This window comes from Bartonella krasnovii (genome assembly GCF_003606345.3).
Classification (GTDB): domain Bacteria; phylum Pseudomonadota; class Alphaproteobacteria; order Rhizobiales; family Rhizobiaceae; genus Bartonella; species Bartonella krasnovii.
Genome location: NZ_CP031844.2, coordinates 1323792 through 1381462 on the forward strand (window position 1 = coordinate 1323792; position 57671 = coordinate 1381462).

Here is a 57671-nt window from a genome sequence, read left to right on the forward strand (position 1 = left end):
AAACGCTCTATAAGCTTTTGCGTAACACCACGTTCCTCCAGATAACGACGTGCCTGCGCACCTTCTTGACCCCGTAAATTATATTGAAAAAAATCTGTCGCAATCTTCATCACATCATAAAGGTCAGCTTTTTCCATTTGACGTTGATGACTTTGTGGATCTAAAACAGGCAACTTCATTCCTGCAAAGTCAGCCAAACGCTCGACGCTTTCTGAAAAATGCAGTCCATCAAGCTCGCACAGGAAGGTAAAGATATCTCCGCTTACACCACAACCAAAACAATAATAACGCCCTTTATGATCATCACAATGAAAACTGGGCGTTTTCTCACCATGAAATGGACAACAACACCAAAAGTCTCCCCGTGAAGGCTTACTTTTTCGAGAATCAAAGTCCACCCGTTGACCAATCACTGTTGAAATTGGAAGTCTGCTACGCAGTTCATTAAGAAAATCAGGCGGGAAACGCATTATCTCTCACAGAGTTTAAAAATTCTTTTTTGCATATTTAACGACTTTAGAGCATAATTCCAAGACTTCCTCTTAAGCAGTTGTAAAATTTTAATCTCTCAACTGCCTATAATTTTAGAAATGGAGAGTAAAAAGTGATCGAATTTATTGTTCAATATCCGTGGTTAGAAGCTATTTCTTGGCTTGTTATTCTTACTATATTTGCCCTTTTAATCAACTTTGTAGGACGAAAATTACTCATTCACGGAGCAAAAAAACTTTCTCCTCTCCTCCCCAAGAATACAACAACCGATATTAAAAATGCTATTCAATACCTAGCAAATATCATTTCAGCTTTTATTCTTTCAATCGGTGTTAATTTTATACCAACATTGCCCGATGCATTCAGCACTGTCATCAATAATGTTGCCAATGCCTTCATTATCTTTTTTGTTGTTCTAACAATTTCGTCCTGTCTCAATATCATTAACATCCTTTACGAACAACGGCCAACAGCCCGACTAAAACCAATAAAAGGGTATATTCAAATTGCTAAAATTGCACTTTTTGCGATTGCGGCAGTTTTAATGGTCGCCACATTAATTGACCGTTCCCCTCTTATTCTTTTCTCCGGTCTTGGTGCAATGGCCGCAGTTCTCATGTTAATTTTTCAAGATACACTTCTTTCACTTGTTGCCGGTATTCAAATTTCATCCACCGATATGGTTCGTGTTGGTGATTGGATTGAAATTCCCAATCTTGGTGCTGATGGTGATGTTATTGAAATTGCCCTTCATACTGTTAAAGTTCAAAATTTCGACAACACCATCACCTCAGTACCGATCCGTAAGCTTGTAACCGACCCTTTTAAGAATTGGCGTGGAATGCAAGAATCAGGAGGCAGACGCATCAAGCGCTCTCTTTTTATTGATCAATCCAGTATCCATTTTCTCACAGAAGAAGAACAAAAATATCTTTCCCGATTTAATTTATTAGAAAATTATTTCACGCAAAAAAGAGCAGAAATTGATCAATGGAACGCTCAATTAGATAGAAATCGTGATGTTGTAGCCAATACGCGCCGTTTAACCAACATTGGAACTTTTCGTGCTTATGTTTTTGCTTATCTACAACAACATCTCAACATCAACCCCAATATGACCTTTATGGCCCGACAACTACCCCCGACAGAAAATGGTTTACCCCTGGAAATCTATTGCTTTACGAACACCACAGTTTGGCTAGACTATGAACAAATTCAAGGTGATATTTTCGATCATCTTTATTCCATTCTTCACTGTTTTGGTCTAAAGGTTTTTCAAAATCCAAGCGGTTCTGATTTTAATCAAGCATTCAAAGTAAAAGCAAAGTAAAAGCAATAAACTTCAAGTTATCAATTTTGAGTTAAACCTATTCATAAACAAAAGAGAAAGAAAAAGTATCATGAATGGTTCATTGGTACTCCTTCATCTTGCTGGCGCTGTTTCTTTACTTCTCTGGGCGACACGCATGGTGCGTACAGGAATTGAACGCGCCTATGGTGACAAGCTTAAAGATAACCTGCGCCACGTCATTTCAAAACCATTGTTTGCGGTAAGTTTTGGGCTTTTTACAGCGATGATCTTACAGAGCTCTACAGCCATAACGCTTCTCGTTGGTTCTTTCGTTGAATCTGGTTTTGTCTCTGGAGTAGCAGGACTTATGGCTGTACGTGGAGGAGAATTAGGATCAGCACTCGTTGTTAAAATTCTCACCTACGATCTCACAATTGTTGTGCCCCTTTGTCTTTTAATTGGTACTTGTATCTTCATGACAACACAAAAACGTGAGTGGCGTCAAATAGGACGTATTGTCATCGGTATTGGTCTTTTGATTTTATCTTTACAAATGATCAGTACAGCAACAGAACCTTTGCGGGATAGTGAAATTTTGCCGAACATCATTCGTTACCTTTCAACCGATCCTGTTTCAACTTTTTTGTTAGCTGCGGCTTTAACCTATCTTTTGCATTCATCCATTGCAGGAATCATTTTACTGGTTAATTTTGCCAACTACGACCTTATCCATACACAACTTTGCGTTGTTATGGTTCTTGGTGTTAACTTTGGCTCTTCTCTTATAGCACCGCTTTTAACACGCCACGCTTCTCCGAATACCCGCCTTGTTCCTTTGGGGAATTTACTCATGCGTGGAGCTGGTTCAATCCTTGTGCTGATCTTATATCTATCTTTTCAACCACCCATCACATGGCTTGGCAACAACGCCCCTACTCAAGTGATTAACGCCCATATCATTTTTAATGTTTTCATTCTCCTCGCTGGAATACCGCTTTCAAAATGGGTTTTGAAATTAACCACTCAAATCGTTCATATGAGTACAAAAAAAACGCAAACCGATAAAACGCTTAATTTATCAGATCAAACAGCTCTTGATGATAGCGTTCTTGAACGCCCAGCTCTAGCGCTCTCCAATGTCATGCGTGAAGTTATTCATATTTGTGATCTTGTCGACATCATGCTAGAAAAAATCATGGGACTTTATGAAGAGCCAGATCCCAATATTATTGCTGAGCTCAATCAACTAAACACCATATTGGACAAAAAACATATCGCCATCAAACTTTATCTTGCACGATTAGCAGGACAAAAATTATCGGATAAAGAGGCTCTTCAAACACAAGAACTTTTAGGTGCCTGTATAAAATTAGACCAAGCAGGCGATATCATTATTCACAATATGCTGATGCTGGTTAAAAAGAAACAACAAAAAAATCTAAAGTTCAGCAACGAAGGCTGGAATGATCTCCTTCGTTTCCACGCCATTGTACTGGCCAACGCGCATATCGCATTTAATGTTCTCGTCTCCCGTGACACTCACACTGCCCATCTATTGGTCCAAAAAAAAGATCAACTACGAAACTTAGAAAAAGAGATGAGTTTAAAACATTTTAAACGCTTACGTGAGGGAGATCTCAAAAATGTAGAATCATCCAGCCTTCATCTTGATACTGTCCGTGATCTTAAACAAATTAATTCTCTGTTAACCTCAATGATCTACCCTATTTTGGAAGAACAGGGGCTTCTTCAAAGTTCGCGCCTACGCAATCCTGCTGAAGAGCAGATAAAAAAATCTTGAACTTATAAAATAAATCAAACAAGAAACAAACCCCATTAATTATTCAACTTTGAACCTTCAAATATCTTGCTTAATATATTGATTTAATAAATATTTTAGACGTTTTAAATGAACTCTCTTCAATAGTATAAATTTCTTTCATTTTTAATCTATCCATAATGAATTTCTCAAAATTATTTTCTTGCACTTAAGCGGTTTGCTCCATAACCCGTATAGAATAAAGCTCTTGAACAAAGAATTTCTCACCTTCTCAAAGAAAAAACTGTGTTTCATATAAAGCAATAGATTGATTTATAATGATAATTTACTCATTTATATTGAATAATCCCCCAAGATATCGTGAGATCCTTTCATTCCAAAGCCGTTCCCTGTTAAATCAATCAAAACATTCACTTACACATTAAAATGTGGCTAATTCTGCAGGGAATAAGATGATACAAAAAAAGACTTAAAACACCTCTTATAAACTGTCTTAAGAACCAAGAACTATTCGGGAAAAGTGCATGATACCACTGCTTGCTCTTTTATGAAGCCCAAAGATAGGGATTCTCAATGAATTTATCCCCTTTATGGGCACCGTCGTAAAATGAAGCTTATAAGCTTTGAAAGAGGGGTCGTAAGGAGATGGCAAAAAGTATGATCGTGCCAGCCTAAATTCATCTTGTAAAAAAGCGACCACTTCACAGGAGTAGAAAAATAAAGAAATATCCGATAAGGAATGCAAAATACCCCTAATTGCAATGTTTATATCAATATTTCTAGAGATTGAACTTATACAGTATTTTATAAAGCATTAACAAAACAGTTTTAAAATTTATTTAAAACAATATTGATATCAATTGGAAAGATCAAAATATTAAATATCCATTTGACTTATTGTTTTAATAAAAATTGTTTATTTTAAAACTATGGTAAATAAAATTTATTATATATACTTACACCCATTATATTTTATAATTATATTGTATTAATACTATTTAAATATAAAGAAAATTAATAAGTAAATTATTTAGCAAAAATATCCTTTCCACTGGGTAAAAAGGGAATAAACCTTGATTTTTACAAAGTCTACTCTAGTTACAATCTAAATTCAGGCAAAGGAGGGTATAATGGAAAATGCAAATATTGGTTGGATCGCAGCTATCATTATCGGCGCGGTTGCAGGTTGGGCTGCACAGTATATTATGAAAAGCCAAACAGGAATATTGTTAAACATTATCTTAGGGATTATTGGCGCTGCCTTAGCGAGCTTCCTTTTTAGTTTTTTAGGCATAAGTTTTGCTGGTTGGCTCGGTTATCTTATTTCAGGTTTTATAGGAGCCTGTATTCTTATATGGATAGGACAAAAAATCCGATCATAGAACATTTATTTATTCAAACACCTTTGGGTGTTCAATAAAACAATTGGAATATTTTGAAATATTTCCCCGTAACGCATTGATATCATTTTTGATATGATGGTGAAGTGCTTAAGTTACGATTTCTAGCATACACCATCATACATCTAACAAAAAGCAGTGAAAACTTTTATAATGCACCCTTCTATATCTATAGACTACGCATATTACGGAAAGGTGTATGCGTTATTTTAATGAAATACGAACTTACTTCGTACCGTATTTGGGCTCCAAACAAACCTGCAAATCCAGCTCATTGCACTGACATTGCAATCTACAAAGGCGACTAGAACCAGTCATGATGATTAAAGGTCTTACCACGTAATACTCAACGTCTATACACTTCATCAATAAGACCATTTTTACTAAAAGAACCGAAGAACTCTTTTGCATTCTTAAAAGATAAAGATAGGAAGTAAGCGCAAAATGATAAAAATAATTTTTCTAGTATGAAAAATAAAAGAATAAACGCTATAAAGTTGATATCCTTCTTTTTCTTTTCCATATTTTTATTATTTATCAATTAAAGAGATCAAAAGCATTGAATAAAAAATTTAAATGATGATAAATTCTGTACATTGATTTTTTAACTTAAAATCTATCTAAATAATGCTACTTTTATTATAAAAAATACGATAACCGTTTCATCTTAATCTAAAAGGTTTGAGTATCCCGCTTTTTAAAATATAATATAAGGGGCTTTACTCTTCTTAAAATTTTTTCTTTATTCTTCATCCCTTTTCCTATGCATTACAAACGAATGTTAAAGCGAAAATACTCTATAACCTATTTTTTACATATCTTCTTTTAAAGATCTTTTCTTTCGATTTTTCATTTGATATTTTCCTATAAAAATCTCGCTGCTTTTATACGCCTATACTACAATAAAGCCATCTCTTTAGTGACTCAGCATAACATGTGGAATAGGATTTTAGATGTGGAGTAAAACGATGTCTGATCTTGAAGTTTCCATCTTACCATCTCTGAAGTGGCTCTTTGATCAAAATCCTCCCATACCAGAAAACATTCGGGATTGGCTCATGGAATCGGGCTCGATGACGCTTCGATTAAAAAAATATTGCACCTGCTTCCAAGTTCAACAACAACGCGAATGTTTTATTACACGAGATAAATTAAAGGAAGAAGCAGAACATCTCCCCAAAAGTGCGCGTTATTGGTTACGCGAAGTCATATTGATAGGTGATAATAAACCTTGGCTCCTTGGACGCACTGTCATTCCACAAGAAACCCTTCATCACAATCAAGCTTTGATGCATTTAGGAACGATCCCCTTAGGCCACTATTTATTTAACAGTGAAAAACTAACCCGCGATTACATTCATATTGGCCAACAAGGCACGCTATGGGCACGCCGTTCCCGTTTGCGGCTAACGGGTGAGCCATTGTTGCTCACTGAGCTCTTTTTAAAAGACTCACCACTGTACTCCCACCATCAATGAGGATACTCATTTTATTCTGTACAATGTATAGATTTTTCATAATTTTAAGGAGGTATCAAAGCAAAAAAAATCTTAAAACCATCTCAAAAAAGTTACAAACAAAGACTTCTATCCGAAATATCTCTTTATCTCAGCTTAAAAATGTTTTTTTATAAAAAAGCGTTTTAAAATTTTTCTGTCCTTATCACAATCATGAACCAGCGCTTGAATTCAGCAGATACCCACCATACTGAAAAACCATCTGCATTTAAACTTCTTGCCAAATAATCACCCCTCTTGGAAAATAACAGCAACTCTTTATCAAAAAGATGCTTTGAAACATCTCAAAAGACAACAATACACGCTGACAAAAAGTTTAAAATTTTTATGTGTTAGCTTTTTCTCATCATCTTATTTTTTATCTTTAACAGTGAAGACAATAAATCTAAAAGCCTCTATAATCTTTTTGTTTTTTTATGATGTAATAGCTTTGAAAAGCGGCAAAATATAAGATAGAAAAAATATTCTATTTCCCCACAAGCTTCCAAAAAAAGATTGGCTCATTTCAAAAGATTATTATTGTCCAATTCCTTTGAGGAGATAAGATCTATTGCAATTTTTTACGAAGACTATTGCACACTTTAGAAAAATTCATTTGCCCTGCGTAACGTTCCTTAAGCCACGCCATTACCTTACCAATATCACGTAATTTTTTAGCTTTCGTTTGTGCCAAAGCTTCACAAATAACCTGTTCTACTTCCATCTCTTTAAGCTGATAGGGAAGAAATTCACGAATAACTTCTATTTCGGCTTGTTCTTTCTCTGCTAACTCCAAGCAACCAGATTCTTTATACACACGCATTGACGCTTCACGCTGTTGGAGCATTTTCGTAAAAACAGACTGTATCTGCTGATCATCGACTTCTAGCTTTCCTTCATCATAATAAAGAATATCACGATCCCGAACTGCAGCATTCATTAAACGAAGTGTAGCAAGACGCGCACTATCCTGCACTTTCAAAGCAGCCTTAAGAGCCCCATCAATCTGATCACGCAACATAAATTTATCCAATTTTGTTCAAACGGAAAATGCCTTTTAACCAATCTTTATCCATCTTGCAATGGAGGATAAAAAAATAATTGAAGGCTCGATCTTAGAAAAGATAAAAACAAGACTTTACCTCTTCATGGAATATCCTTATACTCCCTGTCTTAAGCAAGAAATGACTAGAATAATAGACACAGCATCTGTTAGAGGTGTGATTTTTGTGTAAAGTTGATCATTATACCTTTCAGAAAGCAAATTGTGGATACATACTATGATACAAACAGTTTCATCAAGCAGCCCTTGGAGTGTTAGCAAACCTACAGCCCTCTTAGTCCTTGCTGATGGAACTGTCATTGAAGGCAAAGGAGTAGGTGCGACAGGTATTGCTGAAGCTGAAGTATGTTTTAATACCGCCATCACGGGCTATGAAGAAATCCTCACAGACCCATCATACACACAACAAATCGTTAATTTTACATTTCCTCATATAGGAAATGTAGGAGCAAATAGTGAGGATATCGAAGCTCTCACGCCTCTCAACGGCCACGGTGCTGTTGGCGCTATTTTCAAGGCAGATATTACACATCCTTCAAACTATCGTGCCAATGAAGGCCTTCATCAATGGCTTAAAGCCCGTAAAATTATTGCACTTTGTGGTATTGATACACGTGCACTCACAATTCTTATTCGTGAAAAGGGTGCGCAAAATGCTGTCATTGCGCATGATCCTGATGGAAAATTTGACATTCCTTCTTTAAAAAAACGTGCACAAAAATGGCATGGTCTCGTCAATCTTGATCTTACGAAAGAAGTGACATCTCAATCGTCAACACAATGGGATGAAAAACCATGGCGTTGGAATAAAGGATATGGCACAAACAATGTGCACAATCTTCATATCGTTGCCATTGACTATGGTATTAAACGCAATATTCTTCGCCTTATGGCAACACAAAAGGCACGCATTACTGTTGTGCCCGCCCACACAACGGCACAAGAAATTCTAGCAATGAATCCTGATGGTGTTTTTCTTTCTAATGGGCCAGGAGATCCTGCAGCAACAGCTCAATATGCCATCCCAACAATCAACGCATTGATTGACCAGAATTTACCAATTTTTGGAATATGTCTTGGTCATCAACTTCTCGCCCTCGCGGTTGGCGCAAAAACCGTAAAAATGCACCAAGGACATCATGGAGCAAACCACCCCGTTAAAGACCTTAACAGTGGAAAAGTCGAAATTGTATCGATGAATCACGGTTTTGCTGTCGATACCACCTCTTTACCAAAACATGTTCAAGAAACACACGTCTCTCTCTTTGACGGTTCAAACTGTGGTATTCAAATCATTGGAAAACCTGTTTTTTCTGTTCAATATCACCCTGAAGCTTCTCCGGGACCACAGGATAGTCACTACCTCTTTCAACATTTTTCTGATCTCATTATGAATTATAAAAAAATATCTTAAAATAAAACGCCTCACCTTCTCCCTTCTCGTCTTCAAATTATATCATTTTCCTACCCATAACGGTATTTTTACCGACAACTTATGGAATAAGTATTATTTTACAACTTAAATAAGAATGCTGAATAGTGTAAAATTCTCATCCTCTCCTCCTGTTTGTTCCCATGCCTTTTCTTTTAGGGATTGTATCAATCAAAATCACGGGCTTACACACCCCACAAGCAAGATGAGTATCAAATATTTAGTACCTAACTAAAAGCTGTCGTAACATTGAAAGCTGGTAAGGTGAATGGTGATGTATCTTTTATGAATAAAGAGAAGTGTATTGTGAATCTTATACCATTTATGGAAACTATTCCCTTCTATTCTTCATTGACATGATGACAAAATTGGTGCAGTCCATTGAAAACGATCCTCTCAAAATAAGAGTTAGATTTACAATACAGTTCTAAACATTCTACTCTAGTTCAGAAGCATCATTTCTATTAAAGAGTGTGAAACACACAAAAGTGTGAGATAAGGCAATAAGTCCCTGCTCTTTAAAAGATATTTGCGTAAATAATAATTTTGAAAGTGGTAAGTCGAATGAAAAAAAGAGAGCTAAAAACGGCTTTTCAATTTTACAATTTTATATTCTTCACAAATGAGATTTGCTTTCGATTCCAGAAATTATGCAAATAAATACACGCAATATTTTACTTCCAATTTCAGTATAAAAAATTTGAAATTACTCGTACAACGCTGATGCATCTAACATTGGAGTATTTTTTTCAACATACTGATCCATGAATACTGAAGGGGTGATGAGAAAAACACGAGATTTACGTTTCATCCCCATATTGCAAAACAAAAAAATTGCATTCTCTAGCAAAATATTCTTACCAGCCCCTTTCAACAAATTAACCTACGCGCAAGATAAAAATGACCGTTGCAACGACAAGAAACAAGAATCCTTCACCAAAGAGAGTCCTCCCAAAAATGAAACAGTGCATTTTTATCTGTGAAACACTCAAAGAAAAACACATAAAAAAACAGAATAAAATATTAAGCTCAATAAAACAACGGATGTCATGACTTCTTGTACATTTGTCGGAACCTGCGCTGAAGCACTAGCACGTATAGGAGCATGAACAAGATATTCAAGCATTGTACACGCACAAACCATATAAAAACCATCCACTCATTTGTTGTGAATATAGCGACCGATGCAAACAAAAGCCCCACTATCGTAATACGCTAATTGCTCCATCGTTTAGAAAAACAAGGCAAAATAAGAGCGACGACAATAAATTAACCTATTCCAAAAACGCTACTATATATAAACTAATGCAAAATGAACTCCACTCATAACGTTCTTTTGCAATGAATGCCCAAATACTTAAGCCATATAGATTCCGCAAATCAATGAAGAAAAAAGACCAACAATATCCAAAGAACTATCGGATATTACTTCCGTTGCCAAACAGCACCTAAGGGATTTTCCTGCTGAATATCAAAAAAGCGCCTATTTCATAAAGAAAGAGTTTCAGGAACCATAACCCAAGAAAAAATAGAATTAATGAGTGAAAAACCAGTCGCTAAATAAAACGGTGTACGCGGACCAAACTGACCTAAAAAAAATACCAATAAACGACCCTAAAATAAATCCTAATGCAGATGCAACATCAAATAGACCTAAAATTACGTGTACGTTTTTTTCATCGGATATATCAGCAAGATAAGCTGTATACGTTGCAAAACTAGCACCACTTACTCCTGACAAAAGACGCCCGATAAATAATATAGAATAACACCATGCTATATTATCAAGAGCAAAGCAGGTAATAGAAACAAGTAAAACAGGACAAATAATTACAATGCCTATCTAACAATAAAGTGATGAACACTAAATGAGCCCACGCCGAACAAATTTTGCGATTGAGCATGTGGTCTTGCATAACACACATACTATTTTACACTCAGTTACTTATTTTACACACACACTCCCCCCGCTTTCTTTTACCTTTTCCTTTTTTAAGTACTCTATAGCGCATAAATTTCACATACAAAATAATAGAAAAGTAAAAAAATATTTTTTACATTAAACAAAAAAATATTCATAAGCATAATTCATGAATAATTACTCATGTGATATAGAAAATCTCAACAATTTTAGAGATATTATAATTGACTTTATCAAATATTATTTCCATTATCGCATCTTTAAAAAATTTAATTCTATCGAATAGATATACTTATAATTCTTAAAAATCTAAAAGAGATAAGCTTTTAAAGTTTTTTCTCATCCTCAGAATATACGATAGAGTTAAAGAAGCACCATCAGAATAACTGAGCACAATAAAAATGGAGCATATTTATTGAGACCATCAATGATTATATGCTATTATTAAACCCAATAACAATCTAACGAATAAGCATGAGGAAATACCACTTTTAGTGAGAGTTAGCCATGAGCTGTGAGTTTAAAAATGGTGTATAAAATGCGAAAAATATCCCTATTAATTCTCACTTTAATGTTTGTGACAGGATGTGATGTTCAAAATTCTGATTCACAAGAGGGTATTTTAGAAAATAAAATAGAAACCCAACAAACAACTAACGTAGAGCTAGATCTCTACACTTTAAATAAATTAAATGCTCTTCTCCAAAAGCGTTCAGAAATAAATGATCACGAAAAAGGAGCTTTGATTGATTTTTTTTCTAAAGCTTTTTTAGGGACACCTTACAAAGCAAATATGTTACAGGGCTCAGAAAAGATACCAGAAAAACTCATTATTGATTTTAGAGGCTTAGATTGCTTCACTTATCTGGACTATGTTGAAGCATTGCGTAAATCAAAATCTCCAAAAGAATTCATCAATAACGTCATAAAAACGCGTTACATTAAGGGTAAAGTTCATTTTTTAAATCGAAAACATTTTTTTACAGACTGGGCTTATAGAGAATATAAACGTGCTACTGATATTACCGCTGAGATAAGCCCTCACGCAATCAGCGTAGAAAAATATCTCAATAAAAAAGCTGATAATGGAAACTATCTTCCTGGATTGCCAGTTATAAAACGCACAATAACATATATTCCCAGTAACTTTATTAATGAAGAAGTTATAAGTCGTTTAAAATCAGGTGATTTCATTGGCATTTACACAAAACTTGCTGGATTGGATGTAACACATGTGGGGTTCTTTATCATGACAGATAAAGGCCCAATGTTACGAAATGCCTCTTCACGAAAAGAAAACGAAAAAGTCGTTGATTCCCCTTTTATGGATTATGTTGCAAAAATACCAGGAATTATTGTTTTAAGGGCTCTTTAATAACATCATAGCGATATGAAAATAATTTCTCTATTCTTAATAGAGATACTAAAGTTATTCAATAAACCTTTAATTTCGTACAAGCTACACGAATAAGGTCATTTTTGGAAAATTACAGATTTAAAATTACCTTTACTGACTGAAAGCTAAAGGCACGCAAAACTCTGTTATCGTATCACACTTTCTTTTTATATTCTCAACCAAGAATTATCTATAGATTACCGCACTCTAATTTTTATGAATATAAAAGACATATTTTTTGTAGGAATAAGTAAAGCCAGATATATTATGATTGTTGTCTCATAAAGTATTTTATATAAAATTTATAATTAAGCTTCATTTCCCCCTCATCCTAAAAAAACAAGAGATCTATTCCCGTCAGTCCCATAAACAGTCCATCTTCTTAAAGGAATTCCAGCGACAAACCATTTCATGTGATTCACTTAAAACTCCACCGGTAAGCCTTACTACTGAAGATTTACCGCACACTCTAAAAGAAGTTAATAAATCAAATTTTATAGCTCTTATCTCACCACCCCTTAAATGATAGTGTACGGCAACAGAATAGATCTTGTCTTAGATACTCAGTTTAACCTTCCACTTTATTGATGCCATAATAAAATCACCAAAAGAACATCATTGTATTTTCAAGAAATACAAACTGTCCACCGTAAAAAATTAATATTCGTAACGTGACAGGTAATTTAAAAAAAATTTATATAAAAGGTATCATTGTTGTACCAGGAGGCAATTTTGCCTCATCTTCAGGCTCGACATGAATAGAAATACGCACATTATCAAATTCTTTTTGAAGAACACCTTCAATTTTATCACAAATTTTATGGGCTTCTCCAACCTGCATGACAGCTGGAACAACCAAATGAAACTCTATAAAAGTGACCCTCCCAGCAACACGTGTGCGTAAATCATGAATCTCAAGTGCGCCATCTGCATTTGCAGAAATAAGCTCCCGAATCCGCATAGTTTCATTCAATTCAACGCCAACATCCATTAATCCTTGAACAGCATTCCTAATCACCTTCCAACCCTGTAAGAGAATATTAACAGCAACGATTATCGCTAAAATAGGATCTAAAACGCCCCATCCCCCTACAAAACCAGCAATCAGACCAATTAAAATTGCAAGCGAAGTAAAAACATCCGTTATAAAATGTACCCCATCAGCTTTAAGAGCCGGTGAGCGATGATATTTTCCCTGCCAAATCAGAACCATACCCCACATGCAATTTATAATAGTTGCAACAAGATGAATAACAAGCCACATTCCAGGTTTCTGCAATAACTTAACGCTGGCAAGCGCTATCCATGCTTCTCTTAAAATAACAATTGCCGCAACAATAATGAGAACTCCTTCAAGAATCGCAGAAAAATATTCCGCTTTATGATGTCCAAAAGGATGATCATGATCTGCTGGCTTCATACTCACCTTAACAGCCCACCATGCGGCCAATGACGCAAGAATATTGACAATTGATTCCAAGGCATCAGAATAAAGTGCAACCGACCCTGTGATATGATAAGCCCAATATTTCAAAGCAAAAACAATACACGCGATAAAAATAGAGTATAAAGTCAAGCTTTGTATATTGATTTTTACATGCATGAAACCCATCCTTTTCTTTACGAAACAAGGAATAATATTTTTCAACTCTATAACGATATTTGTGACATATCGCCAATATTTTCTCAATATTACAGAAGTTCTACCATACACTAAACGCCTCAACGCCCCCTTGTTATCTCAAAAAACTTCCCGGGTACAGGACATCAGCAATAATAAAGGATAAAGAGAGTAAGGCATAAACAAACAGCTTTTTCCAAGAGAAAACAAATAAATCCCCTTCATGAATCATCTTTTGAACAACTTAAAGCTATCTTACCTTTTATGAGCGAAAAACCTACTTTTGCTCAAATGTGTCATGATCACGCATTCTTTTTCACATTTTATAATATGCATGATGACGCCATCTATAAGCATCTCTGCACCTAGAAAAAATGACTGAGCACTCTCCTGTACCCTTACAGCTTAAGAAAATTTAAAAATATGATTACCAAAAAACTTAGAAAAAGATTTATGAACCCCAAAAAGAATCTGGGCATTGGGGACCCAGATTCTTTTCCCTTATCATTAAGGGCATACAGAACTTGGGAAATAGCGGGGACCCAAGACACTGCACCCGATACGAAAATAAAATTCATTATCCTGCATCAGTGTCTTTACAGTACACCTATTTATATATGTTGTCAACACATATTCTACCATAAGTTTTAAAATAATATTTTTTATCTCTCTTTTTAAAAATAAAGTAAATTCTAACAACTGGAAATTGAAAGAAAAAAGCATTAAGAATCTCGCATGCATTTAAATATCACAATAATCGACGAAACAAATGCCCCACTCCTAAAAGACTATCATAATATCCGTGAAAAAGATCTCGTTGGACGACAACAGCAATTTATTGCTGAAGGTAAAGTAACGTTGTCCGCATTATTGCATTCGAAAGAATTTTCTCCTCTCTCGCTGCTTATCCTAGCAAAACGCCTTCCTGGACTTCTACCGCTTTTAGAAAAAACACAGCCTCGATGTCCCATTTATTGCGTTCCACAAAAAGTCATGGATGATATCACCGGTTTCCATGTTCATCGTGGTTTTCTAGGTATTGGTAAACGCAAAGCACTCCCATCATTAAAAAGTTTTTTACAAAATCTTCCAGAAAAAGCTTTGATTCTGGTTTTATGTGGTATCTCGAATCATGATAACATGGGATCAATTTTTCGTAATGCAGCAGCCTTTGCCAGTCAGGGCATTATTGTCGACAAAACCTCTTGCGATCCACTTTATCGCAAATCAATCAGAGTTTCTGCCGGTGCTGCTCTAAAAGTACCCTATACGCAAAATGCCGATATAAACGACATTATAGCTGCTCTAAACGATGAAAACTTTCATCTTTATGCGCTCTCCCCTTCTGCCTCATACACACTCAAGCAAGCAAACAAAACCAAAAGAATAGCTCTTATTTTCGGAACAGAAGGTGATGGCTTACCACCTCATATACTACAACAAGCACAAGCCTTACGGATTCCCATGGCTGATGGCTTTGATAGCCTCAATGTCGCTACAGCCTCAGGAATTGCCCTCGCCCATTTTACCGACTTTGAGCACTCAAGATGATAAGATTTTAAGTTGTAACAAATTTGCAATAATGTGTGTTCTTTTCCAACTCCACAAGTTGCTATTCCCTAGCATTTTAGAGCATTCATCAAAGACATTTTTACATTTCTTTTTATCAACTTCCCCACCATAAGCCCACTTGTTCACCATCCCCCTTGTAATGAGAAAAAGACATGGATTGAAGGAATTCAAGCACAAAAAAATTGCACCGAGAAAGTTTTACACAAACCTTTCACTCAAATTGAAGGATAAAATTATCATTATAAATTAATTTACTATCTTTTTATGAAGCTGTTGTTTTAAGTTCAGAGGAAACAGAATCTTCTGTTTCAAGATTGCACAAAACACGCTTCAACATCATTTCAATGTCAGCAGCACGTTCTGAATGCGTTACAAATCCTCCCCCAAGAATACGCGCCTCATGGCCATTTCCATCATAAAGAACGCAAGCTTGCCCTGGTGCCACACCATTTTCACATTCCAGCAGCTCAACGGAAAAAACCCCTTCTTTATAATGCAAGCGCGCAAGATGAGGCGGACGCGTTGAACGCACCTTGACCGCCACCTCAATACCTTGAGAAGGAAAATTATCCAACGACTCATCACCAAGCCAATTCACATCACGTAAAAAAAGCTTATGCGTTTCTAACATTTCACGCGGACCAACAATAACACGGGCATTTTCCACATCGAGATAAACCACATAAAGCGCTTCCCCCGTTGATACCCCAATACCACGACGTTGACCAACAGTATAATTAACAATCCCTGAATGTTTACCTAAAATCTTTCCATCGATATGGACAATAAAACCAGGATTAGCGGCCTCTGGACGCAGTTTTGCGATAACATCTGAATATTTTCCCTGTGGAACAAAACAAATATCCTGACTATCATGCTTATTGGCAACCGCAAAGCCCATTTCTGCGGCCATTTCACGAACGCGCGCCTTTGGAAGATCGCCAAGGGGGAAACGCAAATAATCAATCTGTTCTTGTGTCGTTGCAAAAAGAAAATAACTTTGATCACGATCGTTATCGAGAGGACGAAAGAGTGCTCGATGTGCCCCATGAGAGCGCGAACGAATATAATGTCCCGTCGCCAAAGCATCTGCCCCCAACTCACGAGCTGTTGCTAATAAATCAGCAAATTTAACTGTCTGATTGCACGCAATACATGGAACTGGAGTCTCTCCATGAGCATAGCTTTCTGCAAAGGGATCAATAACAGCTTCGCGAAAACGTTTCTCATAATCAAGAACATAATGCGGTATTCCCAATGTTTCTGCAACACGGCGCGCATCTTCAATATCTTGTCCCGCACAACACGCTCCTACCCGATGCGTTGCAGCCCCATGATCATAAAGCTGCAATGTAATGCCAATGACATTATACCCTTCCTTTTTTAAAAGACCTGCAACGACCGATGAATCAACCCCCCCTGACATTGCAACAACAATGCGAGAATCCTCAGGTTGTCCTGGTAAATCAAGACTATTTAAAAACATGTATTCATTCTCTATTTAGTGCTCTATTAATGGATACCCATATGTTAACATTCTGATATGCGCTTCTTCACCACTTTTATGCTATTGATTGCCTTTATATTGTTTTTTTACCCTTTCCACAACCATAGCATCACTTTTCTTAAAAACAGCTGTAAATAAAAAAGAGTGATAGAAATAAGGCACCATGGTAATCACTTGGGGGAAATCACTTAGAAAAATCATTGAGGAAAACTTTTTCTCTTTTTTTAATCTGAAAAAATGTTGCAAGAGATATTTCTTCACAGTTCGCTTAAGCCTCTTTTAAAATGCTCAATCACTTTATTAATTTTTTCTTTCTGCGCGTTTAGCTCTTTTTTAAATTTCATGCTCTATAAACGAATCAAGTCCTTGACGAGAGGTAGAGGATACGAATGACCAATTTAATAAAAACACAAATAAAATATGTTATTGGGCCAGATGGAAGTCCACTTACAATTGCCGACCTACCGCCACAAACAACACGGCGCTGGGTGATTCGTCGCAAAGCTGAAGTTGTTGCGGCTGTCAGAGGTGGATTGTTAAGCCTTGACGAAGCGTGTCAACGTTATACTTTAACTGTGGAGGAATTTCTTTCATGGCAAAGTTTGATCGATGAACACGGCTTAGCGGGGTTACGAACGACCAGAATTCAACACTACAGGCATTAAGTTGCCGTTGACCATGATTTGATAACATAAAGCACTTTATAAAAACAGCCAAGCTTTTATTAAGTTTGGCTGTTTTTATATTATTTTAATAAGATAAGTCTGAAAAAAATAACTCATTCAATAATTGTTTTAATCACCCATTATTAAATTAGCCAACCATTAAATTAGATTGAATCGAAATATCTTCATCATCCGTAGCAGTCTTTTTTTCTCGTGCTTCCAAAAGCTGTGCATGTTGTAGCTCTGTATGCGCTTCATGAAGAGCAATTTCAGCATTTGTTTTTTGAAGCTGTAAATCACGAATAGAATTGAGCAAATTATCACGTCTTTGCCGAGCAGCACGCGCAAGAGCAGAATAAGCAAAGTGGTGAACATCATTGTTTCCAGATTTACGTTCTTCATGAGAAATTTGTGTTTCCAGTTCTAACACCATTCGTTCAAATTCTGCGATCATCATCTCAAGCTGTGCAATTTCACGGCGCTTTCCACGCACTTGAAACATTCTCAATCGCACCATATTTTCTCGTGGCTTCATACTCACTACTCCTTGATTGTGCCAACTCAAAACGCGCATTCATACTCAATTCATATCGTTTTAGTTATAATCTAGCCGAAAAAAACAGTCTATTAATGAGACTATAACTCCGCTCTTCCTTAAAGCATCTGTAAACACAACCTTCTTTAAAGAGCCATAACTATTTCTTTATTTTCCCTTCCACTATAAAATGAAGAGGTTTAAAGCTCCGTAAATAAACACTAAAATTGTAAAAAAGTAATTTATAAGGCTTTTTTTTAGATTAAAGTTTATAGAAGGAAACCTCCATCTCTTATTATGTTAAAAAATACGCGATTTTTTAAAAATAATTTTATAGCCTCTTTCAAAAATAACAATATTTTGTTAACCACTATCATGGATAGTGGGGAATTTGGTAGTGATTGTTACGCGTACTACTGAGATATTTATAAACGCTTATAACTAAGTGTTTGATTTCATGAATTACTTTTATCAACGGTGGTTTTACCAACTGTTGATGAAATAGAAATGCTCTTTATGATTCGTAAAAGAGCAAAGTGAGGGATCTAAAATGCGCGTATTATTAATTGAAGATGATAGAGCGGTTACTCAAAGCATTGAGTTGATGTTAAAGTCAGCTAATTTTAATGTTTATATCACTGATCTTGGTGAAGAAGGTATCGATTTAGGAAAACTCTATGACTATGATATCATTTTGCTTGATCTGAATTTGCCCGATATGTCAGGGTATGATGTCTTGCGAACTCTGAGGTTGGCAAAAATAAAAACGCCTGTCCTTATCCTTTCCGGTATGAATGCCATTGAAGATAAAGTTCGTGGTTTTGGCTCTGGAGCAGACGATTATATGACAAAACCTTTCCATAAGGATGAGCTTATTGCGCGTATTCATGCAGTTGTTCGTCGTTCTAAAGGACATGCACAATCAGTTATTGTTACTGGTGATCTTACTGTTAACCTTGACGCAAAAACCGTCGAAGTTGCAGGACGCCCTGTTCACTTAACAGGTAAAGAGTACCAAATGCTAGAGCTTCTCTCTTTACGCAAAGGCACAACACTTACCAAGGAAATGTTTCTCAATCATCTCTATGGTGGAATGGATGAGCCAGAGCTGAAAATTATCGATGTTTTTATCTGTAAACTACGGAAAAAATTGGAAGCAGTCTCTTCTAATGCAAATTACATTGATACCGTTTGGGGACGCGGTTATGTATTGCGTGATCCAATTGAAGAGAACGTACGAAAAACCGCTTAAGCAGTGAAGATATACATTGTAAAATCTCGGGATATAGCGGGCCGAGATTTTTCCCAAGATTTTTCTCTGTCACAAATAAAAAACTCGCACATAAAAAAATCTCATATAGAAAGCGCTTAAAGCTTAAGAAGTAACCACACTCTATTCACAAAATATAATTTTATCGCTCGTAAATTTGATCGAAGCTTCTTTTCCCCAACACGGCTTAAGCGCTTCTCTCTTAATTCAAAGCTTTTTCATACTTTCTAAAACAATGCAATGATCCCTTTCATCAATATTTATTTTCATCTCTGTCATTTCAGCAAGTAGCATTGTGTAATAAAGTTGGATGACATGCGCATCAATAAGCTCTTCTTTAATTTCTCCATGATATAACGCGAGAAAATGTGGAGGTATACGGAGATTCTCACCCAAAATCTCAAATCGAAAAGAACGTTTATTTTCCTCTTGCACAATCACAAAAACAATTTCACCACCACGAGAAGCTGTTGCATTTGCAATCAATAACAAATTAAGCAAAAGTTTAACTTCATTTTTTTGCAATAAAAGAGAGGGAGCCTGCCATTTTAAAGTTGCTTTTTCTTGCCGCATATATTGTTGAGCAACTTTCTCTGCATCACGTGTATCTATTTGTCCTCCACTTACACCAGCAAAACCAAAAGCCAATCGCGCAAATTGTAGACGTGTAGAAGCACTCGCAACGGATAAACGCACCAATTGCAAAGCCTCTTCTTCAGCGTCTCCTTCGTCATAAAGCTCCATTGCATTTTGAATAGCCCCCACAGGTGAAATTAAATCATGGCAAATACGACTACAAAGCAAAGCAGCAAGATCCATAGGCTTTAAAGAAATAGCGAACGTCATAACGATTGAAAACTCCTAAATTCAAAAAACAAACTTTAATTTAAAGAAAAACTCTTAACATCTGATGCATAAGAGAAAACATTAGCAATCATGCTAAAAAATTCAGAAATAAATTCAAGAATTTAAATAACTTTACATCTTATTTTTTATTTGAATAGAATGAAAATTCTAATATTATCTTTTTGTTTGTCACTAATAAAAGGAGAAAACTCTATGGCTCTCTCTCTGCTAAAATGCTGGTACAAAAATATTATATCTTTAATCTTCCTTTTATTCGTCACCATAAACACTACATATGCTCAACTAAAACCAATAGAGCAAAACGAGCCTCATTATTCACTTCAAGAAATCATTGATTCTGGTCATATTTTTTTTGGAAAAACAACCAGTGGTCTAGCGGTCGCAATTCAAAATATTTTTTCACAATACGGTTATCCCAATGCCTATATTTTAGGAGAAGAAGCTTCTGGTGCCTTTTTTGCTGGCTTAACCTATGGCGAAGGAAAAGTTTTTACCAAAAATTATGGTCAGCATAAAGTTTTTTGGCAAGGTCCCTCAGTAGGCTGGGATTTTGGTGGCCAAGGTTCTCGTCTCATGATCTTGGTTTACAATCTTAAGAGCATAAATAATTTATGGGGACGCTATGGTGGTATTTCAGGTTCGGCCTATTTAATTGCAGGTGTTGGTTTTCATGTTCTCAAATACCATGATACCTTATTAATCCCTATACGGACAGGGATTGGTGCACGCCTTGGTATCAACATAGGATATTTAAAATTAACACCTAGACCGACGTGGAATCCATTTTAAATGTATTCTTATTTGAAAAGGGGTATTATGCTTATTCAATCGTTTCTTTTTTTTATTCTTGGGGTTGCCTCCACTTCTTGGTTACTGGTGCTTTTATCTCCTCTCATTTGGCGTAAAGCCGTTCATTTTGCGCATAAAGGTATTTGTGCACAAATTCCATTATCACTCACAGAAATACAAGCAAACCAAGATTTTATCCGCGCACAACATGCTGTAGAATTAGCAAAAAATCAACAAAAGTACGAATCTTTGCAAAAAAAATACGCCCAACAAAAAATACACCTGAGCCAAGTAACAGAACAACTTTATCAGCTATACCTCCCCGCACAAAATACTTCTCCTAAAGAATCGATTGCCATCAAACAAAATATTGTCAAAACAAACAGCTTCAAAGGAAATCAAAAATGATGCGTGAAAAAATCGCATACTATCAGCAACGTTTACAAAAAATCCAAATGCATGAGCTTGATACGACTGCTAACCACCCACTACTGGAAGAACTCCGTGAAGAAACTAAAGACCTTGCAGCAACATTAGCAGCCCAAATAGCACTACAGGAGGGACATACATCACCCATCAACACATTAATTCAAAAATCCAAAAGCAAAAATGACTTAGCATCACGTATTCGCAAAAAAATAACTTGTCTCTCTTCTAAAAGCCCCGTTAAATAAGTTATCTCTAAAAAACACCTTCAATGAGGAAAAAAATCAATAAAGGTTCATTGTAGCTCTCATAATTCACATGCCTTTTACTAAACGTGACTTTCTCGCTAAACTAAAGAAAAAACTTCTTACCCTACACCGATTTGAAAAAATCTATCTTCTTATCTAACGATTCTGCTTGCCTGTTATATCAGAGCATCCTAAAGGACAGCATTTCATGAATCCTAAAGGCAAATAACATTTAAAAATACGCATCATATATTCTAGCAAAAAATACCTTCTAAGATGGTCCCATAAAGCTTTTACGCAAATTTTAAAGATAAAAGCACACTTTCAAGAGTGATAAAAATTTCTTATTTTTTGGATAATCATATCCTGATCCGTTTGTGCCAAGTAAGGATGCATTGGTAAACTTAACACACATTCTCCTAAAGATTCTGAAACAGAAAGGGAATCTTTTACATAAGGAAAGCGTTTATAAGCTGGCTGTTGATGTAACGGAGTTTTATAATAAATCATTGTAGGGATGGAGTTTTTTTGTAAAAAATCTTTTAATTTATCACGCTCTTTTACCTTAATTGTATATTGTGCATAAGCAGAACGAATATTTTCTCCCACTTTTGGAACTGTAACAATATCTCTTAAACCATTGGAATAGCGTTGAGCAATTTCTCCACGCTTTTCCATTTCATCTTCAAAAATCACAAACTTTTCGAGTAAAATTGCGGCCTGAATACTATCAAGACGTGAATTCATACCAATCCGTACATTATCATATTGTGTTTCACCTTTCCCATGAAACAAAATAGAACGTAAAAGTCCTGCCAAATCATCATCATTAGTGATCATAGCACCTCCATCGCCATAACACCCTAATGGTTTTGCAGGATAAAAACTTGTGGCAGCCACCTCACCAAAAGCACCACACATCGTATTACCGCTTCTTCCCCCCATAGATTGAGCAGCATCTTCAATAACAAAAAGATTTTCCTTTGCAGCCATTTGAGCAATTTGCACATAGTCAGCAGGAAGCCCAAATAAATCAACAGCAATAATAGCCTTTGGCTTTAACCTTCCCTCTTTTTTAACCATTTCAATAGCGTGAGATAGTTTTTCAACATCAATATTAAACGTATCGGGTAAAACATCCACAAAAACAGGCTCAGCTCCCACCAAAGCAACGACTTCAGCTGTTGCCGAAAACGTAAAGCTAGGACAAAATACAGCATCTCCTGGACCAATATTTTTAGCCATAAGAGGCATCTTCAAAGCATCTGTTCCATTAGCACATGCAATAACATGTTTAACGCCAAGATACTCAGCCAATTTTTCTTCAAATTCTGTTACTTTTGGCCCCAAAATATACTGACCACTCGCGACCACATGCGCAATTGCAGAATTAATTTTATCTTCAATACGCGCCCGCTGCGCCCCAAGGTCGATGAATTGCATATTAACTCCATTGATCATCATAAGAATACAAAAGCACTACTTATCTCTTTTATTTATTATAATTGACACCAGCAGCTGTTAAAATCCGTAAAACGGCAATAGCATCACTACCATTTGTACGAGGCAATTGACGCGTTTGAATACAATAAAGAAAATGCCGTAATTCACAAGTAAGTGGCAAATCTTCACAAACATCAATGTAACTCAGCTCATCCATGCTAAAAGCCCACTCTTGATTCTCTTTCCAAACGACAAAATGGTGCATTGCTAATTTACGGTTCCACGGTTCCATATCATCAAAAACGAGCATAGCCTTTGTTCCAACAACAGTTAAACGCCTCTCACGATAAGGGCTCAAACGTGAAGCAAAAAGATGGCTACGTACACCATTTGGAAAAGTCATATGAACATGAGAAAAATCAGAAATCTGATCAACGACAGCAGCCCCCTCACCGCGAATTTCGGAGGGTTCACATCCTGTCAACGCTAAAATCATTGAGAGATCATGAGGGGCAAGATCCCATAAAGCATCACTGTGTGTGTGAAATTTTCCAAAGCCTAATCGATGAGAGTAAATATATCGCACCTCCCCCAATTCCCCGTTTTTCACCAATTCACACATTTTTTCAAAAGCCGGATGGAAACGTAAAATATGACCCACCATTAAAATCCGTTCGTACTGACGAGCAATTTGAACTTGGCATTCAGCATCAGTAATATTCAAAGCTATTGGTTTTTCCACCAAAACATCTTTGTTATTTTTAACAGCACGCAGCACATTTTGTGTATGAAATTGTGGCGGCAGCGCTAATACAAGCGCATCAATATTTCGATGAGCAAAAAGATCATCTGGTGGAACAACCTCTACACCATACATCGCTGCAAAACTGGCAGCACGATCAGCATTAATATCAGAAACTGCCGCTAAAGCCCCAAGAGAATGGAGTGTCCGTATATGGTTTTCACCCCAATGACCGCATCCTAAAACCGCTACACGTGGCACCATTTTTATGCCTTACCTTACCTTATCATATAAAATTATACTTTTACATATCCAGGATAAAATAGAATGACAAGCAAAAAGCTTAAAAACGATGCTTGACATCTTACTATTCTACCCCTTATATCCGCAGAAAATGTAATTATTTGCATTTATAATTTTATTTTGGCGGAGTAGCTCAGTAGGTTAGAGCAGAGGAATCATAATCCTTGTGTCGGGGGTTCAAATCCCTCCTCCGCTACCAGTGTAGCTTGCCACCAGGTTTTGTACCAATTTATTTTGTTTCACATGATTTTTAAGGGGTTCTCAAAGGGTCTTCAAAGACCTTTCAAAGGGTGTTTAAAGACCCTTTAATGAATCTTTTTTCTCTTCTCCTATAAATCACAATTTTTGATAATCAGTCATAAGTAGGAATCGCATTACAGGAATCGCATTATTTGAAAAGCAGCATGCATAAAATGGTATCTCTTCTTTTAGCATAAACTGCGTGATAGCTTTTCGGTTTTTTGAGGCATTATTAAAACAAAAGAAGCTTGGAGGAATTCAGTCAACTTGACCGTATTGCGTACCATTGATGCAATTGTGCAATGTTTGCACTATTGCCCTTTCTGCAGTTGGTGCAACTCGCACCAATTCCTCTAAATGTTTATCACGATCGATCAAAGGAGCAGGTTGCACCTTTGATTTTCTGCTTCTAACACGTTTAAGTTTCTCATGCCTCTTTTCCCTTATCTGGTGCCTCTAAGGTTATTTCTGTGGTGTAGCCGCTTTGCTTTTCATAGCGATGGGTCACGGTTGCAGCATGCCATGGTCCATTGATTTCGCCTCGAAATCCTTGTAGGAAAAGCGGTTGGCCCGCCATGATTTCAGGGCGCCCCTCAAGGCTTAAAGAACCACTGCCCATGGCTCGACAAAGCCTATCCGACTCAGAAGCAGCGGCAGCTTGTGCTTCTTGCTCACAAGGATAACACGTCCGCAGACGGCGAATGGGCCCCGTATACCCTGTGCGATGCGTAATGGCGTGCTGTTGTCCTTTTGCGCGATCAAAATACCGTGCTTCTATCATGCCATACTGGGTACGCGGCTCAAGACTAAATTCCCATTGCGCACCCTCCTGTTGATGAATTGTCTGGAGGGGGAGATTGTCCCCGCTTAAAAATAAAAACTTATTGTCTTTGATTAAAAAACGCGCCTGCATCCGATCAGCAAGACGGGTTAAAAAATCAATCGCCGATTGATCGGTGCGCACCACATAAGGCAAGGTTTGTTTGGTGAATTTTTGGCTCACCTTTGCTTGATAACCATGACGTTTGGCAAGGGTCTCAACAATCTCAGCAATGGTTTTGTGGTCAAAATGTTCGCTGTTCTGTTCTTTGATCTCCGCACGCATCGAGGCGCTTTTACCACAAAGGCGCAAAATCTCTCCATCACTGCCCCCACAACTGATCACCGTCTCCACAACAAAACGCCCCATAAAGGCACGGATGCTATCCTGATAACCAAAGGTGACATGGAGTGCACTGTTCCTGGAGGGAATCTCTAAATCATTGCCGCTATCATCAAATTCCGCCTCGAATGTATCGGCTTCATTCCCCGCATTGTCTGTGATGGTTGCCGTTAAAAGACGCTGGTAAAAAACCTCATGAACAAGTTTCTCCCCTACCCTTACCTCAATAAAGGGATGTGTGCGCATTAATCCCATAGCCGTTTGACCACACTGTTCTTTTCTTGAGGGATAAATTCAGGCAGAAAAACTTTTAAACCCCGCGGTAAAAAAGTATCATACCCAGCAATCTCTGGATTAGCCTCCAGGGTGGCTTCTAAATAACCCCTCAATGACCCCGCCTGCCTCCGATCTCCTAAAACAGACAAGGCATGATGATAACAAATCAGGTCTAAACTCATATCCTCTAATTCGATCACGAGCTGCTTTGCGGGGATCTTCATGGGCTATCCTCCTCTTGATATTGACCCACTTGATATTGACCTTGTGGTTTTCCCCCATCAAAAAACGGCAACAGGCTAATGGAATAGCGAATACGTCCCGATTGACCAGAGCGGCTAATATAATCATGATCTTTCGTGACACTGGTAATCACCACACATCCAAGCATTAAGGCACTGGAGCTATCATCGCTCATCCAACGGATCATCTGAACGGGTTGAGCCGCACGTATGGTTCTGGTGATAGCATAATGGCAACCCGGTCACCAAACTATTCTGGAAATAATACCCCGTGGATGGTTTTGGGATCATTGCCATAGCCGGTAAATTGCAAACCAGGAGATCTGCCAAAACGCTCTAAGCAAACCCATCAGGCAGAGAATTCCTCTTCAAAAGATTGGAAGTTCAACCAGTCCACATAAAATTGATGCGGTCCTAGCATCAGCAAAGGATCTTGCATGCTCCCTCCCCTCATTCTATTTCTCGTATTATTTCCCGCCATTCCTATCTTGCTTTAATACACCTATGAATATTGGCACAAAGCATATTTGGCCATTAATAAAATATCATGAGGAAATTCTTGGTGTCTTATAATATTGCATTAAATACGAAAAAGTATTTTTTAACTATAATAAAAAAATACATTCTAAATTAAACTTATATGTTGCGTATTTAACGATAAATTCAACTTTAATTTTGACAAAAAAAGAAAAATAAATTACCAAAATTATGTGTAATTAACGAAAAGCAATATCTATTTTCTGTTCTTCTTTTGAAGACTGCGGGGAAGTAAATATTGGGGGCTTTAAAAGGAGAGTATTCGTGTATAAAAAATCCCTTCTGTCATCTATAGCAACAACCGCTATCGTGCTGTTTAATATCCAATTCAATGTCCATGCTGAATCTCTTAAGGCCTCAGGAGCAGAACAAGAGGTTAATGGAGAAACGGGAAAAACCTATGAAATTATTCACGCAGAAAAAGGTGGAAAAATCACTGGTGAAAATTTAACAGTAACCGGAAATAAAAATACCAGCGAAGGATCAGCCACTTCTTCTCCAGGATCATCTTCTTTAGAAGCACCAGCTGCTGTAACCGCTGAAGGCACGGATAGTATAATCACATTAACGGGGGATAGAACAACCATCCAAGGAACTGATTTTGACATTAATCTTGGTCTTGAAGCAAAAGACAATGGCATAATCAATATAACCGGTGGAAAAGTAAATGCAAAAGAAATGGCATTATTTGCAGGTAATGGCGGACATATTACAGTCAAAAATGTCGTTCTGTCAGCGAAAAATGACAAAGGTTTGGGTGTAGTCGTCGCTGGTGGAAATAAAGGCACGATTGAATTGCAAGGAAATACAAAGATTGAAAATGCTGTAGTCGGATTATCTGCAAACAACGATAGCACGATCAAAATGACCGGAGGGTCTATTACTGCTTCTGGAGGTGGGGCTGCTTTCTTAAATAGTAAGAGCGATGCAAACGAACTGGATGGAGTGACGATATCCAGTAATAATGAAGAACCACTGCTATTTGGAATCAACGCAAATAAAAGCATAGTCACATTAAAAAATGTAATTGTCACTAAAGCAGAAACAGGCATATTTGCGAATAATTCTAAACTAGAAGTTTTTGGGGGGAAATTTAATGGAAAAAACCAAGGCGTGCATACTTTAAACGGTGGCTCTGTTATTTTAAATAAAGGTGAAAAAGATGGTGCTGCAATTACATCAATTGATGGAACAGGACTTCTTGTAGAAGGTAAAAACTCCACAATTAAAATAACGGGGGGAAATGTAACCGGAAATCAAGCGGCATCTCTCGCAAAAAATAAAGGATATATTGAGGTAAAAGATACTACTTTAAAAGCAACAGGAGACGAAGGAACCGGTGCAGGTGCTAGCGATTCTGATAGCGTAATTAAACTCAGTGGAAATACAACAGTTGAAAGTACTTTTGTTGGCCTTGGTGCAACAAATGGCGGCAAAGTTGAGATGACTGGAGGAACAGTAACAGGAAATCAAGCAGCATTATCTGCAGTACAGGGTGGACACATTGAGGTTACAGATGTTTCTCTAAGAGCAAATGTGGAAGGATTTGGTGCACGATCTATCGGTCCTAACAGCATGATTGAATTGCACGAAAGTACAACAATTGATGATGCTATAATCGGGCTTTTTGCACAAGATGGCGGTACAATCAAAATGAGCGGTGGTTCTATCACAGTATCTGGTGATCGTGCAATTGGTGCAAGCTTCTTAAACAATAGTAAAGAAAACAAACTGGAAGGTGTGACAATATCAAAAAAAGAAGGTGATACACCCTCATTTTTGGGAGTAAGTGCCATCAATAACAGTCAAGTCACATTAAAAAATGTAATCATTAAACAAGCCCAAAAAGCTATCTTTGCGAGTAATTCTGAAATGACAGTCTCTGGAGGATCATTTGACGCAAAAAATAATGCGATATATGCTAAAGATAGCGGCACCATTATTTTAACTGATGTAACACAGATCACGTCATATGATGGTTATGGACTCTTTGCAGAAGGTAAAAACTCCACAATCACAATGACAAAGGGAAGTGTCGCAGGAAAAAATAAAGCATTGTCAGCTGCAAATGGTGGCCATATTAAAGTCACAGATGTTACCCTAAAAACGAAGGAGGGTAGATTCGGCGCATTTTCTGATGGCATAGGCAGTCTGATTGAATTGCATGGCAATACAAAAATTAATGATAGTGAAACTGGGCTTGCTGCAAACAGCGGTGGAGCAATCAGTATGACTGGAGGAACCGTCACAGCTTCTCAAATTGGTGTAGGCTTCTCAAACAGTAACAGTACCGAAAACAAACTGGAAAATGTCACGATATCAAGTGGTAAAGACGAAGCACCACTAAAATTTGGAGTAATAGTAAACCAAAACAGTACAGTCACTTTAAAAAATGTAACTGTCTCTCAAACAACAAATGCCATAGTCGCAAATGATCACTCGACAATAACAGTCTCTGGAGGATCATTTGAAAGCACGAACGATAGCATACATGCAAAACAGGGAAGTTACATTGCTTTAAACAATGCAATGGTCACATCATCTGATGGAAACGGTGTCTATGCAAACGGTTCAGATTCAAAAATTATAATGGTAGGAGGAAGTGCAGCTGCAAAAAATGGCAGTGCAGCATTATTGACAAAAAACAAAGGGAGTATCGATGCCACAGATGTTACGCTCACAACAGATGGTATAGGAACCGGCGCACTTGCGCTTGGTGAGAGCACAATTCAATTGCATGGCAATACAACAATCAACAATACTTTAGACGGTCTTAGAGCTGCTGATGGTGGTAAAATTACCGGTGAAAATTTAAATATCACCGGGGGAAAAGCTATCACGGATCCCGACACAGAACGCTCTGGTCTAAAGACAGAAGACGCTGGCAGTGAAATTAACTTAACAGGTAAAACAACTATTAAAAATGTTGATGAAGGTCTTTATGCAGACGGTGGAAGCAAGATCACCAGTAGTGATTTAACAATAATCGGTGACGAGAGCGAAAAAATAACCACTGCTGTAGGCTCCTACGAGCCTGAGAGCAAAATTGAATTAAATGGGAACACAACCATTAAAAGTTTTGATCTTGGTCTTGCTGCAGCTGGTGATGCCTCAATTATCATGAAGAGTGGCACTAAAAATAAAATAGACGTCAAAAAAATTGCACTATCCGCAGCCGCTAGGGGAAAGATTGACCTAGCAAATACTGATGTAAAAGCAGAAAGCATAGGTATGCAACTAGTGGCTTTATCGAAAACCAATACAGATAAAGATGATCCACAAAAATATGGTAGCAATGAAATCAATCTGACCAATAGCAATATTCACGTTGATAATGGCACTGGAATTCTTATTGGAGCATTTGTTGAAAAAAACATTGAAAATAGTCCTGCTCTATCAATCGGAAAAGTTAATCTTAACAACTCAGAAATCCATGCGGATGTGTTATTAGGCAATAGTGTTTTTTGGGACAAACTTTCTTGGAAAGATAAAAATGTCTGGAATGGGAAAGAAGTTAAGGATATAGCCAACGGTAGCTTTACCTTAAATGCAGATCATTCTATTTTAGAAGGAAAGGCAAACATTGCACAAGAGAGAAACGTACGCTTTGATCTGAAAAACGGAACACAATGGTTCTTAAAAAACAGCACACAAGAGAAAGATGCTGAAGGCAATTTGCTTGATATCACTCAAAGATCACGTTCTGATATTTCTATTCTCGACCTCAATGACAGCTCTCTCATTTTTCAAGAGCCAACAGAAGGTCATTACCACACATTGCATATAGGTTCGGGAAAACCAGATACCCAATCCGTCTATAATGCAACAGGCTATGCAAAAATTTATTTCAATACAAAATGGACTGATGGCACGCCAATCACAGAGCAAGAAACCGATCATCTTCTCATTCACGGCGATGTTTCAGGCTCCACAATAGTTTATATTCAAAGCGATTTAGGAGATAAAGAGAGTGTCATAAATGCTTCCGATCCTTCTAACATAGGCGGGCTTTCTCTTATCCAAGTTTCTGGAAAAGCTGATGAAAATTCTTTCAAATTAGCCCATGGTTATATCACAAGGGGTGGTTCGCCTTATAAATATATGCTAACAGGTTACGGACCAGAATCAAGCTATGGCCAAGCGAATATTGAACAAAGTCTCTTTGATGAAAAAAATGAGAATTTCTGGGATTTCCGCTTACATAAAGAACTTCTTCCTGATTCAGGAGTAGATGCGCCTGTAGCACAAATGGCAAGCTATTTGGTCATGCCCAATGCTCTCTTCTATAGTGGATTGACTGATATGGCTGAACAAAATGCATTGTTGGCAAATATCAGAACATCGCTCATAGATAAAGGACAAGAAAAACAGAACGGCTTTTTCTTACACACCTATGGAAGCACAGGAACCTTCTCCTCTGAAAGCGCACCACGTCAATATGGTTATAGCGGTGCTGATCTTCGCTATGCCGCTCTACAAGGAGGGGTGAACTTCGCAACACTGGAAGGGCATAATACCACAACACGTTTCGGTCTTTTAGGAACCTATGGACAGCTTTCCTTTACGCCAAAAGATATGCAAGATGCTGGAAAAAACACCGTTGATAAATGGTCCCTCACAGCCTATGGAACCATACAATACGACAATGGCTTTTATCTTGATACGTTGTTATCCTATGGCTTCCTAAAAGGAGAGATCACCAATGCCGTCATTGGGACAACCGCAAAGTTGAAGAATGCCAAAATGTTGAACATCTCCACCACTGTTGGCAAACAATTTGCAACAGGAATGCAGGGGGTAACATTTGAACCCCAAGCTCAAGTTGCTTATCAACATTTGGCATTTGATACAATTTTAGATGCTGATAATTTTACCATTGACATGCAAAATCCTCATCAATGGATGATCCGTGTTGGCGGACGTTTGACCAAAAGCATTACCGCTGAAAACAACCGTCCTATGTCTTTCTATGGAAAAGTCAACTTGATCAAAACCTTTGGAGATGATCAAGCACTCCATATTGATAAGGATTATAAACTTGATGCTATGGGAGCTGCGATTGAAGGAGGGCTTGGCATCAATGCACAATTATCCACGAACCTCTCCCTTCATGGTGATGTGAGTTATCAACAAAAGCTGCAAAAAACCGGTATATCGGGAGCAAGCTTTTCAGGCGGAATACGCTATCAGTTTTAAAGTAAAGCGTTAACAACAAGTGTATTGTTATTCTATACACTTTATCAAACAAAAAAGGCAGCACGATATGCTGCCTTTTTATTCTTAACACTCTTTCATTAAAAGTCGCTCGAATAATGTTATTGTTTATCCCCTTAACATCATCTCAATCAAGGTTTATTGATTTACAAGACTGAGGTATTGTTCTTGAAGTATATCAGATTAAATGCATTCATCTCTCTTAAAACAAAATGGCACAAAGCGCTTCATCTCCAAGTAAGAGAAAAACAAAACTCTCAAAAAAACACCTAGAGATAACTGTGCTCAGTCTAGATGTTATTGATAAATCTCGCTTGCTTCATAAAAGCCCTTTCCCTTTTCTCAAGAAAAAATATCAAATATTTTTATCTAGAATATCTTAAAAGCCCAAAATAATGAAAGCCGCAACCTTTTAAGAAAAGCATAATTTCTCATAAAAGTATTCTTTTATGGACCATAAGCATTATTCATTTCAAAGCTTTTTATGAATTGCATTTTTCCACTTAAAATAGGCCTTTCTTCCTCTTCACACGAATTTCACGGCATATTTTATTCGTGAACTTATCCATAAAGTTAAAAAAATCATTTTGAGAAAATAAACAGATAACAATATCTAAAAAGATAATAATAAAAAGCTCTTTCTTCGCCCCCTTGCTCTATTGATATCCCTCTATTCTTTCAATTAATAAGCTTATTATACCATCTATAAAGCTTTATTGACACTTCCCTATACCATTTTAGATAAATAATTTGAGGAATCTTATCCTCTCATAGCAAGCTCATCTTACCGAAAGAAAATAAAACGATGATAAAATTATCAAGATCAGTATAATGGCAATGAATTTTTTTAAGCACAATAGAATGTTATCAATCTTAATATAATCTTTTGAAAGTAGGGCCTATTTATCCTATTTTCTTTATTTTTTTACAAATAATGCTATTTAAAAATGATAAATATAATTCAAGATAAATTATATACTGTTATTTTAAATATCAACATAAAATAATTGTAGCTAAAAATATTCTATCGGACATAATAGCTGTAAAAATTTTACGTTTTTCCACCTATCATGCCAAAATTAAGTCCCTTAAATTTTTTGATACAAAAAACATATCCAATAGGACTTATGCAATACTTCTTATAAAACATGATAAAAAAATCATCGACGAATATTGAACTATAACGAGAGAAGAAATATATAAATTGCTGTCCCTAAAAATGCTTTTATAACTGCCAAAACTGAAGAAATGAACAGGGTAATCAAATGACTGAAGAGCATAACTATTTATAAATATAAGGCAATTCATTGATTTATAAAGAATATTCTCTTTTTCCCTATTGAATGGATATCCCAAATATCATAAGGAGTTTTCTCATTTTACCTCTATTCCACGTTGAATCAATCAAACCTCTGTCTCTTACACTTTATAAGCAAGTAAACTATGTGGAAAAAACATAAAGAAAAGACTAAAATAACCTCTTTATGAACCGTCTCAAGCGTCAAAGGCTAGTTTTGTAATATTAAAGTCTGGTAAAATATGTAATGGGCTTGCTCTTTTATCAAAAGGCGCCGGCTTTCTTCTTCATAAGCATCAAAGAGGATGAAGGGCTCTATGGATTTATCGCCATAGCATTCACGAGCGTCGTCGCAAATGAGCTATGATGCCTTAGAAAATGAGCGTTGGAGCCTTTAAAAAGATCTCTTTGAAGTCTCCCTAAATATCCCCCTCATTTCTTCTTATAGCATATCTTCTCCTAGAGCAGAGAAAATAAACTGAGATTTTCTGAGAGTGCCTAAGACAATCCATCTCAACACTATAGAGCTTTTATAACGCTTATTCTGAAATGCTAATTTTGGTTTTAGCATAAGCGAACCAAGCTAAATTTTATCAAGTTCATTGTTTCATTGCTTTTTATGATCATGAAAAAAACTTTTCTAAAGTAAAACTTTAGATCATAGAGAAAGCCGCAATTATAATTCGTTTTGTTGTTTACAATAAAAACATAATGATATAAAAGCTGTCCGGGTACTTGCGCCATCAGGGGAGTGAAGTAAGCATCAAAGCATACCAAATACTAAAGGCATATCTATGTGTAAGAAATATATTTATAAGAAAAATCTTTTGTTATGTACAATTGCTGGAACTTTGATTTTTTCTCATTTCGGTTCAACTCATGCAAATACACAGCCTCCTGAAATTATTAATGAGTTCAAGCTGGAAAACGGAGAGGAAAAGACCCTTAATAATGTTTTTATCCGCAATGGATTAAGCGCAGTGCACGCCTCTAAAAAAGCAATTGCCACAATTACAAGCTCAACAATACATTCAGGTTCGTTTGCCTTTGCTGTATCACAAGGTGGACGTATTAATGCTAAAGGAGTTAAAGTCAATGCATTGTATACTGGTCTATCAATTTCGAACGGTATCATTAGCATTGAAGATTCATTCATAGAAAGCAAAAGAAAATCCGGTATTATTTTTCATAGCATTTTAGATATTTTTCTGAAAGATGGTGAGGAAGTTATCAATAAGGCGCTTCTTACCAATACAAAACTTTTTGTGAGAGATGGTGTTGGTATTTTAGGACCTTCATCTTCAAAGTCTGTTGCCGAAGTTCAGCTTAGAAATTCAGAAATTCGTGCTGATGTATTATTACAAAATAATGTAAAAAAGAAAACAGATTCAGATCCTCATCCTGTGACTTTTGTATTAACTGCCGATAATTCGATTATGGAAGGAAGAGCAAGAACCCTAGCAGTTAATACGACTGTTTTTAATTTAACCAACGAGAGCAAATGGTATTTAAATGTAAGTCAATATGACATAAATAACGATTTTAGTACATTTAATTATGCTCTTCACGACATTGAGCAGCGATCACTGTCTACCGTTTCAGTCTTGAACCTTAATAATAGTTCTATTGTGTTTAATGCACCCCATACGCTGGCGAAGGGTCAGTATCAGACCTTGAGTGTAGGACAAACCATTGAGGTTCCTCATTCACAAGAAAATAGGAACTCTGCTACAAAAACCGTTTACAATGCGACAGGCAATGCAAAGATTTATTTCAATACAGAATGGAGTGATGGTTTAGACAAAGCACAACAAAAAACAGACCGCCTTCTTGTCCATGGAGATGTCTCAGGTACCACAACAATTAATTTCAATAGTCTTTCAAAAAGCGAAACATCAACAGCAGAAGCTTCTATTCCCGCAAATATGCGTGGTCTGTCGCTCATACAAGTATCTGGACAGGCAGATAGAAATTCCTTCAAACTAGAAAATGGCTACGTCACAATGGATGGTTCGCCCTATAAATATGTATTAAAAGCCTATGGGCCGACATCAAGTCTTGGGAAAGCCGAGAGCGCGCAAAGCCACTTAGGGGAAGTATCTCAACAATCAAAAGACAAGAGCGCAAAAACCGACACGACTCCTGTTGTATTAGGGGGAATGATTTCAGGAGTTGAGAATAATATAAAAGGTGAATCAACATCAAATTCTGAACAAACAGGCAACGGACAAAACCATTTGAGAGAACATCAAAATTTCTGGGATTTCCGCTTGCAAAGTGCAACGCTCGATGATGAAGGAAAGATCAGAGCTCTCGTTCCTCAAGTGGCAAGCTATTTGGTCATGCCTAACGCTCTATTCTCTGCTGGATTGGCTGATATAAACAATCAAAATACGTTACTGGATACAATGCAAGAAACAGGCTTTGAGACAAAAGATCATAAAAACAAAGGAGTCTTCTTCTCGACCTATGGTAATAAAATGACATTATCTTCCCACCGTACACCATTACAATATGGCTATGGTGCCGATATTCACTACGCTGCTTTACAAGCAGGCTTTACGTTGGTCGCTCTAGAAGATAAAAACATGACCACCAATTTTGGTCTTTTAGGAACATATGGGAAATTAGCTTTCACCCCCAAAGATATGGAAGGAGCTGACAAGAGTACACTCGATAAGTGGTCACTGACTGCATATAGTGGCCTGCATCATCATAATGGAACATATGTCCATGCGCTCCTCTCCTATGGAATACTCAAGGGAAATATCACCACAGCTCTCATAGGAAAAACAGCAGAATTGACGAACACCGATACATTCAGTGCATCAGCAACCGTTGGACAAAAATTTGAAACCAGTACGAAAGGATTGTCCTTTGAGCCACAAGCACAAGTTGTTTATCAACGTCTTATGCTTGGTACACTCTCAGATATTGATGGCTTTAATGTGGATATGGGGAATCCTCATCAATGGTTGGTGCGTGTTGGTGGACGCTTAACGCAAAAAATAGTTCCTACTGAAGATGGCCGTATTCTTTCTTTTTATGGTAAATTGAACGTCATCAAAGCTTTTTCTAACAATGGCACCATACAGATTGGTGAATCGTTCCACCTTGATACTATGGGAGCAGCCATTGAAGGTGGATTTGGTGTGAATGCACAATTATCCACGAATCTCTCCCTTCATGGTGATGTCAGCTATCAACAAAAGCTGCAAAAAACGGGGATATCTGGAACAAGCTTTTCAGGCGGAATACGCTATCAGTTTTAAATAAAAACTATAAAATAGTCATTCTATTCAATTTAACAAAAAAGGCAGCACAATTGCTGCCTTTTTTTTTACAGTCTTTCGGCAAGATCCGTCGATAACGGTTCTTTCTATACACCTTTCTTAAAAGGATTAATTTTGTTCAAACTAAATGCAGCCTAAATGCAACAAAATCTTTTATCTCTCTAATGACGGTTGAATTCTCAAGAAAGTGACCTTTTTGATGTATAAAAATCAAATAAATTCAGTAAAAATTTTTATCTATTAATAAAATAAAATGCAAAATACTTCAGATTTTTTACATAAAAAATTCATCATGAATAATTCTATATACAAGAAAATCAACTGAAAGCCTTTTGTAAGCGCACACTAAATCTTCTCAAAAACTTTTTAGGTTTTTTATAACAACAGCTTTAAGCAATAAATATCCTTGTAAAATATTTAATTCTTAGTGCTTTAAAACGAAAACACTTATCAAGCTCAATCTTCTGAAGTCCATCGTCGCTGTATTGAACTTTCTATTTTACAAGCGTTTTTCGGACAAATTTTTAAACGATAAATAACAAAGTATAATATTCGTTTTGTTGTTTACAATAAAAACATAATGATATAAAAGCTGTTTGGGTACTTGCGCCATCAGGGGAATGAAGTAAGCATCAAAGCATACCAAATACTAAAGGCATCTCTATGTGTAAGAAATATATTTATAAGAAAAATTTTTTGTTATGTACAATTGCTGGAACTTTCATTTTTTCTCATCTTGCTCCAACTCATGCAAATATACAACCTTCTGAGATACCTACGATCCAAGTGACGAATGGAGAAGAGAAAAATCTTAATAACGTTTTTATTCGTGGTAAATATGATGCCGTTGTTGCTAAGAAAGGCCATGTTACTATTACCAACTCAATAATGCACTCAGGCTTTACTTTACTTTCTGCAACGTCAGGTGGTCAAATTAATGCTAAAGGAATTATAGGGAGAGCAGAAGAGCGTGGTTTGTCACTCACAAATGGCACAATCCATGTTGAAGATTCAACCATAAACGTCATAGGCCACAGCAAAATCTCTGGGATAAATTTTGGTTATATTCTAAGCTCCACAATACAAGAAGGAGAAGAAGTTATAAACAAAGCCATTCTTAATAACACAAAACTTCTTGTAAAGAATGGTGTAGGTATTTTCGGACCTTCTTATTCCAAAGCTGTTGCAAATGCGGTGTACCTAAAAAACTCAGAAATTCGTTCTGATATGTTATTAGAAAATGGAGGCTCCCCCTTCACTGAGGTTCAACCTACCACTTTTACATTAGATGCTGATAATTCAATTATGGAAGGAAGAGCTAAAACGCTTCCTCAAAATACAACAATTTTCACCCTAAACAACAACAGCAATTGGCATTTAAAAATTAGTCTATTTGAATTGGAAAACAGTTTTAGTCTATTTGATTACACGCTTCTTGATCTTAAGCAACGTGCACAATCAGTTGTTTCAGTTCTAAACCTTAATGATAGCTCTATCATTTTTGATGCTCCGCATAAACTAGCAGATAATCATTATCAAACCTTGCATATAGGAAGACATCCACAAAAAACAGAGCAAAACAGAAGCTCCAATGGCACAGCAGTTTACAATGCAACGGGCAACGCAAAGATTTACTTTAATACCGAATGGAGTAACGGTCTTCCAAAAGAGCAACAAAAAACTGACCGTGTTCTCATCCGTGGTGATGTTTCAGGCACTACAACGGTCTATTTTAACAATCTTTCAAAGCACGCAGAATCATTCGATAATAAAAAAGCAAAAGATTCAATTCCTTTGAATGGACGTGGGCTCTCACTCATTCAAGTTTCTGGACAAGCTAATGAAGATTCCTTCAAACTTGCCCATGGTTACATCACAATGGGAGGCTTACCTTATAAATATATACTCAATAGCTATGGACCAACATCCCGTCTTGGGAAAGCGGATAATCAGCAAAGCCTTTTTCCAGAAGGTGGAGAATTTTGGGATTTTCGTCTCCAAAATATTACTCTTGATTTGATGGAAGAAATAAAAGCTCTTGTTCCCCAAGTGGCAAGCTATTTGGTAATGCCTAACGCAATATTCTCCTCTGGATTGGCTGACGTAAGCAATCAAAATACGCTGTTAGATAATATGCACTCAACAGTTTTTGGATTAGAAGGTCATAAAAAGAAAGGCATCTTCTTATCAACTTATGGCAACAAAGTGATGTTATCTTCCAGCCGGAGTCCATTGGAATATGGTTATGGTGCGGATGTTTGCTATGCTGCTTTACAAGCAGGTATGACATTAGCAACACTAGAAAATCAAAACTTAACCGTAAATTTTGGTCTTTTAGGCACCTATGGAAAGCTCGCTTTTACGCCAAAAGATATGAAAGGTTCTGACAAAAGCATACTGGATAAATGGTCCTTTACGTCCTATGGGAACCTCCACCATGACAATGGTCTTTATATTAATGCACTACTCTCTTATGGCATTTTAAATGGACATATCACTACAGCCCTTATTGGCAACACCGCAGAGATAAATAATACGGATATATTGAATATATCGGCAGCCGTTGGACAAAAACTAGCAACCGGTGTTGAAGGATTGTCCTTTGAACCACAAGCGCAATTGATTTATCAACATATTGCATTTGGTACGCTTTCGGATATCGATGACTTCCAGGTTAATATAAAAACGCCCCATCAATGGCTGGTCCGTGTTGGAGGACGTTTAACGAAAACCATACTTCCTATTGAAAATGATCGTGTTCTTTCTTTTTATGGTAAATTGAACGTCATTAAAGCTTTTGGAGAAAAAAGTACGATCGATATTGGTGAACCTTTCCGTCTCGATTCTATGGGCTCTTCCCTTGAAGGTGGACTTGGCATTAACGCGCAACTTTCCAAAAATATAGCCCTTCATGCTGACGTTAATTACCAACATAAACTCCAAAAATCTGGAATATCTGGAGTGAATTTTTCCGGTGGAATGCGTTATCGCTTTTAGAAATCTTAGCTTTCACTTTTGACACATAAGCAGCACTAAAACGTAAGAAGTGCTGCTTATTTTGACACATTCCTAAAAAGTCGTGATGCGTCAAAGAGTGGTTCATTTTTTATCAAAACAAAGAAAATATCTTAAGGAACATCTCTATGCATAAGAATCTTTTGTTATGTACAGCCGCTTGTGCTTTGTTTTTTTCTTCTTTTACCTTCACATCGATCAGTACCGCCTCTAGCCTAAGCACTGAAACACGCCGTGCCCTTGAAGGAATGATCAAATTACCAGAACAATATCGTTATGCCATTGATGTAATGAGCACACCAACACAGACAGAAAAAAATCTTGAAGAGATCACCTCTAGCACCATGAGGGGAAATCATTCGCACTTCAACCAAGTACATCAAAATTCTATGGATCGTGTAAGAAGAGAGACGATCAGTAGCTCTTTTTCAGGAACTACTCGTGCCGATTCTGGTGTACATCATACAGTATTAAAGCATGGAGTGGATAATATACACACCCAAGTCATGGCAAACCAATATCATCAAGATATACAATCTATAGCAGATACTGGTGAAAAACTTAACCAATTGAGAATAAAACGGAGTGCTTTACAAAAACACGCAAGTGATAAATTATCATCCGCTGACGTTGCTTCACAACACGAGGACAATTCATCTTTAAAAACAGATCTTGAAATTACGCAATCTATTATTGATCCGAAAACAAACACGGATTCCTCAGCATCAAAAATGGCTCTTAACACATCCGCAGAATCCCATGTGAAATTGTCCACAAAAATTGAGAGCATCCCTACCGCTCATGCTGAAAATACGTCTAAACTTACAGATGATAAAGCAACGACAACTTCTTCTTCTCTTGATGGAGCAGCAAACCGCAAAACACTTACTCCACAAATAGAAAACTCTTTCGTCATGCCTATTGCAATGTTTGCTGTTGGGGTTTCTGATGCCAACAATCAAAGTATCTTGTTAGACAATATGCAAATAACAATGTTTGAGCCCAAAGAGTATCAAGAGAGAAGCATTTTCTTATCCACTTATGGCAATAAGAACACATTTTTCTCCCGCATTCTTTCAAGACAAGAGAGTGCTCAAACAGAACAAGAGGGCGTTCCAACAGAGCAAGAAAGCATTCCAGCAGAGCAAGAAAGCGTTCCAGCAGAGCAAGGGAGCGTTCCAACAGAGCAAGAGGACGTTCCAACAGAGCAAGAGAGCGTTCCAACAGAGCAAGGGAGAATTCATGCGGATATTCGCTATGCCGCATTGCAAGCAGGGGCTACATTAATCGCGCGAGAACATCAAAGTATCAGCACCAATTTTGGTTTTTTCGGAACATATGGAAAATTGTCTTTTGCTCCTAAAAATGCAGAGAGCTCTCATAAGAAGATGTTTGATAAATGGTCACTCACCGCCTATGGAAACATTCAGCATGACTCTGGCATCTATGCAAGTGCTTTCCTCTCTTATGGAATTTTTAAAGAAAATATGAGAAAAGAATTCATCAAAGATACCCCCAAAGTAAAAAATAGTAAAATATTAGGGGCTGCTGCAACTGTTGGTCAAAAACTATCCACCGGGTTCGAGGGTGTCATCCTAGAACCACAAGCACAACTTGTTTATCAGCGTCTCATACTTGGTGTCTCCTCAGATAATAACTCTTCCTCAAATGACAACAGTTCTTCAGATGAAGAAAATTCTAAAATAAACATAGGCAATCCTGATCAATGGTTGCTACGTATTGGCGGGCGTTTAACGCAAAACAAAGGTCATGTTCTTTCCTTCTACGGCAAACTGAATCTGATCAAAACTTTTAGTAAAAATTTTCAGCTTGCTGCTATGGGATCGTTAGTCGAAGGTGGTTTTGGTATTCAAGCGCACTTATCGCCAAATATCGAGCTTCATAGTGATCTGAGCTATCAACATAAATTCAAAAAAGTTGGCATCTCTGGAATAAATATTTCTGCAGGAATGCGCTATCACTTTTAAAAATACTTATATTCTATCTTGAAATATAAAGTACTCTTATTATGTTTCGTTTTGTCTCTTACAAAAGAGACATAATGAGGTCAAAATTTTATATTTTATGAGAGAGGGGAAATATTTAGGAATACATCCATATGAAAAAAAATGTTTTACTATACACAGTTTCTAGCGTTCTGTTTTATTCTTCTACCAGCTTATCTTATGCTCTTCATAGCACGCCTCCATCACCAATGGGAGATCCCTTTTCTTCACAACCCACTCATGTTAACTGCCCAGTAAATACAACCGGAGTTTTTGATCCGTATACTGATCCATGTGATGGAACTGGACGACCTATTCTACCTCAACCTTCCTCTCCACCTTCAACACCGAGCGCACCTACTCTCCTTCATTCTACGAGTGCTGTAACTTCTACAAATGGTGTAACGCTCCAAACGCAACGTGAAGGAAATTTAAGAAGCGGTACAGACTCTACTGGGGGAACGGCACACTCTTCAACGCGCTCACAACCATCTGAGAGGTCTTCTCAAAACTCTCGAGAAAAAAATTCATCCCCAAAATTAACGAATGAAAACGCAGCTTCATCCTCAAAACAAAATTCTGTACCTGTTCGAGAAGGAACACAACCATCAACAACTAAAGCAACAGAAGCTCCAACGGCAGGGACAGCTTCAACAACAGACGTAGCCAAATCGAGAAGACGTTCAGGTGTCTCTTCTTTTCCTACAGATTCTTCTAGTGAAGAAACAGCACCCAATTCTACTGTAACTTCACAGCCAGAAGTAACACAACCTTCACCTAATTTACAGTCAACACCTAAAATACCTGAGCCTACAAAACCAGTAACAAAAGTATCAACAAAATCTGTACAATCAACGCCCACGCAAACTGAAACTGCACAAAAAGTACCTACAAACTCTAATCCCACAGGACTGGAGCCTCAAAAACCAGCAACAGAAGTATCATCAAGTCCTAAAGAATCAAAACCTACAAGACCAACAGCAGAGCAATCACCGGCACCTAAAGAGCCAGAACTCTCATCAATGTCTTTAAGACCAGCAGCCGGAAAATCAATATCACAGGGGGCATCAGAATCTGTGAAACCAGCGCCTGCGCACTCTGTCTCTGCACAAAAAACATCTGAGAAATCAGAGCTTTCACAACCAATATCCCCCGTAAAACAGCCTGAAAATCCTTCACGAATCGAAGATATAAGCGCTGGCGTTGAGGCTAAGAACGGTAACACTATCACTCTGCATAACAAAAAAATTCAAGACAGATGGAATGCGGTCAGTGCTGAGGGAAATAATTCAAAAATCAAAATGAATGGGGGAAGCATTGATGCGGGTTTTATTGCACTGAGTGTCTCAGAGGGTGGAGAAATTGATGCCACAGATATTACGGTGACAGCGGAAACAGCGGGATTGGTCAACATAGAGGGGACAATCAATCTTAAAGATTCAAACATCCAAATCACAGGGGAATTTGAAGCAAATGGCATTATTTTTCGCAATAATCCATATCATGTCTCTCAAAGGCGACATCCACGCAATGCTGGAATAAATGCCAACGCCATTCAGAAACAAAATATTGTCGGTAAAGTAAATCTAGAAAATACAAAATTTTTTGTTGAAAATGGTGTAGGTATCAGCCTTTATGGAACAAACACAAACGGTGTTATCAGTCTTAAAAATTCAGAAATTCATGCTGATGCTTTATTAAAAAATATAAAAAACGAAAATGAATCCACAAACACCCTTACACTGGTTGCGGAGCACTCTTTTTTAGAAGGTCGGGTAAGAACCTCTGAGAATAATAGAACAATTTTTGATCTAAAAAAAGAGACAAAATGGCTCTTAAAACCCAATAAAAACACTATAAATAATGATCGTCTCTCAGAGAACGATATTATTTCGTATGATTATAGACAGTTTGGTCTTGATGAAAAATCATTCTCTAATCTTTCTGTATTGCGCCTTACTGACAGTGCCATTATGTTTAACAAGCCTGAGGAAGGACATTACCAAACTTTGTTTATAGGCCCTCAACGTCCAAAAGAAGATGGAACAGCGCATACTGCAGCAGTTTATAGTGCAACAGGTGTTGCAGAGATTTATGTCAACACTCAATGGAACAAACACTCTCCTGTCACGGAACAACAAACCGATCGTATTGTGATTAATGGTGATGTATCTGGGAATACCATTGTTCACATTAATCTCCAAGAAACAGATAAAACAATAACCGATGGTTCTGTTATTTGGGGAGAACAGATGGCGTCACTTCCTTTAGGGACACATGGAGTTTCAATCATTCAAGTTTCCGGACAGGCAAACGAAAATTCCTTCACACTCGCCGGAAACTATATGACAATAGGTGGACAACCTTATAAATATATCCTCGCAAGCTATAAACCTGGAACATCTCATGAGAGCCAAAGTCTTTTTGGCAAGAAAAGTGATTTCTGGGATTTCCGCTTACAGAATGCCTACATTGATAAGGATAAAAAAGTTCGAGCGCTTTTACCACAGGTAGCAAACTATTTAACCCTACCGAATACTTTATTTTCTTCTGGATTTGCTGATGTAAACAACCAGAACAGGTTATTAGATGCGATGCGAACAACAGCCTTTAGTGCAGCAGATCATAAAAAGCATAATCTCTTTTTCTCCTCCTACGGCGAGAAAGTTACCTTATCTTCCAACCGCGGCCCTCTGCGCTATGGTTATGATGCTGATGTGAATTATAAAGCTTTACAATTGGGGGCTATATTAGCCACCTCGGAAAGCAAAGATATAAGCGCACATTTTGGTCTTTTAGGAACATACGGAAAACTTGCCTTTACACCAAAAGAGATGCAGGATTCTGAAAAGACAACCCTTGATAAATGGTCCATCACCGCTTATAGTAGCCTCCAACATAGCAATGGTCTATATATCAACACACTTCTTTCTTACGGAAAGTTAAAAGGAAATATTACTACCGCTCTTGTTGGGAATGCTGCAAAATTGGATGGAACTGAAATCCTTAATCTCTCTGCAACCCTTGGTCAAAAATTAACAACCGGTATAAAAGGGCTAGTCTTTGAACCACAAGCGCAATTGATTTACCAAAATCTCATGTTTGATATTTTCTCAGATGCCAATGGTTTAAAAGTAGACATGGGCAATCCGCGTCAATGGTTGATCCGTTTTGGTGGACGTTTAACAAAAACAATAACAACTGTAGAAGAAAACAAAGCTGTTTCCTTCTATGGAAAAATGAATGTTATCAGAACTTTTGGTGACGGCAAAACAATAAAAATTGCGGATACCTTTGATCTTGATCCTACCGGTTCTTCAATTGAGGGAGGCATAGGAGTGAATGCCTATCTTTCTCAGAATATTGTGCTGAATGGCGATATTAGCTATCGACAAAAACTGCAAAAAACCGGTGTATCGGGAACCAATGTTTCTGGCGGAATACGGTATCATTTTTAAAGCAAAAGCACTTTAATTTCAATAAAATAACAAGCAGCACGATGTGCTGCTTGTTATTTAAACGTCTATTTTTAAAATTTTCAAAAATCATCCTTTTATCAAAAAACATATTGATTTATAATATTTTTTACCAATCACATAAAAAACTAAAGAGCTTAGCATTCTCTTATGTCCAAACTGTTCATTTTAAAGCAATCAAAACGCTTTGCTTGCACATCACAAGCCGAGAGAATTTCAATGGAATAAAACGGCACAAAAAAATGCCTCTTTATGAACCACAACAGAAAGCAACACGGGGAAATGAGCAAAGTGAATCATACGACCAGCTTACACTCCTTTGCTATGCATAAAAATAACCGCTTTTATACCATTCTTTTTTACCACTCATAAAGGCTTATACACTTCAAAAAGCACCCTAGACCTCTTCATGAGTGCTATTGCGGAAATAAGTGTAAATATTGAGAAAAATCGCCTCAAAACAAGCATATGAATGGACCATAACAAATCTATTCTGTTTTGGGGATTTTATTTTATATGAAGCATGTCCGCTCATGAAAGCTCCACCCTATCATTATGATCTCTCAACCGCAGCAAAAGGACAAAACAAGTCATTTTGGTTATTGATTAAGAATAGCACAACACAGATAGCCTTAAACTTAACAACCTCGTTGTTTCCTTTATGAAAAACAGATCTTGAGAACATAAGTTTCGTAAGCGCATATTAAAAAATTGAAAGACAAATAGTCTCTTATTTAAGAAGTCTATCCATTTTAAGAAAAACAATTTTTATTGCCAATCTCTTAAAATTACTTTACACATTAAAAGGTGTTTTGGTCGCATACGCAACGATCAAGTGGGATTAAAAGCCTGAAGACTCAAACATGAATTTATCCCACTCTGTGGGTGTCCCGGAATTCCGGGAGATTTTGCACTGTCCAAGTGCTCGACGCACTAAAGGCAAAATGCTGATTTGAGCTCAGTACTTTTAGACTCGCGGAATACGCATAAGGGGGCACTCGCAACCGGCGGTGTAAAAACACAAACCAAAGGGTCTCCATAACGACATTATTCATTGGCAAAGAAAAATACCCTGCATCATTTTCTGAACACTATCCAATGCACAAAATAAGCTATCCGCTTGTAAAATATTATCCTCCGGATATGGAAAGATCATAGGATCAAAAGAGCGATGCCTTCTTTAATTACATGAGAAAACACCGCCTCTGGTTAAAAAGCTATTTTTTATTGTAAATTCCTTAAAATTACTTTACACATTAAAAGGTGTTTTGGTCGCATACGCAACGACCAATAGGGATTAAAAGCCTGAAGACTCAAACATGAATTTATCCCACTCTGTGGGTGTCCCGGAATTCCGGGAGATTTTGCTATGTCCAAGTGTGTCTTATGCACTAAAAGCAAAATGCTGATTTGAGTTCAGTGCTTTTAACTCCCGGAATACTCATGCGAGGGCGCTCGCAACCGGAGGGGAGCAAATGCAAACTCAAAACCTTAATATTGATCTTTTTGTCGGCAAAAAATTTGCTTGAAGCGAAAAATATTGGGAATGTCTCAAAAAACCTTAGGAGACGCTTTAGGGGTAAGTTTTCAACAAATTCAAAAGTATGAAAAAGGCTTAAATCGTGTGAGTGCCGGGCGGTTAAAGGAAATTTCCGATATCCTAAATGTTCCGGTTTCCTTTTTTTACATGGATATTATCACAAAAGAAAACACCTCGTACCATCATGAAGAAGTCACATCAAACAGAGAAGAATTTTTGCTTTTAAAAAGTTTTAGAATTCTGACATCTGCCAAACAGAAAGCCATTTTAAAATTAATTTCAGATTAGCATTAAAGCGTTTTAAATGATTTCTATCCTTGTAACTGCTTTCTGTTCTAAAAACAAAACGCTTGCAATTTTTAAACAATTTGACTTCTTAATTGAGCAAGTTCCGCTTAATCGACTTCCTACGATATGAAACACGATACTTTCTTTTTATAAGCCTTCATGCCGCTTCATAAATATTTCTGAAAATATCTTAAAACGCATCATGGCGAGAGCTCTCTTGTTTTTCCTTTACTTCCTCCTCAGATCTGTAATCAATCAAAATCTCTTGTTTGCCCATCACAAGCAAAGGTGTAAACAAAAAAGAATAAAAGTACCCCAAGAATCTCAAGAGCCAAAAGCTGTTGCAACATTGGAAAATGGCAAAGTGACGTTGCTGAAAAGTATGACAATGCCAACTTACTTCTTTATAAGGATGAGAGTGTTCTGTAAATTTTATATTATTTCCATGAAGATTTTATACCTTCATGGGTACCGTCACACCACAGACCAACATCACGAAATCGACACTGTTACAAAATGGGTGTGACACGCCTTGAGAAATATTCTTTCCAATGTCGCGCTTATTGTAAAGAATAAATCTATTCTTTTTGAATCGCTCTGCTTTGCATAAAGGGCGTGGTCCCATTAAAAATGCAATAAACAAAAACATGAAAAAATGTATGATCTTCACTCTTTAAAAGGCAGTGCTTTAAATTCTTTTAAAAGCTCTCAAGCAAAAAGATGATGATAAAAATATCACCTTTACAGCTTTATAATTCCCCCAATGAAGCTACCTCCATTTATCCCAACAGAGATACACGTGCTCCAATCGGCATACAAAACGACAATAGAAGAGAAAATACTAAACCACCTTTTCATCTCAAACATAGAGCTTGAAGTAACTAACCGCTTCATATCACCATACTTTAAAGGAAACGGTTGCATAAGGCATCACGGGGCGGTCTTAATATTTTCTTATCCCCCTTCCCTAAACGAAAAAAAATGAAGTGCCTACCAACCCACTCCGTAAAACAATGTTCCATAAAAAATTTGCCTTCTCTTAAAGCCGCTTCAATTGACTCACCACAAAGGTGTGCGCTTCACATCACCTAAAAGAGACTGTAGACTCTATTTTACAGAACAGCAGAAAGATAACTTAAATACTCAAACGCGCTTAAAATATAAAAACTAAACAACACACTCTTTCTTCAAACCACTTCCCTACCGCATCATTATAATCGCGCAAAATAACCGATATAAACGAAGTTTAGATTATTCTTCTAATTCCTTTGCAAGTCCAGAGAATTGCATAGCTTGCGAAAGATCATTGACTGCATTTAAATGTGTTTGAAGTAGTTCACTATTACGCTGTATTTTTTCTTGTAAATCAGACAGCAAACTTTCAACCTCATGCTCAATATCTTGATTCATGTAACGTCTCACATCGCTCATCGATTTATTAAGATCACGCAAACCACGTATTTTACATAAATTTATTTCTTCGTAATCTGGAACACCACTGCTTTCTAGCATATTGCTTTCATAATCAACCACTTGGGCTAATCCTTTCACAGCAGCAACAAATTTTGTCATTGCCCAATCACGATCAATAAGGTTATTATCAAGAGCTTTTGCTTTTGCAGCAAAACTATCATCACCATATTGCACTACAGACATTTTTATTTCCCCTTCAATCATATTGTTCAATCTTACTTTCAAATCAGAGAGATTAAACAGTTTTTCTTCAATGCTGATACACCCACTCGCGCTCGTGATGCGAACATTGCCCAGACAACAGCACAACAACCCTTAAAAGTGCGTACCACTTCAACTTTCAACATATTCTCTGAAATATTTTCTTGCTTTGCTCCAAAACTATTATTGCTACTACACGCATTCACCAAAACGCTATAGACTTAAACCTCTGCGCAGCAATATCGAAACTTCCAAATTTTCTCTGTCTATTTCGCCTTGCTTATTTTACCCTTGCTTATTTTATTTTGTCTGTTTTACCATCCCCAATCCTTCGACAGAAAACAACAGCTCTCTAACGATAACCTTGGCAATAAAAAACACTTGCCGACAAAAATTCACAGCAAAGAAAGACTTAAGACCATTAAGGACTTCAGCATTCCACCGATAGCAATATTTACCCTCCATAACTTTATGGCTTTCCCTTCACCTAAACTTGCATACTTTCTGGTGCGCATAAGACAGCACCCTACAAGATTAGTTGCATCCATTCAAAAAGATACCCACACGCTCTCTCTTTACTCTTTTTACATACATGCAATACCTTGCATAAAACACAAAAAGAACTCTCTTTTGAACAGACCAGCCACATAGCACTATAAAAAAGACACCTTAAAATAGCTAAATAGCCATCCATCTTTCTTTTTCAATTATCATTTTGCTTTTCTTTGCAGTGAGAAACTATATAAGATTTTTTGAACCTTTTCAAGCGTTTCTTAACCCATCCGTTCGATACACCTTTAATCTCATATTCATGCGATTGTTTGAAAAAAACAAGCGCATGAATATGCAACATAAGAATATTTCATTTGGAACATTTCTTTCTTCGTGGAAAAATATATCCCAAACAGCCTTAACTAATCTTGTTATGAGGTAAAATCGATTAAAAAGCCTATTTGACTTTCTCCCCATACCTTAAAAAACAAAAAACTTAACTCCATCTGCTGTGTATACAATCCAAGTTTTTGTCAAGCAGGCTTCTCTCGACTCCTCCTCATGAGATTCACTTGAACGAAAAACTCAACAAACAAACCTACAAATATTCACTCGCATACTAAAAGATACTTAACACACAAATAAAAAAACACTGAAACGTTTCAAAAAACTTACATGCCTTATATTCCCGCCATAAATAACCGTATTTTATGGCATCATGGGATAAAAGAATTTGACGCAATACAAAACCTATAAAATCAATTAATATTGACTTTAAAGCTTTTCTTTTTTTATGCACTCACAGTGCTCAAACGCCTCAAAAACCTTTATAAATAAAGAAAAATTTTAAGCTTGCCGAATATGTTATATCCGCATATATTACAGGCTGTAACATATTGTTACTTAATTAAAATCACCTCCAAAAGAACAGAAAGAGGCTCTTATGGCTGATCTCATAAAAGCCGCGATGCTTTATTCAACCTTGATTATTACCCTCAATGCTTTTGTTGTATTTTTAGCATTCGTCATAGAAATATACGAAGCATAAGTCTTTTAGCTTTTCGTAATCTGTGCAAATAAGCATCTTAATTTTTCACAAGATCAAAGTAAAATTTCAGCTCTCTCGATAAATCACCTCCCAATTTCAAACATCGCTTGCAACTCTTTTGGTGTTAACTTCTATTTTTTATCTGCATTTTTAACTATTAGTTTTTGTCTTTTCACGCTCCCTTAAATCCCAACGTCATCCCTCCCCTTAAAGGACAGAGTTTTCAACCAGATTCAATCTGTAAACAATTTATCTTCTTATCAAGTAGCTTATCATTAACTTCCTCCTTCAAGGCATATCACGCCCCCAAAGGATAATATTGAAGCTTATGCAGCACCACCATCTTGACGTTTATGAAAAAGAAAGATGCACCATCATACACCAAAGCCCCTCATGGTCTATCCCTTGGCTCTTGAGATAAATTTATAAAAGGCATTTACCTGCCTTTTCAATCGTTTTTTATTCACGAGGGAACACTTTCATTTTTGACGTGCAAAAACATGGGGTTGCATAGCTTAACCTAGAACATATTTGAAATGAGAGAGTTCTACGAGTATCGGGAGCTTATTCAAGATAAAAACAGTGAACACTCTTTACACATCAAAGCATTGTCCGAAGAATACGACCCCTTAAGAACAAAAAACGCATGCGTAAATTTTACATGGGCTCCACCACTACTCAAAATGATAATACGACGGCACAATTATAATAAAAACAGCAAGAAAAGGGGAGTAAACTTGGAGAGCGGTTAACACATCACAGATCCAGCAAAACCCTCCTAGTATAAATGGCTCACGCCCTCACCTGAAATAATAATATTCTCAAATAAAAAGCATTTTTTTTTAAAATAGTGTGAGAAAAACATTTGACTATAAAACAATAATAAATCCATTCAAAATACTTTTTTCCTTCTCTTAAAAACGGAAAAAAAGTAAATTCCAAACAGATATTTTTCTTTCGATTTTTTCAAAATTAGCTGTAAAGTCTAATGCCTTTCTTTGTATGATAAAATATTTATTTGTATTAAACTCTGCCACATAAATTGAATCTCATATTTCATCATGCATGCAACCAAGATGTTAAAAAAATCAGCGCATAGTTTGAAAAATGATCGCAACACGCGGCGGCTCATTCCGGTGCAACAATACCACAATTGAAAGCACTTTTTAGCGGAACAGATGCAATATGTCATCTATTCCACAAAGAGTGCAAACCATAAAAGATTAGCTCTTAAAGTCAAAAGCGCCCCAAAAGTTAGGAACAAAAATCCAAAAAACAGAATAAACTCAATAACAGTCCAATCTCTTATTGAGTTTTATTTTTTAATGAAAGCCAAAAAGAAATTCCATATATGCTTGTTTAACATTTCGACAGTTTTTAGATTTATCTCTGGAAGATTCTTCCATATTTTCACATTTCAGTCCCCATTCTTGCATCAATTTTTCATCTTTCTTAAAATCTTCTACGCTATAAGTCTTTTCGCAACCAGCAACAGCAAATCCAATGCAAAACAGCAATGCTATAATAATGACTTTATTCATCAATAATTTCCCCTTCCTTGAGATTGATAAATTTGGACACAATTGAGCACTCTCTTAAAATTGCACATTTGGCTCATTGTCCATTTTCAAAAATTTTAAATCCAACCCCTGTACGCAATTTTTTTACAATCCTTAAAATCAATAGAATTGCAAAGAAAGCATCCTCCTATCGATATTGTTTATAATTTAATTGCTGTTTTACTATTTTCTCGTTTTATGCCCCTTTTTGTTATTTCCGAGCAATTCCTTTAAAATTTTTTCAGAATTCTCTTGAACAAGGTCCGCATTGGCTTGTACAAGATTTATACAATTTTGGGATTTCGTAATAGAAGATAGCTCTATCTTATTACATTTCTCTTTCCACTCTTTGCGTAATTTAGCATCTTTCTTAAAATCTTCTACGCTATATTCTTTTTCGCAACCAGCAACAACAAATCCAATGCAAAACAGCAATGCTGTAATAATGACTTTATTCATCGGTAAATTCCCCTTCTTTTAGATGATAAAATTTGGACACAATTGAGCGCTCTCTTTAAATTACACATTTGGCTCATTGTCCATTTTCAAAAATTTTAAATCCAACTCCTGTACGCGATTTTTTTACAATCCTTAAAATCAATAGAATTGCAAAAAAGCATCCTCCTATCGATATTGTTTATAATTTAATGATTGTCCTGCTATTTTTCAGTTTCATTCCCCTTTTTGCTATTTTCACGAAGTTCCTTTGCAAGATTTCTATAATGCTCTTGAAAAAGTTCCATATCGGCTTGCATGACATTTTGACAATTCTTAGTTGCAAAAGCAGAGGGTCCCATTTTATCGCATTTCTTTCCCCATTCTTGCATCAACTTTTTATCTTTCTTAAATTCCTCAACACTGTAGTTTTTTTCACAACCAACAGCCACAAGCCCTGTGCAAAACAACAGTGCTGTTAGAATGATCTTGTTCATGGTTACCCCTCTTTTTATTTTATACTGACTTGTTTTATACTTTGAGAACGACATCATTGGTTTCACAAAATCCTTGTATTGTGCTCTTACGTATACTTTTCCTTTGATAAATACGAACACCTTCAACGCCAATATGTTGCATCATGAGAGTTGTTTTATTGGACTTGTATTTGTAATGTTATCTACGCAGTGGCTCTTTAGATTTGAGCGGTTTAAACTTAGCAGCAATTTAATATCTTAATATTTTCAAAAAGCTTTTTAATCACTTTTTTCAAGAATTTTTCTTCAAAAACCCCTTCATCATGAAAAGCAACACAAATATGGTATCAAAAATTCACCATACCTAGATCCATTGCAAATTTTCTGCAAACGAAACAACAACTCTTTTAATGATTTGATTGCGCTCTTGCTTATTTCTTAATCCACTTTCTTAATTTGTCGAGAAAGAAAAAACGTAAACTCCCCCCGACACTTTTCAAATGCTAACAGAAACTCTAAAAATTGATCTTATACATTCCTGATAGCCATAAAAAGTTCTTTACTTACCATCAAGTAACATTCAATACTCAGTCTATAAAATCACACATAATCTATAAAATTACACAAATGAAAGAAATAACTTCATATCATACTCTATGATTTCTTTTGGTTATGAGGAAAGCTTATAGCACGCTCATATCAGTTAATTTTATTGATTTTCATCCCCTCTGATAAACATGAATATAATTTAAAAAAGCCCCCTCTAACAGAAAAAAACAATCAAAGCTACTGTTAATTTACATTATTTACCCATGGTATTTCAGTAAAATAAACAACAAATAACTCCACATTAAAATCATGATCAAGACAATTGTTATGGAAGAATAAACTGACCTATCCAGCGATAATAAAAATATCAAGGGGAGGATGATCACATCCATAGGAGAAGAGTTGAAATGAAGAATTTTTTATAGGTTTATGACTCTTTCATGAAATAAGTCTTATACAAAATAATTTAAATGAAACAACCCGCGTAAAAAAATGAACGCTTCTATCACGATTAATTTCATGTAAAAACTGACCGATATCACCTTTAAAAAAACAAACCAACGCACATTTATTATCATATATCGATTATCGTATATTATTTTTATTTTCCGTATTTTTTTGCAAGCAGTTCGCGCACCTCATCAGCCATTTTAGTTCCACGGCTTGCACAACTTACCTTCATTAACCGATGCAAAGTTTCTGGGATATCGATCGTGAGACGCTTCATCCCTCCATTCGCGTTTCCTTTAGGGCTTCCTACCCATGCATCAGCCGTTAAAGGGATAGATTTATTGGTTGGTTTTGTACCAATTTTAATTTTTTTATTCATCACACGAACTCCTTGATTTCCGCTGCAACGGCTTCAATCTCTGCGGCGGCTGGTCCTTGCTTATCAACTTCATAAACAGCCTTTCCTTGGGCTGCAGCTTCTGCAAAAATCACACGTTGTGCAACGCTAGAAGAAAGAACATGGACGGGGTATATGCCAAGCGCTTCATTTACATCACGCCCTATCGCTGTATTGACTATTTTACGATTAATAACAAAAGCAGATTTAAGACTTTCTTTATAAACGCGTGCTTCGTCAATCAGCTTTACAATTCCATCAGCAGCCCAAATATCATAGGGACTAGGCAAAACAGGGATAAGCACAAAATCCGAAGCCATAAGAGCACTACGCGCAAGGTCCGTCACACGCGGGGGACCATCAATAATAATATAATCATAACTATGACCAATCTGTGTAATCTCTTTGTGAACCGTTGCACGCGGTAAACCAATAACAGAAAACAAAGGCGCCTCTTCACGCGCAGCAGCCCAATCCAATGCGCTCCCCTGTGGGTCAACATCAATAAGCAATACCCGTCCCCCGGTACGTGCAAAACTGGCCGCCAGATTCACGCTTAACGTAGTTTTTCCAACACCCCCTTTTTGATTCAAAAGTCCAATGATCATTCGTTACATCTTTCAGTATTATCGTTTTTGCGATTATACTGAAAACAACAAAAGAAGCAAGTATCCAACATCTACAAAACAACAACTTCTGCTAACTTTTACGATAAAAATGACAACCCGCAATTTGTCTTTAGAATATTCTTTTAGTATAAAGCCCCAAATATTCTGAAGGGAATATTCTTGAAAGAAAAAGATAAATTTAAACAAGCAATAGGCTCTTCTTCCCCTGCCTTAAAATAAAAATTTCTCAAATCCACGCCAATTGATCAAGCATAATCTCCTTTGGATTTTTCCCTCTTCACAAAAGCCTTGATCTCCCCCAATAAAAAAGCCTTTGCCCTGAAAAAATAACAAATGTCCCTGGAGGATTTAGGAGGAGGCCATATTGAATGAGAAAAGCAAAATCCATAAAACTCGCTCATTTTCCTCTTTTATCTTCAATCAATTAAAATCATTTATATGCCATCACCAGCAGAACGAACATATGAGAATAAACACGATAAAAAGGTAAAAATACATCTTATGAAGTGTCTTAACTGTTAAGAACTGTGGTCCGCATCGGTGGCTCGTATATAGTATATAATTGTGTCGATTTGTCCCTTTTCTTAAATGAAAGAAAAGGTGTGTACAATGAGTATTATACTCTTTAAAAGAGATATCTTGCCGCGCAACACAGTGTAATGAACTTGAAAATAAGGATAAACAAACAACACAATGGGCTCTACTTCGTGACAACAATGAACCGTCCATAAAGAGCGTTATCTTTTATAAAAGTCAATCTATTGAGCACATCTATCTTTACACTTAAGAAAGAGCAAAACCACCCCCATTACACGACTTGTGCCAGCTTATGGGCTGTATAAAGCTCTTATCCCTTGAAACGGTTCATAAAAAGACATTTTCCCCTTATCTTATACAATTTCACTCCACACGCCCCCGCTTATCAGCAAGAGATCTTGACTGATGCAACCATGAAACAGACTTGAAATAAGGGAATGCTACGATATTCAAGGTTCTAACGCGAGTTAAATAATAGGTCAATATCTTATTCAAGATCGAATATGTTGCATCTTACAACACATTTTTCCAAGCAAGTCTTCTCGACAAAAAGAATATTTTTGTTAAGATGCCCTTTAAATTATCCTTCATCATGTCTTTTATAGAGCTCAGAGTATCGTAAAAGTCGGGAAATTGGGAATAAATAAAAATGAATTTACAGCAAATTGACCCTGATATTTTTATCGGTGCACAAATGAGCATAGAAAATATCAAAACATTAGCAGAAGCTGGTTTTAAAACAATTATCTGTAACCGTCCAGATCACGAAGAACCTAATCAACCTGACTTTTCAAGTATAAAAATGGTCGCAAATGACTATGGCATAAAAGCCTATTACCTTCCCATTTCGCCTCCAACCATAAAAAAATCAGATGTTGAAACCATGCAGACAATTTTAAAAACAGCGTCTTTACCTCTCCTCGCCTATTGCCATCGTGGAACGCGTTCACTGCATCTTTATCATTTAGCACGTCTTTAATCATAGGCTTCATGCGGCGCTATCCTGCACTCTAAAAAACAAAAGTTCTTAAATTCACACCAGTCTATAAAAAATCATCTGTCAAAAATGCTTGTCCTACAGCTTCCACTTGGGAACTCCCCCGTTAAGGAGCACTCTTCATTAGGACATGATAAGAAAGTTTTTCTCTTAAATAGACAACAAACCTCCACCTCTAAAGCCATCAAGAAGCTACAAAAATGCAGGCAAATTGCATGCAAGCGATAAACTTTTAAAAGAAAAAAAATTATCGATTTTAAATTTTGTAAAATTCTAAAGTTAAAAGCGCAAGAAGTTAAAAAACAGCTCTCTTTTTTCTTCTCATCTCTTCTTTCCAAAGATGCTGTGTCCTTATTCATTCACGATTCATCATGAATTTTAACGGATCAGAAAGAAACAAGCAGTAAAGTTCTAATTGACAACAAAAGCCATACAATTAACTTTGAAAAAGACAATGCCTCAATCAGATCTTCAGATATTCGATTCTCCCTCTCAACAACGCAAAAAACATATATTCCGTGATGTTTTGGAATATATGTTTGTGCTTATCATCACTTTAAGTGCTATTTTAACAGCTCTTCTATCTTTTTCAGATAAACTTAGAGCATATTTTTAAAAGTAAGCAGCCGATCCAACTGTGATAAGGGTTGGACTGTCTTTAAAATTTCTTTTGCTTTCTTTTCATCACGCTGCATTTGTGCAATCAAAGGTTCGAGCCTATCAAATTTTTCTTGTCCGCGCAAAAATTGGAAAAAAGAAACGGTACAGCTTTCCCCATAAAGGTCATCATTAAAGTCAAATAAATAGGTTTCCAAAAGGGGAGCCCCATCTTTAACAACGGTTGGACGACAACCAAAGCTTGCAACACCATCATATAAAACACCGTTAGTGCGACGCAAGCGTACCGCATAAACACCATGAGCCAAACGAACTTGAGGAGGCAACATCTGATTAGCAGTAGGAAATCCCAAAAGACGTCCAAGTTTGTCGCCTTGAATAATATTGGAACATACCCGATAGCGATACCCTAATAAATGGGCTGCTTGGTCAACTTCCCCTTGTGAAAGAAGTTGCCGAATAAAACTAGAGGAAATGATCAACGGTTGTAAATCCTGAGGACGAAAAACACCTGGATGAGAAACGTAAGGAACTTGAACGACCTCAAATCCCTCTTCTTCTCCTCTTTGGCAAAGAAGAGAAACGTTTCCACTTTTCTTATGACCAAATTGAAAATTTTCACCTGTCACCACAACAGAAACATCAAAAGTTTTCTTTAAAATAGACTTGATAAATTCATCGGCTGAAAGAGTAGCAAATTGAGCATCAAAGGGCTGTTCAATCACGCCATCAAAGCCAAGGATTTTAAAAATTTCAGCTTTTTCAGCAGCCTCAGTCAAACGATAAACAGGCGCTGAACGTTGAAAAAAACTTCTTGGATGCGGTTCAAAGGTTAAAACAACAGCGGGTTTCTTTTTTATCCGCGCAAAATCAAGTGCTTTTTGCAACACCCCCTGATGCCCACAATGAACACCATCAAAATTTCCAAGTGCCAACACAGCTCCCCGCCAAACCGAGGGAAACAT

At 36.8% G+C, this 57671-nt stretch carries 36 protein-coding genes, 1 tRNA gene and 5 pseudogenes (2 of these 42 cut by a window edge); 20 read left to right on the forward strand and 22 right to left on the reverse strand.

Annotated elements, in window-relative coordinates; genetic code table 11:
* Nucleotides 1-470: the beginning of a DNA primase gene (dnaG, locus tag D1092_RS05765; protein ID WP_120122561.1), read on the reverse strand. It extends 1468 nt beyond the left edge of the window; only the first 470 of its 1938 coding nucleotides appear in the window; the start codon lies at nucleotides 468-470; its stop codon lies beyond the left edge, outside the window.
* Between the two features lie 134 nt (nucleotides 471-604).
* Here dnaG and D1092_RS05770 point away from each other — a divergent pair, with 134 nt between their 5' ends.
* The 4 genes from D1092_RS05770 (at nucleotide 605) to ubiC (ending at nucleotide 6441) form a co-directional block, all read left to right on the forward strand.
* A complete protein-coding gene (locus D1092_RS05770) occupies nucleotides 605-1822 on the forward strand; it encodes a mechanosensitive ion channel family protein (RefSeq protein ID WP_120122562.1) in 1218 nt (405 codons plus the stop codon).
* 70 nt (nucleotides 1823-1892) lie between these two features.
* Nucleotides 1893-3584 carry a Na/Pi cotransporter family protein gene (locus D1092_RS05775; RefSeq protein ID WP_120122563.1) on the forward strand — a complete coding sequence of 564 codons (1692 nt, stop codon included), beginning with the start codon at nucleotides 1893-1895 and terminating at the stop codon, nucleotides 3582-3584.
* Nucleotides 3585-4693: 1109 nt separating this feature from the next.
* The gene (locus D1092_RS05780; protein WP_120122564.1) at nucleotides 4694-4945 is read left to right on the forward strand and encodes a GlsB/YeaQ/YmgE family stress response membrane protein; all 252 of its coding nucleotides are present in this window, start codon (nucleotides 4694-4696) and stop codon (nucleotides 4943-4945) included.
* 986 nt (nucleotides 4946-5931) lie between these two features.
* Entirely contained in the window at nucleotides 5932-6441 is a 510-nt protein-coding gene (ubiC, locus tag D1092_RS05785) for a chorismate lyase (protein ID WP_120122565.1), read from the forward strand.
* A 586-nt stretch (nucleotides 6442-7027) separates the two neighbouring features.
* Here the strand turns inward: ubiC and D1092_RS05790 are convergent.
* Complete coding sequence (locus tag D1092_RS05790) at nucleotides 7028-7480, reverse strand: GatB/YqeY domain-containing protein (RefSeq protein WP_120122566.1); 453 nt, start codon at nucleotides 7478-7480, stop codon at nucleotides 7028-7030.
* A 259-nt stretch (nucleotides 7481-7739) separates the two neighbouring features.
* Between D1092_RS05790 and carA the strand changes: the two genes are divergently transcribed.
* Nucleotides 7740-8936, forward strand: coding sequence for a glutamine-hydrolyzing carbamoyl-phosphate synthase small subunit (carA, locus tag D1092_RS05795; protein ID WP_120122567.1), 1197 nt, complete (start codon nucleotides 7740-7742; stop codon nucleotides 8934-8936).
* A gap of 1006 nt (nucleotides 8937-9942) precedes the next feature.
* Here the strand turns inward: carA and D1092_RS10125 are convergent.
* The gene (locus D1092_RS10125) at nucleotides 9943-10098 is read right to left on the reverse strand and encodes a hypothetical protein (RefSeq protein ID WP_420913982.1); all 156 of its coding nucleotides are present in this window, start codon (nucleotides 10096-10098) and stop codon (nucleotides 9943-9945) included.
* A 498-nt stretch (nucleotides 10099-10596) separates the two neighbouring features.
* A pseudogene (locus D1092_RS10130) lies at nucleotides 10597-10797 on the reverse strand (hypothetical protein); the annotation flags it as partial.
* Between the two features lie 616 nt (nucleotides 10798-11413).
* Between D1092_RS10130 and D1092_RS05805 the strand changes: the two are divergent.
* Nucleotides 11414-12250, forward strand: coding sequence for a DUF1460 domain-containing protein (locus D1092_RS05805; protein WP_120122801.1), 837 nt, complete (start codon nucleotides 11414-11416; stop codon nucleotides 12248-12250).
* Nucleotides 12251-12965: 715 nt separating this feature from the next.
* On the opposite strand, the gene D1092_RS05810 is transcribed toward D1092_RS05805, so the two are convergent.
* Nucleotides 12966-13874, reverse strand: a complete 909-nt coding sequence (locus tag D1092_RS05810) for a cation diffusion facilitator family transporter (protein WP_120122568.1) — start codon at nucleotides 13872-13874, stop codon at nucleotides 12966-12968.
* A 753-nt stretch (nucleotides 13875-14627) separates the two neighbouring features.
* Between D1092_RS05810 and D1092_RS05820 the strand changes: the two genes are divergently transcribed.
* Nucleotides 14628-15443: a TrmH family RNA methyltransferase gene (locus D1092_RS05820; protein ID WP_120122570.1), complete on the forward strand. Its 816-nt coding sequence runs from the start codon at nucleotides 14628-14630 to the stop codon at nucleotides 15441-15443.
* Between the two features lie 283 nt (nucleotides 15444-15726).
* On the opposite strand, the gene mnmA is transcribed toward D1092_RS05820, so the two are convergent.
* Complete coding sequence (gene mnmA / locus D1092_RS05825; protein ID WP_120122571.1) at nucleotides 15727-16950, reverse strand: tRNA 2-thiouridine(34) synthase MnmA; 1224 nt, start codon at nucleotides 16948-16950, stop codon at nucleotides 15727-15729.
* Between the two features lie 410 nt (nucleotides 16951-17360).
* Here mnmA and sciP point away from each other — a divergent pair, with 410 nt between their 5' ends.
* A complete protein-coding gene (gene sciP / locus D1092_RS05830; RefSeq protein ID WP_120122573.1) occupies nucleotides 17361-17636 on the forward strand; it encodes a CtrA inhibitor SciP in 276 nt (91 codons plus the stop codon).
* A gap of 148 nt (nucleotides 17637-17784) precedes the next feature.
* Here sciP and D1092_RS05835 read toward each other — a convergent pair whose 3' ends face one another.
* Nucleotides 17785-18171: a flagellar export protein FliJ gene (locus tag D1092_RS05835; RefSeq protein ID WP_120122574.1), complete on the reverse strand. Its 387-nt coding sequence runs from the start codon at nucleotides 18169-18171 to the stop codon at nucleotides 17785-17787.
* Nucleotides 18172-18721: 550 nt separating this feature from the next.
* On the opposite strand from D1092_RS05835, the gene ctrA reads away from it, so the two are divergent.
* Nucleotides 18722-19423, forward strand: a complete 702-nt coding sequence (ctrA, locus tag D1092_RS05840; RefSeq protein ID WP_120122575.1) for a response regulator transcription factor CtrA — start codon at nucleotides 18722-18724, stop codon at nucleotides 19421-19423.
* 225 nt (nucleotides 19424-19648) lie between these two features.
* Here ctrA and chpT read toward each other — a convergent pair whose 3' ends face one another.
* Nucleotides 19649-20287, reverse strand: a complete 639-nt coding sequence (chpT, locus tag D1092_RS05845; RefSeq protein ID WP_120122576.1) for a histidine phosphotransferase ChpT — start codon at nucleotides 20285-20287, stop codon at nucleotides 19649-19651.
* Between the two features lie 213 nt (nucleotides 20288-20500).
* On the opposite strand from chpT, the gene D1092_RS05850 reads away from it, so the two are divergent.
* Both D1092_RS05850 and D1092_RS09840 read left to right on the forward strand, forming a co-directional pair.
* Complete coding sequence (locus D1092_RS05850) at nucleotides 20501-21097, forward strand: DUF1134 domain-containing protein (RefSeq protein ID WP_120122577.1); 597 nt, start codon at nucleotides 20501-20503, stop codon at nucleotides 21095-21097.
* A gap of 27 nt (nucleotides 21098-21124) precedes the next feature.
* Nucleotides 21125-21771, forward strand: a pseudogene (locus D1092_RS09840) (hypothetical protein).
* 324 nt (nucleotides 21772-22095) lie between these two features.
* On the opposite strand, the gene D1092_RS05865 reads toward D1092_RS09840, so the two are convergent.
* Nucleotides 22096-23214, reverse strand: coding sequence for a DegT/DnrJ/EryC1/StrS family aminotransferase (locus D1092_RS05865; protein ID WP_120122803.1), 1119 nt, complete (start codon nucleotides 23212-23214; stop codon nucleotides 22096-22098).
* A gap of 49 nt (nucleotides 23215-23263) precedes the next feature.
* Entirely contained in the window at nucleotides 23264-24220 is a 957-nt protein-coding gene (locus D1092_RS05870) for a Gfo/Idh/MocA family protein (protein WP_120122579.1), read from the reverse strand.
* 161 nt (nucleotides 24221-24381) lie between these two features.
* Here D1092_RS05870 and D1092_RS05875 point away from each other — a divergent pair.
* Nucleotides 24382-24458: transfer RNA gene (locus tag D1092_RS05875), tRNA-Met, on the forward strand.
* Nucleotides 24459-24757: 299 nt separating this feature from the next.
* Here the strand turns inward: D1092_RS05875 and D1092_RS10035 are convergent.
* The 4 genes and pseudogenes from D1092_RS10035 to D1092_RS05890 all read right to left on the reverse strand — a co-directional run bounded on the left by D1092_RS10035 (nucleotide 24758) and on the right by D1092_RS05890 (nucleotide 26618).
* Nucleotides 24758-24892 carry a hypothetical protein gene (locus D1092_RS10035; RefSeq protein ID WP_277623146.1) on the reverse strand — a complete coding sequence of 45 codons (135 nt, stop codon included), beginning with the start codon at nucleotides 24890-24892 and terminating at the stop codon, nucleotides 24758-24760.
* 34 nt (nucleotides 24893-24926) lie between these two features.
* Nucleotides 24927-25907 (reverse strand): phage late control D family protein, encoded by a 981-nt coding sequence (locus D1092_RS05880; RefSeq protein WP_120122804.1) that lies wholly within the window; start codon nucleotides 25905-25907, stop codon nucleotides 24927-24929.
* Complete coding sequence (locus D1092_RS05885) at nucleotides 25907-26161, reverse strand: tail protein X (protein WP_120122580.1); 255 nt, start codon at nucleotides 26159-26161, stop codon at nucleotides 25907-25909. The genes D1092_RS05880 and D1092_RS05885 overlap by 1 nt, the downstream gene beginning before the upstream one ends.
* A pseudogene (locus D1092_RS05890) lies at nucleotides 26158-26618 on the reverse strand (phage tail protein). Before D1092_RS05890 ends, D1092_RS05885 begins: the two are co-directional and overlap by 4 nt.
* A gap of 776 nt (nucleotides 26619-27394) precedes the next feature.
* Between D1092_RS05890 and D1092_RS10135 the strand changes: the two are divergent.
* The 7 genes and pseudogenes from D1092_RS10135 to D1092_RS05920 all read left to right on the forward strand — a co-directional run.
* Nucleotides 27395-27844: pseudogene (locus D1092_RS10135) on the forward strand (right-handed parallel beta-helix repeat-containing protein); the annotation flags it as partial.
* 744 nt (nucleotides 27845-28588) lie between these two features.
* Nucleotides 28589-31912, forward strand: a complete 3324-nt coding sequence (locus D1092_RS05895; protein WP_420913993.1) for an autotransporter outer membrane beta-barrel domain-containing protein — start codon at nucleotides 28589-28591, stop codon at nucleotides 31910-31912.
* Nucleotides 31913-34021: 2109 nt separating this feature from the next.
* Nucleotides 34022-36499 (forward strand): autotransporter outer membrane beta-barrel domain-containing protein, encoded by a 2478-nt coding sequence (locus D1092_RS05900; protein WP_120122581.1) that lies wholly within the window; start codon nucleotides 34022-34024, stop codon nucleotides 36497-36499.
* A gap of 684 nt (nucleotides 36500-37183) precedes the next feature.
* The gene (locus D1092_RS05905) at nucleotides 37184-39517 is read left to right on the forward strand and encodes an autotransporter family protein (RefSeq protein WP_120122582.1); all 2334 of its coding nucleotides are present in this window, start codon (nucleotides 37184-37186) and stop codon (nucleotides 39515-39517) included.
* Nucleotides 39518-39663: 146 nt separating this feature from the next.
* On the forward strand, nucleotides 39664-41523 hold the full coding sequence (locus D1092_RS05910; protein ID WP_120122583.1) for an autotransporter outer membrane beta-barrel domain-containing protein: 1860 nt from the start codon (nucleotides 39664-39666) through the stop codon (nucleotides 41521-41523).
* A gap of 131 nt (nucleotides 41524-41654) precedes the next feature.
* Nucleotides 41655-44999 (forward strand): autotransporter outer membrane beta-barrel domain-containing protein, encoded by a 3345-nt coding sequence (locus D1092_RS05915; protein ID WP_120122584.1) that lies wholly within the window; start codon nucleotides 41655-41657, stop codon nucleotides 44997-44999.
* A gap of 1493 nt (nucleotides 45000-46492) precedes the next feature.
* Nucleotides 46493-46845, forward strand: a pseudogene (locus tag D1092_RS05920) (helix-turn-helix domain-containing protein).
* Nucleotides 46846-48096: 1251 nt separating this feature from the next.
* On the opposite strand, the gene D1092_RS05925 reads toward D1092_RS05920, so the two are convergent.
* The 7 genes from D1092_RS05925 to parA form a co-directional block, all read right to left on the reverse strand.
* On the reverse strand, nucleotides 48097-48501 hold the full coding sequence (locus D1092_RS05925) for a flagellar protein FlgN (RefSeq protein ID WP_120122587.1): 405 nt from the start codon (nucleotides 48499-48501) through the stop codon (nucleotides 48097-48099).
* A 318-nt stretch (nucleotides 48502-48819) separates the two neighbouring features.
* Entirely contained in the window at nucleotides 48820-48984 is a 165-nt protein-coding gene (locus tag D1092_RS09480; RefSeq protein ID WP_167309301.1) for a hypothetical protein, read from the reverse strand.
* 2397 nt (nucleotides 48985-51381) lie between these two features.
* Complete coding sequence (locus tag D1092_RS05930; RefSeq protein WP_120122588.1) at nucleotides 51382-51600, reverse strand: EexN family lipoprotein; 219 nt, start codon at nucleotides 51598-51600, stop codon at nucleotides 51382-51384.
* Nucleotides 51601-51801: 201 nt separating this feature from the next.
* The gene (locus tag D1092_RS05935) at nucleotides 51802-52077 is read right to left on the reverse strand and encodes an EexN family lipoprotein (protein ID WP_120122589.1); all 276 of its coding nucleotides are present in this window, start codon (nucleotides 52075-52077) and stop codon (nucleotides 51802-51804) included.
* Between the two features lie 200 nt (nucleotides 52078-52277).
* Nucleotides 52278-52550, reverse strand: coding sequence for an EexN family lipoprotein (locus D1092_RS05940; protein ID WP_120122590.1), 273 nt, complete (start codon nucleotides 52548-52550; stop codon nucleotides 52278-52280).
* Nucleotides 52551-53679: 1129 nt separating this feature from the next.
* Nucleotides 53680-53907: a hypothetical protein gene (locus D1092_RS05945; RefSeq protein ID WP_120122591.1), complete on the reverse strand. Its 228-nt coding sequence runs from the start codon at nucleotides 53905-53907 to the stop codon at nucleotides 53680-53682.
* Nucleotides 53907-54533 carry a ParA family partition ATPase gene (gene parA, locus D1092_RS05950; RefSeq protein ID WP_120122592.1) on the reverse strand — a complete coding sequence of 209 codons (627 nt, stop codon included), beginning with the start codon at nucleotides 54531-54533 and terminating at the stop codon, nucleotides 53907-53909. The genes D1092_RS05945 and parA overlap by 1 nt, the downstream gene beginning before the upstream one ends.
* A gap of 1207 nt (nucleotides 54534-55740) precedes the next feature.
* Between parA and D1092_RS05955 the strand changes: the two genes are divergently transcribed.
* Entirely contained in the window at nucleotides 55741-56070 is a 330-nt protein-coding gene (locus tag D1092_RS05955) for a protein tyrosine phosphatase family protein (protein ID WP_120122593.1), read from the forward strand.
* Nucleotides 56071-56687: 617 nt separating this feature from the next.
* Here D1092_RS05955 and D1092_RS05965 read toward each other — a convergent pair.
* Nucleotides 56688-57671, reverse strand: the 3' portion of a protein-coding gene (locus D1092_RS05965) for a bifunctional riboflavin kinase/FAD synthetase (protein ID WP_120122595.1). Its footprint extends 33 nt past the window's final position; 984 of the gene's 1017 nt are visible here — the last part of the coding sequence; its start codon lies beyond the right edge, outside the window; its stop codon occupies nucleotides 56688-56690.

What these genes read in the sequence shown, in the direction of transcription:
- D1092_RS05895 (WP_420913993.1), top strand. Translation starts at nt 28,589, where the DNA reads ATGACAGTCTCTGGAGGATCATTTGACGCAAAAAATAATGCGATATAT.
- D1092_RS05820 (WP_120122570.1), top strand. Translation starts at nt 14,628, where the DNA reads ATGCATTTAAATATCACAATAATCGACGAAACAAATGCCCCACTCCTA.
- mnmA (WP_120122571.1), bottom strand. Translation starts at nt 16,950, where the DNA reads ATGTTTTTAAATAGTCTTGATTTACCAGGACAACCTGAGGATTCTCGC.
- D1092_RS05790 (WP_120122566.1), bottom strand. Translation starts at nt 7,480, where the DNA reads ATGTTGCGTGATCAGATTGATGGGGCTCTTAAGGCTGCTTTGAAAGTG.
- D1092_RS05945 (WP_120122591.1), bottom strand. Translation starts at nt 53,907, where the DNA reads ATGAATAAAAAAATTAAAATTGGTACAAAACCAACCAATAAATCTATC.
- D1092_RS05910 (WP_120122583.1), top strand. Translation starts at nt 39,664, where the DNA reads ATGCATAAGAATCTTTTGTTATGTACAGCCGCTTGTGCTTTGTTTTTT.
- D1092_RS05805 (WP_120122801.1), top strand. Translation starts at nt 11,414, where the DNA reads ATGCGAAAAATATCCCTATTAATTCTCACTTTAATGTTTGTGACAGGA.
- D1092_RS05880 (WP_120122804.1), bottom strand. Translation starts at nt 25,907, where the DNA reads ATGCGCACACATCCCTTTATTGAGGTAAGGGTAGGGGAGAAACTTGTT.
- chpT (WP_120122576.1), bottom strand. Translation starts at nt 20,287, where the DNA reads ATGACGTTCGCTATTTCTTTAAAGCCTATGGATCTTGCTGCTTTGCTT.
- D1092_RS05870 (WP_120122579.1), bottom strand. Translation starts at nt 24,220, where the DNA reads ATGGTGCCACGTGTAGCGGTTTTAGGATGCGGTCATTGGGGTGAAAAC.
- D1092_RS05925 (WP_120122587.1), bottom strand. Translation starts at nt 48,501, where the DNA reads ATGTCTGTAGTGCAATATGGTGATGATAGTTTTGCTGCAAAAGCAAAA.
- ctrA (WP_120122575.1), top strand. Translation starts at nt 18,722, where the DNA reads ATGCGCGTATTATTAATTGAAGATGATAGAGCGGTTACTCAAAGCATT.
- parA (WP_120122592.1), bottom strand. Translation starts at nt 54,533, where the DNA reads ATGATCATTGGACTTTTGAATCAAAAAGGGGGTGTTGGAAAAACTACG.
- D1092_RS05915 (WP_120122584.1), top strand. Translation starts at nt 41,655, where the DNA reads ATGAAAAAAAATGTTTTACTATACACAGTTTCTAGCGTTCTGTTTTAT.
- carA (WP_120122567.1), top strand. Translation starts at nt 7,740, where the DNA reads ATGATACAAACAGTTTCATCAAGCAGCCCTTGGAGTGTTAGCAAACCT.
- D1092_RS05780 (WP_120122564.1), top strand. Translation starts at nt 4,694, where the DNA reads ATGGAAAATGCAAATATTGGTTGGATCGCAGCTATCATTATCGGCGCG.
- ubiC (WP_120122565.1), top strand. Translation starts at nt 5,932, where the DNA reads ATGTCTGATCTTGAAGTTTCCATCTTACCATCTCTGAAGTGGCTCTTT.
- sciP (WP_120122573.1), top strand. Translation starts at nt 17,361, where the DNA reads ATGACCAATTTAATAAAAACACAAATAAAATATGTTATTGGGCCAGAT.
- D1092_RS05935 (WP_120122589.1), bottom strand. Translation starts at nt 52,077, where the DNA reads ATGAATAAAGTCATTATTACAGCATTGCTGTTTTGCATTGGATTTGTT.
- D1092_RS05905 (WP_120122582.1), top strand. Translation starts at nt 37,184, where the DNA reads ATGTGTAAGAAATATATTTATAAGAAAAATTTTTTGTTATGTACAATT.
- D1092_RS05835 (WP_120122574.1), bottom strand. Translation starts at nt 18,171, where the DNA reads ATGAAGCCACGAGAAAATATGGTGCGATTGAGAATGTTTCAAGTGCGT.
- D1092_RS05775 (WP_120122563.1), top strand. Translation starts at nt 1,893, where the DNA reads ATGAATGGTTCATTGGTACTCCTTCATCTTGCTGGCGCTGTTTCTTTA.
- D1092_RS10125 (WP_420913982.1), bottom strand. Translation starts at nt 10,098, where the DNA reads ATGGTTTGTGCGTGTACAATGCTTGAATATCTTGTTCATGCTCCTATA.
- D1092_RS05940 (WP_120122590.1), bottom strand. Translation starts at nt 52,550, where the DNA reads ATGAACAAGATCATTCTAACAGCACTGTTGTTTTGCACAGGGCTTGTG.
- D1092_RS09480 (WP_167309301.1), bottom strand. Translation starts at nt 48,984, where the DNA reads ATGGAGGGTAAATATTGCTATCGGTGGAATGCTGAAGTCCTTAATGGT.
- D1092_RS05850 (WP_120122577.1), top strand. Translation starts at nt 20,501, where the DNA reads ATGGCTCTCTCTCTGCTAAAATGCTGGTACAAAAATATTATATCTTTA.
- D1092_RS05930 (WP_120122588.1), bottom strand. Translation starts at nt 51,600, where the DNA reads ATGAATAAAGTCATTATTATAGCATTGCTGTTTTGCATTGGATTTGCT.
- D1092_RS05865 (WP_120122803.1), bottom strand. Translation starts at nt 23,214, where the DNA reads ATGCAATTCATCGACCTTGGGGCGCAGCGGGCGCGTATTGAAGATAAA.
- D1092_RS05810 (WP_120122568.1), bottom strand. Translation starts at nt 13,874, where the DNA reads ATGCATGTAAAAATCAATATACAAAGCTTGACTTTATACTCTATTTTT.
- D1092_RS05885 (WP_120122580.1), bottom strand. Translation starts at nt 26,161, where the DNA reads ATGAAGATCCCCGCAAAGCAGCTCGTGATCGAATTAGAGGATATGAGT.
- D1092_RS05955 (WP_120122593.1), top strand. Translation starts at nt 55,741, where the DNA reads ATGAATTTACAGCAAATTGACCCTGATATTTTTATCGGTGCACAAATG.
- D1092_RS05900 (WP_120122581.1), top strand. Translation starts at nt 34,022, where the DNA reads ATGTGTAAGAAATATATTTATAAGAAAAATCTTTTGTTATGTACAATT.